Source organism: Streptomyces sparsogenes, from assembly GCF_001704635.1.
Lineage (GTDB): Bacteria > Actinomycetota > Actinomycetes > Streptomycetales > Streptomycetaceae > Streptomyces > Streptomyces sparsogenes.
Genome location: NZ_MAXF01000190.1, coordinates 1 through 57,671, shown reverse-complemented (window position 1 = coordinate 57,671; position 57,671 = coordinate 1). Strand labels below are relative to the sequence as shown.

The following is a 57,671-nucleotide window of genomic DNA, read 5'->3' as shown; positions in this document are numbered from 1 at the left end:
GCGTCACAGCCCGCCCGACGCCCCGCCGACCCTCACCGCCGAAACCCTGCCCGACCGGCTGACGGTCCGGATCGCGGACGGCGCCATCGGAGCGCCGGCGAACGGCGGGGCGGTCACGGACCGCCCGGGCGACAGCCTGCCCCTGCGGCTGTCGCGCGACCTCACCGAGGCCATGGGCGGCGCCCTCGACACCACGACCACCACCGGGCACGGCTTCGCGGTGACCCTCACCCTGCCCACCACGGCCGGGCGCCCCGCCCCGGCCCCGGACCACCAGGGCCGGGGCACCTGATCGCGTTCACCCAACCGGTCGTAAGAGATGCGTCAAAGGTGTATGAGTGGCCGTAAGGGAGCCGTCAACGACGGCCAAAACCGGCCACAGGGGCGATTTCCTCGACTCGTCAGTTCTTGTTCTCCGTATCTCACTAGGAGCTCGCGATGGCCGACGTGGCCTTCGTCGTCACCACGCTCGCGGTGTTCGCGCTCGTGGCTCTCGTCGCCAAGGGGGTGACGAAGCTGTGACCGCCGAGAACATCGTCGGCCTCGTCGTGGCCGTCGCCCTGCTGGGCTATCTCGTCCTCGCCCTGATCTTCCCGGAGAGGTTCTGAGCCCGTCATGAGTCCCGTTCTGGCCGGCGTGCTCCAGATGCTCGCCCTGATCGCGGCGCTGGCGCTCGCCTACCGTCCCCTCGGCGACTACATGGCCCGGGTCTACTCCTCCGACAAGCACCTGCGGGTCGAGAAGTGGATCTACAAGGGGATCGGTGCCAACCCCGACACCGAGATGCGCTGGCACGCGTATCTGCGCGCCGTGCTGGCCTTCTCCGCCGTCGGCGTCCTCTTCCTGTACCTGCTGCAGCGGCTCCAGGGCGTGCTGCCCGGCTCGCTCGGCTTCGCCTCCATCGACCCGGACCAGGCGTTCAACACGGCCGCGTCCTTCGTGACCAACACCAACTGGCAGTCGTACGCCGGCGAGCAGGCCATGGGCCATGTCGTGCAGACCGCCGGGCTGGCCGTGCAGAACTTCGTCTCGGCCGCGGTGGGCATGGCGGTGGCCATGGCGCTGGTGCGGGGCTTCGCCCGCTCGCGCACCGGAGAGCTGGGCAACTTCTGGGCCGACCTGGTGCGTGGCACGGTGCGGGTGCTGCTGCCGGTCGCCGTGGTCGCCGCGGTCGTCCTGGTGGCGTGCGGCGCGCTGCAGAACTTCTCCGGCATCCATGAGGTCGGCCAGTTCATGGGCGGCTCGCAGCAGTGGAACGGCGGTGCGGTCGCCTCCACGGAGGCCATCAAGGAGCTGGGCACCAACGGCGGCGGCATCTTCAACGCCAACAGCGCCCACCCGTTCGAGAACCCCACCCCGTTCACCAACCTCTTCGAGATCTTCCTGATCCTGGTGATCCCGTTCTCGCTGACCCGGACCTTCGGCGTCCTGGTCGGCTCCGTCAAGCAGGGGTACGCGATCCTGGCCACGATGGCCGTCATCTGGATCGGCTTCGTCGCTCTGATGATGTGGACGGAGTTCGCCCACCGCGGCCCGGCGCCGGAGATCGCGGGCGGGGCGATGGAGGGCAAGGAGGTCCGCTTCGGCGTCGGCGCCTCGTCCCTCTTCGCGGCCTCGACCACGCTCACCTCGACCGGTGCCGTGGACTCCTTCCACTCCTCCTTCACGGGCCTGGGCGGCGGCATCACCATGCTCGGCATGATGCTCGGCGAGATCGCGCCCGGCGGTGTGGGCTCCGGCCTCTACGGCATCCTGATCATGGCGGTGATCGCGGTGTTCATCGCCGGTCTGATGGTCGGCCGTACGCCCGAGTACCTGGGCAAGAAGATCGGCACCCGCCAGATCAAGCTGGCGGCCCTGTACATCCTCGTCACCCCGGCCCTGGTGCTCGGCTTCACGGCCGTGTCCATGGCGCTGCCCACCCCGCCGCACTCCATCCTCAACACCGCGGCGGGCTCGGTGGACCACAGCGGGGCGCACGGGTTCTCCGAGATCCTCTACGCCTACACCTCCGGGGCCAACAACAACGGCTCGGCCTTCGCCGGCCTGGGCGCGGACACGCCGTGGTTCAACACCACGATCGGCCTGGCCATGCTGCTCGGCCGGTTCCTGCCGATGGTGTTCGTCCTGGCGCTGGCGGGCTCGCTGGCGGAGCAGAAGCCGGTCCCGGCCACCGCGGGCACCCTGCGCACCGAGAAGCCGCTGTTCACCGGCCTGCTGGCGGGCGCGATCCTGATCATCACCGGTCTGACGTACTTCCCGGCGCTCGCGCTGGGCCCGCTCGCCGAGGGGATGGCGGCATGACCACCCGTACCGACAAGCACGAGGACGCGATGTCCACAGCCACTCCCACCCCGGCGCCGCACGACGACGTATCCGCCGCGCACAGGGGCGCCGCCGGCGGGGCCGCCGCGGGCCGCGTCGGCGGGGGCCTGTTCGACCCCGCGCAGCTCGTCAGATCGCTGCCGGACGCCTTCCGCAAGCTCGACCCGCGGCTGATGGTCGCCTCGCCCGTGATGTTCGTGGTGCTGGTCGGCTCCGTCCTGACCACGGCCTTCTCGTGCCTCGACCCGACCGATTGGTTCGGCTGGACGATCAGCGCCTGGCTGTGGCTGACCGTGATCTTCGCGAACCTCGCGGAGGCGGTCGCCGAGGGCCGCGGCAAGGCACAGGCCGACACCCTGCGCAAGGCGAAGACCGACACGGTCGCGCGCCGGCTCACCGGCACCACCGAAGAGCGTGTGGCGGGCACCGAGCTGCGCATCGGCGACCTGGTGGTCTGCGAGGCGGGCGATGTCATCCCCGGCGACGGCGATGTCGTCGAGGGCGTCGCCTCGGTGGACGAGTCGGCCATCACCGGCGAGTCGGCACCCGTCATCCGCGAGTCGGGCGGCGACCGCAGCGCCGTCACCGGCGGGACCAAGGTGCTCTCCGACCGCGTCGTCATCAAGATCACCACAAAGCCGGGGGAGACCTTCATCGACCGGATGATCAACCTCGTCGAGGGCGCCGCCCGGCAGAAGACGCCCAACGAGATCGCGCTGAACATCCTGCTCGCCTCCCTGACGATCGTGTTCCTCCTCGCGTGCGCCACGCTGCCGCCGTTCGCCGACTACGCGGGCACCCACCTGACCATGGTCGTCCTGGTGGCCCTCCTGGTCTGCCTGATCCCGACCACGATCGGCGCGCTGCTGTCCGCGATCGGCATCGCCGGCATGGACCGCCTGGTCCAGCGCAATGTGCTGGCCATGTCCGGGCGGGCCGTCGAGGCCGCCGGCGACGTCTCCACCCTGCTGCTCGACAAGACCGGCACCATCACGCTCGGCAACCGCCAGGCGGCGGAGTTCGTGCCGGTCCGCGGCACCACGGAGGCCGAGGTCGCGGACGCCGCGCAGCTCTCGTCGCTGGCCGACGAGACCCCCGAGGGCCGCTCCATCGTCGTCCTCGCGAAGGAGAAGTACGGGCTGCGCGAGCGGCACCAGGGCGAGCTGATCGGTGCCGATTGGGTCGCCTTCACCGCCCAGACCCGCATGTCGGGCGTCGACGTGGACGGCAGGAAGGTCCGCAAGGGCGCGGCCGGTTCGGTCATCGCCTGGGTCCGGGGGCAGGGCGGCACGGTCACGGAGGACGCGGCCGAGATCGCCGACCGGATCTCCGCGTCGGGCGGCACCCCCCTGCTGGTCGCGGCCTGCGACTTTGCCCCGGACGGGAAGGGCGACGCCCGGGTGCTCGGTGTCATCCACCTCAAGGACGTCGTCAAGGACGGCATGCGGGAGCGGTTCGACGAGCTGCGCCGCATGGGCATCAAAACCGTCATGATCACGGGCGACAACCCGCTGACGGCCAAGGCGATCGCCGAGGAGGCGGGCGTCGACGACTTCCTCGCCGAGGCCACCCCCGAGGACAAGATGGCCCTCATCAGACGGGAGCAGGCCGGCGGCAAGCTGGTCGCGATGACCGGCGACGGGACGAACGACGCCCCGGCCCTGGCCCAGGCGGACGTCGGCGTGGCGATGAACACCGGCACGTCGGCCGCCAAGGAGGCCGGCAACATGGTCGACCTCGACTCCAACCCCACCAAGCTCATCGAGATCGTCGAGATCGGCAAGCAACTCCTCATCACCCGGGGCGCCTTGACGACGTTCTCCATCGCCAACGACGTCGCCAAGTACTTCGCGATCATCCCGGCCCTGTTCGCGGCGGTCTACCCGGGCCTGGACAGGCTCAACATCATGGGCCTGTCCTCACCCGACTCCGCGATCCTGTCCGCGGTGATCTTCAACGCGCTGATCATCATCGCGCTGGTGCCGCTCGCGCTGCGCGGCGTGCGGTACCGCCCGGTCAGCGCCGACAAGATGCTCCGCCGCAACCTCGCCGTCTACGGCCTCGGCGGGCTCGTCGCGCCCTTCATCGGCATCAAACTCATCGACCTGCTCATCTCGCTGATCCCCGGGATCGGATGAAGGACATGACCAACTCCCTGACGAACACCGCCCGGCTGCTGGGCGCGGGCCTGCGCGCCCTCCTCGTGCTGACCCTGGTGACGGGCGTCCTCTACCCGCTGGTCGTCACCGGCGTCGCCCAAGGGCTGTTCCACGACAAGGCGAACGGCTCCGAGATCAGGTCGGACGGGAAGGTCGTCGGCTCGTCCCGGATCGGCCAGGCCTACGACCTGCCGCTGAAGAAGGGCCAGAAGACCCCCGAGCCGGACCTGAAGTGGTTCCAGGGCCGCCCGCGGAACGGACTCGGCGGCAACACCGCCAACACCCGGTACCACCTCCTCGTCTCCGGCGCCACCAACCGCGCCGCGGACAACGCCGAGCTCGTCCAGTGGGTGAAGGCCGCCAAAGCCGCCGTCATCAAGGACAACTCGGTGCCCGGCCACCCGGTCCGCCCCTCCGACGTCCCGGCCGACGCGGTGACCTCCTCCGGCTCGGGCCTGGACCCGGACATCTCCCGCGACTACGCCGATCTCCAGGTCCACCGTGTCGCCCAGAAGAACGGCCTGCCCGTCTCCCGGGTGCGGAAGCTGGTCGAGGAGCACACCCAGGGCCGCACACTCGGCTTCATCGGCGAGCCCCGGGTCAACGTCCTGAAGCTGAACATCGCCCTCAAGGAGCTGCTGGCGAAGAGCTGACGCGGTGCGCGTGTCGCGAGGGGCCCCGAGCGGTGCGACGGTATTACAGGGGCGCTCTCAGCGGTCGGCGAGGAAGGCGGTGGGACCGATGGAAACCCCGATGGTCGTGGGCGTCGACGGGTCGGATTCCAGCCTGGACGCGGTGGACTGGGCGGTGGACGAGGCGGCACGGCACGGGGTGCCGCTGCGGCTCGTCTACGGCTCCCTGTGGGAGCGCTACGAGGGAGGGCGCCCGTCCTTCGGCACCGATCGTCCCGCCGACGAGATCATGGCCGAGCACATCATCGCCTCAGGCGCGGAGCGGGCCCGGCTCCGCGACCCGGGGGTGAAGGTGTCCGGCGAGGTGCTGCCCGAGGACGCCGTCTCCGCGCTGCTGCGCGCGGGCCAGGAGGCGAGTGCCCTGATCACCGGCTCCCGCGGCCGCGGGGAGCTCACCGGGCGGCTGCTGGGCTCGGTCGGCCTCGCGGTGGCCGGGCGTGCCGAGTGCCCCGTCATCGTGGTCCGTGGCCCGGAGCGGAACCGGCGGGGAGCCTTCGGGCGGGTGGTGGTCGGGGTGGGCGACCCGGCCGAGGGCTCGGGCGCCGCGGGGTTCGCCCTGCGCGAGGCCGAGGCGCGCGGCTGTGCCCTCGAGGCCGTGCGCGCTTGGCGCTGCGCGGCGCATGAACACGCGGACCACCCTCTGCTCGCGGACGATGCCGCCCGGGTGCACGCGGAACAGGCGTCCGCCGAGCTCACCGACGTGCTGCGCGAGGCGGTACGGGACCACCCCCGGGTCGAGGTACGTCGTGTGCCGGTCGAAGGCCCGGCACACAAGGTCCTGGTGGAGATGTCGGCGGATGCCGACCTGCTGGTCGTCGGCGCCCCGCGGCGGCAGGGCCGCTTCGGTCTGCAGCTCGGCAGGGTCGCCCACGCCTTGCTGCATCACTCCCACTGCCCGGTCGCCGTCGTGCCGCGGCGCGGCTGACCGGACACGCGCACCGCCGTGACCTTGTACTCGGGGCAGGAGGTGACGGTGTCCGCGTGGTGCGAGGTGAGGCGGTTCACTCCGCTCCCGGGGAAGTGGATGGCGCAGAACACCTGGCCGGGGGCCGTCTGTTCGCTGATCCGGGCGATGAGCCGGGCCCGGCCGTGCCGGCTCTCCACGGTGACCGGCGCGCCGTCGTCCACGGCGTACCGGAGGGCGTCGCCGGGGTGGAGGTCGAGGAAGTCGACCGGATCGAGCGTGAGGTTGCCGCCTCGGCGGGTCATGCTCCCGGAGTTGTAGTGGGCCCAGCGCCGCCCGGTGACCAGGAGCAGCGGATAGTCGTCGTCGGGCTGTTCACCCGGTGGCAGATAGGGGGGTGCGGCGAGGTGTGCCCGTCCGTCGGCCGTGGCGAACCGCTCCTCGTACAGCTTGGCCTCCCCGGGGCGGCCGGGGTCCGGGCAGGGCCAGGGGACGGCACCCTCGCGGTCCAGCCGGCCGTGCGTCAGGCCCGCGAAGACGGGCGCGACCCGTCCGCACTCGGCCAGCGCCCCGGCCGGCGTCGGGCATCCGAGGTCGGTGCCCATGGCCGACGCGACGGCGTGCACGATGGCGAAGTCGGCGCGTGCCCCGCCCGGCGGGGGCACGGCGGGCCTGACCCGCTGGAACCGCCGGTCGAAGTTGACGAAGGTGCCGTCCTTCTCCAGCCAGGACGCCGCCGGCAGCACGATGTCGGCGTGGCGGGCGGTCTCGGAGAGGAACAGTTCGTCGCAGACGACGAGCGGGCAGGTGTCCAGGGCGCGGGTCACCTGGTTGGCGTCGGGGTCGGTGGCGCAGACGTCCTCGCCGATGACCCACAGCGCCCGCAGCTCCCCCGCCCGCGCGGCGGCGAACATGCCGGGGATCCGCAGTCCGGGCCGCTCCGGGACCGGTACCCCCCATACCGCCTCGGCCCTGGACCGTACGGCGGGGTCGGTCACCCTGCCGTAGCCGGGCAGGACGTCGGGCAGCGCGCCCATGTCCGAGGCGCCCTGGACGTTGTTCTGGCCGCGCAGCGGCATGACCCCGTGCCCGCGGTCGGTGCCCACGGCGCCGCGCAGGATCGCCAGGTTGGCCAGGGACCGCACCCCGTCCGTGCCGTGCAGGTGCTCGGTGACGCCGAGGCCGTAGACGAGGGCGGGCCGGCGGGCGCGGCCGTACAGCCGGGCGGCGGCCACCAGGTCGGTGGCGGGCACCCCGGTGATGTCCGCGACCCGGTCGGGCGGGTAGTCGTCCAGCAGTGCGGCGAGTTCCGGCAGGCCGGTGGCCCGCTCGCGCAGGAACTCCTCGTCGGCGAGGTCCTCGGCGAGCAGGACGTGGGCGAGCCCGTGGAAGAGGGCGACGTTGGTGCCGGGGCGGGGGCGCAGATGCACGTCGGCGTGGCGGGCGAGGCCGACGGCGCGGGGGTCGGCGACGACCAGCCTGGCCCCGCGCAGCGCACGCCGCAGCAGTCGCGCTCCGACCACCGGGTGGGCTTCGACGGGGTTGGCCCCGACCACCAGCAGGCAGTCGGAGCGCTCGACGTCGTCGAAGGTGTCGGTGCCGCCGGAGAGGCCGAAGGAGGCGGTCAGGCCGGCGGCGGACGGGGAGTGGCACAGCCGGGAGCAGTTGTCGACGTTGTTCGTGCCGACCACGACCCGCATGAACTTCTGGACGAGGTAGTTCTCCTCGTTGGTGGCGCGGGCCGAGGAGATCGCCGCCACGGCGTCCGGGCCCCCGGCGGCGACGGCCGCCCGCAGCCCGCGGGCGACCTCCCCGATCGCTTGGTCCCAACTCGCCGGTTCCAGGCGGCCGTCGCGCCGCAGCAGGGGCCGGGTCAGCCGTTCGGGGGAGGTGAGGTAGCCGTGGGCGAAGCGGCCCTTCACGCACGCGTGCCCCTGGTTGACGGGGCCGTCCCGGGCGGGCAGCACCGCGGTGACCTCGCCGTCGCGGGTGACGACGTCCAGCGCGCAGCCGACACCGCAGTACCCGCAGGTCGTACGGGTGGCGCTCGGCCGGTGCGCGGAGGTGAGCCCGCGGCCCGGCCCCGGCTCGGCGATCGCGCCGGTGGGGCAGGTGTCGACGCAGCCGCCGCAGGCCACGCAGTCCGACTCGGCCCAGGGCCCGCCGGTACCGGGGGCGACCTGGGTGTCGGCGCCCCGGCCGACCAGGGTGAGGGCGAAGGTGCCCTGTACCTCGGCGCACATGCGGACGCACCGGCCGCAGGCGATGCACAGGTCCCGGTCCAGGTGGACGTACGGATGGGAGTCGTCCCCGCCCCGACCCCCCGCGCCCCGGGCCGCCTCCGGGCCGATGTCCAGCGACCGGCACACCCGCGCCAGTTCGCTGGGGTTGCCGGTCGCGAGGGCACGGGAGGGCAGGGCGGAGACGATGACTTCCACCGCGTCCCGCCGGAGCCGCCGGAGGTCGTCGGTGGCGGTTTCGACGCGGGCGCCGGGCGCGGCCGGGGTGACACAGGCCGCCGCTACGCGCCCGTCGGCCCGCACCAGACACGTACGGCAGGAGCCCGCGGGGGAGAGCCGGTCGTCGGAGCAGAGCGAGGGCAGCTCGATCCCGGCCGCCCGCACCGCCGCCAGCAAGGAGGCCCCCTCGGGGACGGCGACGACCGTGCCGTCGACCTCGACCACCGTCTCGGGGCCGGTCATGCGGCCCACCCCGGCAGCCGGTCCCCGTAGGCGCGGGCGAGACTGTGCACGGCGGGCGGGATCCGTCGTCCGAAGGCGCACAGGCTCGCCTCGGCCAGAACCCGCGCGAGCCGTTCCCACTCCGCCCCGGGCGGGACCCCGGTGGCCGCCAGCTCCAGCCCGCGGCGGGAGCCGACCCGGCAGGGTGAGCAGGCGCCGCAGCTCTCGGCCGCGGCGAACCCCCAGATGTGCCGCAGCACCTCTTCCGGGGGCACCCGCTGGTCGAAGGCGACCAGTCCGGCGTGGCCGAGAGCGGCGCCCCGGGACGCGAGGTCGGCGGTGGTCAAGGGCGTGTCCAGCGCGTCGGGGGCGAGGAAGCCGCCCAGCGGCCCGCCGACCTGGAGAGCGGTCAGCTCACCTCCGTCCCGCAGCCCGCCGCCCAGCTCGTCGACGATCCGCGGCAGCGGGGTGCCCAGCTCCACCTCGTACGCCCCCGGCCGGGCGAACCGCTCCGACAGGCAGACCAGCTTCGTCCCGGTCTCGCCCGGAACCCCGCGCCGGGCGTACGCCTCACCGCCCCGGGACACGATCCACGGGACGGCCGCCAGGGTCTCGACGTTGTTCACGACCGTCGGCGCGTCCCACAGCCCGCGCCGGGTCGGGTAGGGCGGGCGCGGCCGGGCGCAGCCCCGGTCCCCCTCCAGGCTCGCGATCAGAGCGGTCTCCTCACCGGCGACGTACGAGCCGGCCCCCTCGGCCACATCGATGTCCAGAGCGGTCGTCGTGCCGTGAACGGCCGAGCCGAAGTGCCCGTCGGCGTAGGCCCGCCCCACGGCCTCCCGCACGCGGGTGAGCGCACGCGGATACTCCGAGCGCACCAGCACCACGCCCCGGCGCGCACCGCACGCGAAGCAGGCCAGCGCCAGACCCTCCAGTACCCGCTCCGGAGCCCCCTCCATCAGCAGCCGGTCGGCGTAGGAGCCGGGGTCCCCCTCGTCGCCGTTGGCCACCACCACGGTGCCGGGCGCCCGGCCCGCCGCCGCCCACTTCGCGGCCACCCCGAACCCCGCGCCGCCCCGGCCCCGCAGCCCGGAGGCGGCCACCTCCCGCCGGACCTCGTCGGGGGCGCCCGCCGCCACCGTCCGCGGCCACACCTGCCAGGGGGGCTCACCCGCCACCACGCCTCCCAGCAGCACGGGGTCGCCGGTGTCGTCGGCCGCCGGGATCTCCGGCGCCCGAGGGGACTCCCGCCCCGCGAGCTGAGCGGCCGGGGCCGGGCCCGTGCAGGGCGTCCGGCCGTCGAGCGCGGCGGGACCCGCGTAGCAGTACCCCAGACAGCGGACCGCCTGCACCGATGTCCCGCCGTCCGGTGAGGCCGCGCCCACCGGTACGCCCAGCTCGTCCGCCACCTCGGTGAGATGCCGTCCGGCCCGGGCGGCGAAGCACGCGGTCCCCGCGCAGACCCGGACGTGACGGCGGCCGTGCGGGGCGGCGAGGTCCGCGTAGTATCCGGCCGGTCCGAGCGCGGCGGCGGCGGGCAGACCGAAACCGGCGGCGACCGCCGGGGCCCAGACCTCGGGGCCGTCCGCCGTGCCCGCCCTGGCCTCGGCCAGCGACTCGATCAGCCTGTGTCCCGGGCGCCCGCGCCGGTCGGCCAGGGCCCGGAACGCGTCGAAACGGTCCGCAGGACCCGCGGGGACCATGACCTCATCGTGGAAGCATCCGCGTCATGGTGCAATTCGGGCACGGGCGCTGCCGGGCGGCCCGTCGCCGGGCGAGGCGGCGGCGCCGCCGGATGGTGACCGGTGGCGGACGGGGTCAGGCTGGAGAGGTGCGAGACGCACGGGGCGGGGCGGATCCCGGGAGGCCGCGATGACGAGTCCGCGAGGGCGCCGGCCGGTCGTGGTGGGTGTCGACGCCGACCCCACCAAGCGGATGGCGCTCGCCTGGGCCGTGGACGAGGCGGCGCGGCGCGGGTCGCCGTTGCGGCTGGTGCACGCCCAGGGTGTCCCGACCGGGGGCTACCGGTCGCGGGAGGTGCGGCCGTCCTGGGAGGAGTGGAACCAGGCGCTGCACACCGAGGGCGAGCGGGTGCTCGGGGAGGCGGTCGCCTTCGCCGAGTCCCGGCGCCCCGGGGTGGCGGTGTCCGCGCTGCTGGCGGAGGGAGACCCGGCGTGGGTCCTGCGGGAACAGGCGGCGGACGCCGGGGCGGTCGTGCTGGGCTCGTGGCATCTGAGCGCCGCGCAGGAACTGTTCACTTCCGCCTCGGTGGCGCTGCCGGTCATCGCCCACGCGCCCTGCCCGGTCATCGTGGTGCCGGAACCGGAGCACGTCACCCAGCGCCCGCCGTACCTGGTGGTCGGCGTGGACGGCAGCGCCCACTCGGCCGCGGCGGTCGACTTCGCGTTCGAGGAGGCCGCCCTGTGCGGTGCCGCCCTGCGGGCGGTCTATGTGTGGCACCCTCCGCTGCTCGGCACCCTGGACGAGCACGCGGCGCTGGGGGAGTGCCGTCGTGTGCTCTCCGAGACGGTCGCCGGCCGCACCGCGACCCACCCGGAGGTGGAGCTGCACCACGAGGTCGTCAGCGGCCACCCGGTGGAGGTGCTGACCGAGGCGTCCGCCCACGCGGTCGGTCTGGTGGTGGGGACGCGGGGACGCGGTGGTTTCGCCGGCATGCTGCTGGGCTCGGTGAGCCAGGGCGTGCTTCACCACGCGCGGTGCCCGGTGCTCACCGTTCCGCGGCCGGGCCACGTCGACTGAACCGGACGGGCTATGAGGAGGTTTCCGTGTCCGAGACTCCGCACCAGGTGAGTGATGTGATGACGCGCACGGTGGTCGCTGTCGGCCGTGACGCGTCGTTCAAGGAAATGGTCAGGACCATCGGGCAGTGGAGAGTGAGCGCCATCCCGGTCCTGGAGGGCGAGGGCCGGGTGGTCGGGGTGGTCTCCGAGGCGGATCTGCTGCCCAAGGAGGAGTTCCGGGACAGCGACCCGGACCGATTGGAGCAGCTGCGGCGCCTCCCCGACCTCGCGAAGGCGGGGGCGGTGACGGCGGAGGAGCTGATGAGTGCCCCCGCGGTCACGGTTCACGCGGACGCCACCCTGGCGGAGGCGGCCCGGATCATGGCCGTCCGGCGGGTCAAACGGCTTCCCGTGGTCGACAGCGAGGGGATGTTGCAGGGCATCGTCAGCCGGGGTGATCTCCTGAAGGTCTTCCTGCGGCCGGACGAGGACATCGAGGAGGAGGTCCGCCGCACGGTGATCTCCTACCTCTTCCCCGGGGTGAGCCATGCCGTACACGTGCGGGTGGAGGAGGGCGTCGTCACGCTCGGCGGGCAGATCCCGAACGCCGCGATGATTCCGGTGGCCGCGCGTCTCATCCGGGCGGTGGAGGGGGTGGTGGACGTCGAGTGCCACTTCACCAGCGCCCGGCGAGCCGACGGGTGATCAGGTCAGGAGGTCGAGGATGTGGCGGGTCGGGCGGCGCGGTGTTCTGGGGCCCGGCGGGCCGTAGCCGAGGCGCAGCACCATGTGGACGTGTCCCGCCCCGGACACGGGGTCGCGCAGCGGCCAGCGCAGGTCGGGCCATTCGAGGGCCTGGGTGATGAAGGAGCCGGCCAGTCCCTCGCGGGTGGCGGTCAGCAGGACGCGTTCCATGGCCTGGCCCGCCCGCAGCCAGTCCGCTGCCTCGTCGCCCGGGGTGGCCAGCAGCGCGAGCTGCGGGTTGCTCTCGAAATCGGCGGATTCCCGGCCCGGGACCGGCCGGCCGCCCGCGAAGTCCCGCACGGGGGCCTTGCCGCCGCGCCGGCGCGGGCCGAAGGCGTCCGGAGGCACCCCCTCGCCGGCGGACCGCGGCGTCTCGGCGGAGAGCCCGGTCCAGTGGGTCAGGTCCTCGACGCTGCCCTGGTCGGTGAGGTTGCGCGCCTCGGCCTCCGAGGCCAGGTCCAGCACCGTCCGCAGATGCCATCCCGACGCGAAGGACAGCGACACGCCCTCCGCCCCGGCTGCCTCCCGGAGGGTGGCGCGCACCGGCCCGGGGATCTCGGTCTCGGCGAACGGGGACCGGCTGGTGTGCCGGGCGTGGACGGCCGGGTACAGGGCGGCCAGGCCGTCCTCGTCTCCGTCGCCGAGGGGACCGGCCAGTGACACGGCGGCGAGCAGCGTGGGGTCGTCGGGCTCGGGCAGGAGCCGGGTCGCCGGCCGCCGGCCCGTATGGGCGGCCGCGACGCGCAGGTTCATCAGGGCGGCGCCGCAGCCCAGGTGGAGGGCGCGCAGGTCCGCGTCGGAGTGCGGCAGGGTCCTCGTCAGGTCCGCGATCACCTGGAACAGGCGGTCGCGGCGGAAGTACCGGAATCGCCACGGCTGCGCGTTGTGCATCGACGGGGCCGCCGCCGCGTCGCGCACCAGATCCGCCACCTCCGCGTCGGAGGGCGGGCCCGCGCTCGCCCGCGCTTTCGCCCCCGGCCTGAGGCCGGAGGCTCCTGGCGCCGCGTCGGAGGGGTGGCCGATGTGGTGGACATGGGCGTCCGGCCCGGGGAACACGAGGGTCACGTGTCCGGAATCCGACCAGCGCACGTCATAGGGGGGCGTCCCGTCGGCGTGATGGATCCCGACGATCTCGCCGTCACGCCTGGTCGCACCCGTCGTAGGGCTTTCGACAATCAGTTGGTCGCCGACATGGGCACGCATCGGCATCCCCGCCTCTCCGTCCTTCCGTCTTTGTCCAGGGTTTCACGATCGGGGAGCATTAGTATGGGCGAAATGTCCCTAGATGGGTACCCGATGGGCCTTATGCCGCGCCGACGGGCCGGTGCGGGGGTCCGCGCGTTCCGAAGGGAGCCGGGAGATGCACCACAGGACGGTCGGGGAACTCATGACCCGCAACGTGGTCCGGGCGCCGCGCGGGATGCCGTTCAAGGAGATCGTGGAACTCCTCGCGGAGAACGATGTCACCGCCGTACCGGTCGTGGACGCCTCGGACCGTCCGATCGGGGTGGTGTCCGAGGACGATCTGCTGCGCAAGTCCTCCGGCCAGGCCGATCCGTCCGGCCGGGTGCCGATTCCGCACCTGGAGGCCTGGGAGCGCGCGAAGACCGAGGGCACAAGGGCCGAGGAGCTGATGTCGGGTCCCGCGGTGTGCGCGCGTCCGGAGTGGACCGTGGTCGAGGCGGCCCGGCTGATGGCGGTCCAAGGAGTCAAGCGGCTCCCCGTGGTCGACGAGACCGACAAGCTGCTGGGCATCATCAGCCGCGGCGACCTGCTGCGGATCTTCCTCCGTCACGACGACGCGATCCGCGAGGAGATCGAGCGCGACGTCCTGCGGCGGACCCTGCGGCTCGCCCCCTCCGCGGTGACGGCGGAGGTACGGGAGGGGGAGGTCACGCTGCGCGGCTCGGTGGAGAGCAGGAGCCTGATCCCCGTCATCGAACGGCTGTGCCGCAGCGTGGACGGGGTCGTCTCGGTCACCGAGCACATCGCGTACGCCACCGACGACACCCACGGCTGACACGCGGACGACACGGCTGACACGCGGACGACACGCGGATGACCGCTACGCGCGAGACGGAGCAACGCCATGGACGAACAAGTCGTGACCGTGGGCCTCGACGGCTCGCCGGAGAGCCTCGCCGCCGCCCGCTGGGCCGCCGACGAGGCGAAGCGCCGCGAACTCGCGCTGCGCCTGCTGCACGCGTGGGTCATGCTGTCCCCGCCCACGCCGGACAGCCCCGCGGCCGACGACCAGAACTACTGGGCGAAGAGGATCGTGCACGACGCGCGCACGGAACTCGGCCGCCGCCACCCGGATCTGCCCATCACCGAGGAACTGGTCGCCGAGGAGGCCGAGACCGCCCTGCTCGACGCGGCCGCCCGGTCCCGGATGCTGGTGCTCGGGTCGCGGGGGATGGAGCCCGTGGCGAGCTTCTTCCTCGGTGACATCAGCCTCTACGTGGTCGGCCGGGCCGAGCGGCCCGTGGTCCTGGTGCGCGCCGGCGAGGCGGATGAGGCACGGACCCCCGAGGCCCGCGAGCGGGACGTGGTGGTCGGACTGAGCCTGCACGGCCCCCAGGACAACCTCCTCGAGTTCGCCTACGTCACCGCGTTCACCCGCGGTGTGCCCCTGCGCGCCGTCCACGGGACGGGCCTGCCGGTCCAGGCGTTCGTCCCCTGGGGCGTGGACCCCGGCATCGCCAAGGAGCTGGCCGGGAAGGCGCAGCGGGAGCTGGACGCGGTGTTGCGGCCGTGGCGGGAGAAGTTCCCCCGCGTCCGGGTGATCGACGAGGTCCGGCTGGAGAGCCCGGCGCAGGCCGTCGTACGCGCGGCCGCCGGCAGCGGGCTGTTGATGATCGGCCGGCGCAGGCACCGGGCCGCCCTGGCGCCCCGGCTCGGCCCCGTGGTGCAGGCGGCGGTACACCACGCGACGTGTCCGGTCGCCGTGATCCCCCACGAATGAGCCGGCCCCGCCGCACCCCCGCACCACAAGCCGTCATGAGCTGTCGCCGGCACGGAACAGGGGGCGCGGTGGGCCGGAGGGCGCGCGCGGCCCCGGCTCACCGGCGGTGGCCGGTGCCCGGTCCGGCGGTGGTCCCCCGGGCGGCCCACCGACGTCGTACGGCGTCCTCGTGCTCGGCCTGTTCCAGGGCGAGCACGACCCGGGCGAGCGACTCCTCCAGCCGGGGGATCCAATGGCGGCGCAGGGCGCGGACCCTCCGCCGGGTGCGCGCCACCTCGTCTCCGACGAGCCGGGCGGCCGTCCGCGCCGCCGCGCACTCCGCGCCCGCCCGCAGCGCCTCGCGGTAGGCGGCTTCCGCGTGCGTCAAGGCGGTGTTGCGGGGAGCGGCGGCCTCGGGGGAGCGCTCCGGGACGCGGCACGCGGCGAGCGTGGGGTGGCGGACCCCCGTCGTCGACTCCTCGCCCCATGTGACCTCCGCGTCGCCGACCCCCTCGGCCGCCGTCCCAAGGCCGTGTTCGCCGCCCAGGAGGAGCCCCCGAAGAAGCCAGGTCTCGGCGGCCCGCACCGAGTCCCGCCACGCGCGCGCACGCGTCTCCTCGGCCCGCAGCAACTCCTCGTGGCGCGCCCGCAGGACGCGCAGTTTCCGCTCCAGGAGGTCGGCTCCGCGCAGCGCGACGTCCAGGCTGTGCCGCAGGCGCAGGCGGTCGGCGCGTGAGGGCGGTGTTCCAGGGGCGGTCGTCATTCCTCCGCTCCTTCGCGCTCGCCGCCGGCCGGCGTTTCCCGGGCGCCGTGCCCGTCGAGCAGCGCGGTGGGCAGCAGCGCCAGCTCGCTTCGCGGAAGGGTGAGCAGCACCTGCCAGACGGCGTCCAGGGTCCGGTCCAACGGGCGCGCCTCGTCGCGGGGCTGAGCCACGAAACGGCGCCAGAACGCCTGGTCGAAGTCGAGATAGCGGCGGTCGGTCGGGCTCAGCGCCCCCTGCCCGACCAGGTCCGACAGCTCCCGGACCTGCCGTGCCCGGGAGAGCGCGGCCAGTGTCTGGGCCGCGACGTCGAGGTGGTCCGGCCGGGTACGCCCGGGGCCGGCGCCCTTGCGCATCAGACGGGACAGCGAGGACAGGGCGTCCACCGGGGGGTACACCCCCAGGGCGTGCGGCTGCCGGGAGAGCACGATCTGGCCCTCGGTGATGTATCCCGTCAGGTCGGGCACCGGATGGGTGATGTCCCCCGCGGGCATGGTCAGCACGGGCAGGACCGTGACCGAGCCGCTCCGGCCGCGGATCCGTCCGCAGCGTTCGTACAGCGAGGCCAGGTCGCTGTAGAGATAGCCGGGGTAGGCGCGGCGGGCCGGGACCTCGCCGCGGGCCGCCGAGACCTCGCGCAGTGCCTCCGCGTAAGCGGTCATGTCGGTCATCACCACCAGCACGTGGTGTCCGCGGGCGAAAGCCAGGTGTTCGGCCACGGTCAGCGCGATGCGGGGGGTCAGGATCCGCTCGATCACCGGGTCGTCGGCGGTGTTGAGCAGCAGGACGAGTTCCGCCGCCGCGGCGCGCTCCTCCAGGGCGTCCCGTACGAAGGAGGCGTCCGCATGGGTCAGGCCCATCCCGGCGAACACCACGCTGAACGCCGCGCCGCCGACGGTGGACTGCGCGGCGATCTGGAGGGCCAGCTCCAGATGGGGCAGCCCGGCCACGGAGAACACCGGCAGCTTCTGCCCGCGCACCAGCGTGGTGAGCGCGTCGATGACACCGACGCCCGTGAGGACCGGATCCGCCGGCGGCTCCCGCCGGACGGGGTTGATCGGTGTGCCGCCCACGGGCGCGCTCGCCTCGCCGAAAACCGGCGGGCCGCCGTCCACCGGCTCGCCACGGCCGTTGCACGTCCGGCCCAGCCACCCCGTCCCGACCGGGACGCGCAGCGGCTCGCCGGCGAAGGACACCCGCAGGCGCGCCGGGTCCATCCCGGAGGTGTCCTCGAGCACCTGGACCACGGCGGTGTCACGGTCCACCTCCAGCACCACGCCGTAGCGCCGCTCGCCCGAATCCAGGGTGATGCGCACGAACTCGTCCCAGCCCACCCCCGAGACCCCCGCCACGACGGCCAGCGGGCCGCGCAGCTCGCGCACCGCCGTGTACTCGACCTCGCTCCAGGCGGTCACCGCGGCTCCCCGAGCCGGTCCAGCATGGCTTGACGCCGCGCCCCCACCCCCTCGGTGTCGTGCGGCCCCACCTCCTCGCGGGCCCGGAGCACCGGGCCGAAGTCCACCGCCTCCACGGTGGCCGCCGGGACCCCGGAGGCCACCAGCTCACGGCAGCGGTCGACGGTGGCCAGCACGGCGTCGGCCAGCGCCGCGGCCTTGCCCGGCCCGCAGTAGGCGTCGTTGGCGGACAACGCGCTCTGCCGCAACACCCCCTCGCGCACCAGACGCCCGGCCAGGACGCCGACGCGTTCCGGATCGGGCAGTGCCGTGACGCCGACCAGGTCCACCAGATCGGCCAGCCGGTCGGCCTCGGCGAGCACCGCGGCGAGCCGGGCCCGCCGGTCGGCCCAGGCGGCGTCGCCCGCCGCGGCGCGCCGCTCGGCGAGCACCGCGGCGTCGCGCGAGAACGACCCGGACCACGACAGCGCGGGGTAGTGGCGGGCGTAGGCGAGGTCGCGGTCCAGCGACCACACCGAGCGTACGAACCGCTCGGTGTGCGCGGTGACCGGCTCGGTCAGATCGCCCCCGGGCGGGGACACCGCGCCGATCATGGTGACCGAGCCCCGCTCGCCACCCAGCGTGACCACCGCCCCGGCGCGCTCGTAGAACGCCGCGATGGCCGACGCCAGGCCCGCCGGGTACCCCTCCTCGGCCGGCAGCGCGCCGGTGCGCGAGGCGAACTCGCGCAGCGCCTCCGCCCAGCGCGAGGTGGAATCGGCGATCACGACGACGTCGAGCCCCATGTCCCGGAAGTACTCGGCCACCGTGGCGCCCGTGTAGACGCTCGCCTCACGGGCCATCATCGGCATGTTCGAGGTGTTGGCGATGGTCACCGTCCGGTCGGCGAGCCGCCCGCCGGTGCGCGGGTCCTCCAGCGCGGCCAGCTCGGCGATGACGTCCGCCATCTCGTTGCCGCGCTCCCCGCAGCCGATGTAGACGATCACGTCCGCGTCGCACCACTTGGCGATCTGCTGCAGCAGCATCGTCTTGCCCGTGCCGAATCCGCCGGGGACGGCCACCGTGCTGCCGCGGGCGACGGGGAACAGCAGGTCGATCACGCGCTGCCCGGTGCCCAGCGCCTCGCGCTCGCCACCACGCTCGCGCACCGGACGCGGCCGGCGGACCGGCCACGAGGCGCCGATCCGCACCTCGGCCCCGCCCACGACCGCCACCACCTCGTCCTGCCGGTACGCCCCCGCGGCGGCGACGCGCTCCACCACGCCGCCCACCCCCGGCGGCACGAGAACCCGCGAGCGGACCGGCCCGCCGTCCCGGATCTCCCCGACCACGCCGCCCTCCCCGATCCGTCCCCCCTCGCTCACCTCCGGTACGAAGGACCAGGTGCGCTCCGGGGTGGCGGGGCGGACGCTCCCCGGCCGGAGCCATTCCCCGCCGCCGGACAGCGGCCGCAGCAGACCGTCGAACACGCCGCCCAGCAGGGCGGGGCCGAGGGCGGCGGACAGCGGCGCGCCCATCGGCCGCGCCGTGTCACCGGGCGCCAGGCCACCGGTGTACTCGTAGGACTGCACGGTCACCACATCGCCGCCGATGGCCACCACCTCGCCGGGCAGCCCGGCCTGCCCGAGGGAGACGAGGTCGTACATGGCCGTTCCGCCGACGTACTCCACCTCGACCAGCGGTCCGGCGACCCGCAGGATCCGGCACGGGCGAGCCGGACCCTCCGGGTGCCCCGGCCGCTCCGCCGCGGTGGCGGTCATGCCGACCACAGCGTCTCCACCTCCGCTCCGAGCCGGTCCACCGCGCGCGCGGTGAGGGCCTCCAGGGTGTAGTCGGCGCGCCGGTCCGCCAGCCGGGCCACCACCCCTCCGCCGGGGGCCTCGGTGACCTCGGTGTCCGGGCCCAGCACCCGTCGCGCGCGGGACCGCAGCAGGCCGAGGGACACGTCGGCCGGGCGGGTTGCGGCGTCCCACGCCTCCCGGACGCGCGCGAGGGCCCGGGAGCGCAGCTCCTCGTAGATCCGGCCACGTGTGGCCAGCTCACGGGCGCGAGCCGTGCCGCGGGCGCGGGCCCGTATGCCGCGGGCGGCCGCCGCGCCGTCCCGCTCGCCCTGCCGGCGGGCATCCTCCAGCAGCGACCGCGCCCGGTCGTGCGCCTCGGCGATCAGCGCCCCGGCCTCCCGGTCCGCACGGTCCAGCAGATCCCGGGCCTCGGCGGTGGCCGCGCGCAGCAACGCGGTGCGCACCGGGGCGAGGGCGGCCACCGCCTGGTGGGGGAGCGGCTGTGTCACGACGGCATCACCATGGTGAGCGGGCGGGTGCCCGCCCCGAGCGCGGGGCCGAGCGCGTCGGCCGCCGCGGGCGTCAGGATCACCAGGGTCACGTCGGGCGGCAGGTCCCGCCACGCCTCGCGGACCGCGTGCGGCTCCTCGGCGGCCACCACGGTGACTCCGGCCAGGGCCAGCCCGGCCACCCGGGTACGCTCCCCGACGGCCGCCACGCGTCCCACCGTCACGCCTTTCCGATCAGGATGATGGCGATCACCAGGCCGTAGATCGCGATGCCCTCGGCGAGGCCGACGATCACCATGGCGCGGCCGAAGAGTTCGGGGCGCTCGCTGAGCGCCGCCACCGCGGCGGCACCGGTGTAGGCGACGGCGATCGCCGCCCCCAGGGACGCCCCGGCGACCGAGATCGCCGCGCCGATCAGCGCCGCGGACCCGGAGCCCGTCGTCGGGGCCGCCGCGGCCACGGGGGCGGCGGCCTGTGCGGACCGGCCGTCCAGCGCCACCACCAGGAGCGCCAGGGCGGCCGCGAACAGCAGGGCGTTCGCGGCGAGCACCCAGCGCAGGGCCGTGCGGCCACGGCGTACGGTCAGTCGGCGCAGGCCCGCGGCGACCGCGGCGACGAGGGGCAGGGCGATGAACCAGGCGATCACAGGGCCTCCTTGTCCGGCGCGTCCCGCCGAGGCGCTGTCGCCGCGGCGCCCCCGCCGTCCGGCCCGCCGTCCAGCACGGGGAGCCGCCAGGGGCGGAAGGGACGGCCTTGGGCCTCGAAGACGCGGGAGAACAGCTCGTAGAACTCGAGACGCAGCGCCTGCACCCCGGCGACCAGCGCCTCGAGCGCGAAGGCGAGCGCGTTGCCGACGACGAACAGCACGGCGGCGGCCACCAGCGCCGCCTGGCCCGCGCGCGCCAGTGCCGTGGTGCCCTGCCACACGATCGCCCCCAGCGCGGCATGCGTGAGCCCGAAGGCCGCGAGCCGTGCGAAGGAGACGACGTTCGACCCGATGCGCAGCACCCCGTCGAAGAGCTGGACACCGACCTGGACCACCCCGCCCGGACCGCCACCGGTCACGGCGAACAGCCCCCAGCCCGCCAGGACGAGGCCCGCGCCCGCGATCGTGGCCCCGGCGAACAGCACACCGGCGCGGCTCAGCCACAGCGCGCCGCCCATCACGGCGAGCCCCAGGTAGAGCATCGCCCCGGCGACGCCGGACAGCGCGTACAGGGCGCCCGACGGCCCGCCTTCCCGCCAGCGGTTGACGATCCCCGCCCCGTACGCGCCGGCCAGCAGCACGGCGCCGAGTCCCACGGCGGCGGCCATCAGCCGCAGGGGGTCGTGCAGCGGGTTCAGCCACAGCGCCGGGAGCACCCCGGTCGGACCGAAGAACTCCCCGTAGGCGACGCCCGCCAGGGTGCTGGTCACCCCGGCCCCGACGACGAACGGCCACAGGCCGCGCAGCGGCCTTGCCCGGCGGGGACGGCCGAGCCGCAGCGACAGCCCGGCGAGGAGCAGCAGCGCCCCGTGCCCGGCGTCGCCGAACATCACCCCGAACATCACCACGTAGACGACGCCCGCGGGCACGCTGGGGTCCAGGTCCGCGTACGGCACCGTCCCGTACGTGCGCACCAGACCCGCGAACGAGCGTCGCACCGCGCCGGTGCCCCGCAGCAGGGTGGGCGGGTCGACGCCGCGCGGCGTGCGCAGGGGAACCAGCGAGCCTCCCGCCGCGGCGAGACGCTCGGCGGTCGCCGGGACGTCCGCGGCGGGACACCAGCCGGCCAGTGCCGCCACGGCGCCGTGCCGCACCGCGCCGCCGAGACGCTCCTCGAGTTGCGCCTCGCCGGCCAGCAGATCGGTGCGGCCCGCTCGCTCCAGCGCGTCGAGATCGGGCGGAGCGGCACTGAGCACGGCGCCTCCCGGCTCGGTCCGGGCGGCCCGCAGCCGGCGGGTGGCGGAGCCCGGCGCGGTCCGGGGCGCGTGGGCCCCGCCGCCGTCGGCGCGATCGATCTCGACGCGGCCGGCCTCGGCGACCCGCACCAGGACGTCCCGCAGCGCGGCACACGGGGCGACGATCGCCACCCGCCGCATCCGGACCGGGATCATCGGCTCAGGCCGGAGCATCGAAGGCCTCCCACCGGCCACCGCCCCGGGCGGCCAGCTCCAGCGCGCCTCGCGCCCGCCACGCGTCCGCGGAGAGCACCGCCGCGGCGCCGACCACGGGCGCGCGGCCCAGCCGGGCTCCGTGCGTCAGGCCCCGTCCGTCCTCGTCGAGCCGGTGCCACCACCGCCATTCGGCCCGCCACAGCTCGCTCGGTCCTTCGACCCCGGCCACGGCCCACCGCGCGGCGGGCGGCAGGTGCCGCTGGAAGTCGGGATACGACGACGCGGCCATGGCGTCCGTGCCGAGCAACCGACCCGCCCGCAGGGCGGACGCGCGCGTGAGCGAGCGGCGGGCGACGAACGTCTCGCGCCCGACCAGCAGGGCGAGCCGCCCCGCCGCCCAGCGCGCGGCCTCCGGGACGGCCGTCGCCGTGCGCACCGCGGCCGAGACCCGCATGCCGACCGCCACCGCCGCGGGGGTGGCGGCCCCCGGATCACCCCAGGCGGAGGCGGCCAGCGCGGCCCGCAGCTCCTGGGGCGAGCCGGTGAGGGCCAGCCGGGGCCAGGCCGTCGCCAGCGTGCCCAGCCGGTACGGCGGCCGCGGTGGGCCGCCGTCCGTCAGTGTCCGCAGATGGTCTTCCGCGTTGGCGATCTCGAAGCCGCAGGCGAGCAGCCGGAGGGCGGTCACACCGCTCGGCGGCTGCCACCCGGCCAGCACCCGCAGCTGCCACACCAGGGTTTCCGCCACCGCCCGCTGGGCCTCGGCGACGGAGGCCTCGGACGGCAGGCCGTGGCCGTAGGCCGAGGCGCTCAGGTACCGCACGGCGGCGTCGAGACCCGGAGCCGAGGCCACCTGCCCGGCCCGCTCCGCACCGAGCGCGCGGGAGAGCATGGCCCTCGCCCGCGTCACCCCCGCCACCCACCCGGCGCCCCTCACGGGCCCCGCTCCGGCAGGCCCCCGTCCGGCCCACCCCGCGCCGGGGCGCTTCCGGGTCCGGCCACCGGCGGCCCGGGTGCCTCGATGTCCTCGATCACCAGCCGCGCCACCCGGTCCAGCAGCCCGGGCATCCGGGCCCGGGCCCGGGCCCGGGTCGCGGCCGCGTCCCGCTCCGCGGTGGCCAGCAGCTCCGCCGCCTCGGCCTCGGCCGCGAGGCGGCCCCGGGCCGCGGCCCCGGCCCGCACCTCGTCGGCCCGCTCCCGGGCCCGCCGCACGATCGTCTCCGCCTGCCGCTCGGCGTCCCGCCGCTTCGCCGCCGCCGCCCGGGCGGCCTCCTCACGGATGCGCCGCGCCTCGGCCTCGGCCGCCTCCAGATGGGACAGCGGCGGCGCCAGCTCGGCGGCGAGCTCGGCGGCGCGATCCGCCGGGACGCCGCCGGGCGCCGCCCGGCCCGGCGAACCCACGGGGCGGAACCGCAGCAGCAACTCCCGGAATCCGGCCACGCGCGCTCCTCACGTTCGGCGCCTTTCCCCAAGTGTCCGCACCCGGAGCCCTTCTGTCGCGCCGGACCGGACCGTCCCCGGGGGCCCGGCCACCGTCACGGGCGGTCCGGTACGACGGCCACCGGACACGCGCAGTGATGCAGTACGGCGTGGCTGACCCGGCCGAGCTGCAGACCGGTGTGGTCGGGGCGGCGGAGGGCCCCGACCACCAGCAGGTCGGCGTGGGCCGACAGGTCGAGCAGCACCCGGTGCGCGGGCCCCTCGACCACATCGCGGTGGCAGGCGATCCCGTCGCGCTCGTCCTCGACCCGGTCCAGCACCTCGCCGAGGATGCTCGCCGCCTGCTCCTCGTAGAGCAGGGTGGGGGCCTCGTGCGCGTGCAGCGGCCGGCCCGCGTGCCGCTCCGCCGGGCACAGCCAGGTCCGTACGGCCCGCACCTCGGCGTGGCGTGTCCGCGCCTCGGCGAAGGCGAACCGCGCCGCCGCCGAGCCCTCCGCGGGGTCGCCGATCGCCAGGACGACACGGCCGAAGGCCCCCACGCGGTTACGCTCCCCGCCGCGGACCACGACCACCGGGCACAGGGCGCGTGCCGCCACCGCCAGGCTGACCGAACCGAGGAGCGACCCGGCGACCTCGCCCGCGCCGCGCGCGCCCGTGACCACGGCGAACGCCTCACGGCTGGCCGCCAGCAGCGCGGTCACGGTGTCCTCGGCCACCGCCTCGCCGCACGCCTTGACGTCCGGGTCGCGCAGCGCCGCGCGTTCCGCGGCGGACGCGGCGATCCGCTCGGCCAGGATCTCCGCGGAGGGCGGGCGGCCGGTGTCGAAGTAGGGGAGGCTCCCCTCGTACCGGTCCCAGCGGGAGGCGTGGATCAGGCGCAGCGGCAGCCCGTGGCGCGCCGCCTCGTCCACGGCCCAGTCCACCGCCTGGAGACTCGACTCCGATCCGTCGACGCCCACGACCAGCGAGAGCGACATCGTCCCCACCGCCTTCCTGCGGCCGGTTCATTCCGCTTCGGGTGCTTCCCGTGTCCACCGTGGCACCGGCCGGGCTCGCCCGGATGGGCGGGCCGGCCCCTGGGCGGGGCACGGTCGGCCCTTCCGCTCGGGGCGGCGCGGTGGTGTGATGGAAGTGGCACCGAGGGCGACAAGAGACACGGGGAAGCGGACCACAACCGCGCACCGTGCAATCAGGGCCCACGAGAAGCGGGCAGCCCTCGGCGCTGTAGTGCGTTCAGGGCCCGTGAGGCGTGCCCTGGGGCAGGGTTTCGGAGACGGGCCCGCAAGGTATGCCGTCTGGATCGTCTGGGCCGTCTGGGCCATCCGGGTCATCCCTTGACCACGCCGAGGGGGACCAGCCGGGCCACCGCCCTGGCGAGCCCGGCGCCTTCGGTGGCGGCGACCACCGCGTCGACGTCCTTGTAGGCGGCGGGGGTCTCCTCGGCGAGCCCGCGCCACGACGACGGCCGGACGGCGATGCCCCGGGACTCCAGCTCCTCGCGCAGCTGTTGGCCACGGACCTGGCGCAGCGCCTGGTGGCGGCTCCACACCCGGCCCGCGCCGTGGCAGGCGGACGCGAAGGCGTCGTTCCCGGGGGTGCCGACCATCACGTAGGAGGCGGTGCCCATGGTGCCGGGCACCAGGACGGGCTGCCCGGCCTCGGCGAGGTCCTCCGGCAGGTCGGGGCAGCCGGGCGGGAGGGCCAGGGTGGCGCCCTTGCGGTGGACGCACAGCCGGCGCGGCACGCCCTCCACCTCGTGAGTCTCGAGCTTGGCCATGTTGTGGGACACGTCGTAGACCAGGTCGAGGCCGGCCCGGGTGGCCGAGGCGAACGCCCGGCGCGCGGCCTCGGTGAGCAGTTGCCGGTTGGCGCGCCCGTAGTTGGCCGCGGCCGCCATCGCGCCGAGGTAGGCCCGGCCGGGCGGCGAAGCGACCGGGGCGCAGGCCAGCTGGCGGTCCGGGAGGCCGAAGGCGCCGGTGTACGGCGAGCGGTCCATGACCCGTACGTGGTCGGCGCACACCTGGTGGCCCAGGCCGCGTGAACCGCAGTGGATCATCACGCACACCTGGCCGGGGCGCAGACCGAAGGCGGCGGCCGCCCCGGGGTCGTACACCCGGTCCACGGCCTGGACCTCCAGGAAGTGGTTGCCCGAGCCCAGGCTGCCCACCTGCTCCAGCCCCCGGTCCACGGCCCGCTGCCCGACCTGGGACGGATCGGCCCCGGCCAGGCTCCCGTGGTCCTCGCAGCGGGCCAGGTCGCGGGGTGTGCCATGGCCGCGCTCGACGGCGTACCCGGCGCCGTGGGCGAGGAGCTGCTCCATCTCCGCGCGCCCGGACAGCCGCCACAGGCCGCCGCGCCCCGCGCCGCGCGGAATGGTGTCGCCGAGGATGTCCATCAGTCGCCGCAGGCGCGGGGCCAGCTCCGCCCGCTCGAGGTCGGCGGCCAGCAGCCGGACGCCACAGGAGATGTCGAACCCCACCCCGCCGGGCGAGATCACCCCGCCGGTGTCGATGTCCGTGGCGGCGACCCCGCCGATCGGGAAGCCGTAACCCCAGTGCACATCGGGCATGGCGAAGGAGGCGCGGACGACGCCGGGCAGTGTCGCCACGTTCACCACCTGCTCCAGTGCCCGGTCCCCGACCGCCTGCGGCAGCAGCCGCCGGCTGGCGAAGACGACGCCGGGCACGCTCATCCGGCCCCGCGGGTCGATGCGGAAGCGGAACGGGCTCTCCTCCGTCACCGTGATGTCCATGCCGGCCGTCCTCGTCACACGTCGAGCGTCACCGCGCACCGCCACCCGTCGGGACCGGGGCCGAAGCGCAGATCATGGAGAGTGACCGCCTTCAGCGCGGCCCCCGTCGCGGGGAGCGACCGGGTGTCCGCCATGTGCAGTCCGGCCCGCAGCCCGCCCGGGACGGCGGTCAGCTCCACCTCGACCGGGATCTCGTCCGCGGTGTCGAGCCAGTAGATGACCTCGTCCAGGAGATCCGCCAGCAGGTCCTCGTCGGTGTCCGCCCGCAGCACGACCTCCCGCCTGCGGACACCTGCCGCGCCCGTCAGGTCGAGGCATGACGCCAGCACGCCCCGGACCGCCTGCGCCAGGCACTCCTCGCGGGTGGGGGCCCACGCCTCCACCCGGAGGTCCGCGGTGTGGGGAACACCGCGGTAACCCGCGCGCCGCGTGGCGTCCTGCGGCGGCATCCGGCTCACCTCTCTGACGCGTAGGGCCCCACTCCCATCATGGCGTGTCGGGCGCGGCCTCGCGCTGTCGGCCGCGACACCCGCCCGGCAGGGTCAGCAGGCGGGTCTCGCCCGGGGCCACGGACACCGTGCGGCCGGCCGACGCCACCTCGATCGGTTCCCGGTCGGAGACCGGCACGGTGATCCGCAACCGGCCGCCGCCCAACCGCAGGCGCACCCCCCAGTGGCCCCGGTAGCGGACCGACAGCCCGAACCGGGACAGCTCCGGCAGCGGCACGGGATCCAGCCGCAGCACCCCGGCCCGGCACTCCAGGCCGGTCAGGCCGCGCTGGACGAGGTCGAGGGCGCCGGCCATGGCGCCGAGGTGGATGCCCTCCCCGGTGGTGCCGCCCTGCACATCGGCGATGTCGCCGGTGAGGACCTCCTGACAGAACCGCCAGGCGTCCGCCCGCCGCACCCGGGGCAGCACCCAGGCGTGGACGAGGCTGCTGAGGGTGGATCCGTGGCTGGTGCGGCGCAGGTAGTAGTCGACGGTGCGCCGCCAGGCGGTGTCGTCCAGCTCGTGGCCGAGCCGCCGGAAGAGGCCGTGGAGCTCGGCCGGCGCGAACAGATAGCCGAGCATCAGCACGTCGGCCTGCTTGGACACCTGGTAGCGGTTGACCGTGTCGCCCTCGGCCTCCAGGATCCGGTCCAGGCGCCGAATGTCGCCGTAACGCTCCCGGTAGCGGTCCCAGTCGAGCTCCGCCAGCTCGCCGTAGCCGTCGAACTGGCTGACCACCCCGCGGTGCCACGGCACCAGAAGGCCCCGGGACACCTCCTCCCACACGTCGAGCTCCGCGTCGTCCAGCGCGGTGCGCTCGTACAGGTCCCGGCGGCGCGGCTCGGGCAGGGAGCGCAGCAGGCCGATGGCGCGGGCCAGCACCCACGCGGCGCTGACGTTGGTGTACGCGTTGTCGTCGATGCCGGGGCGGGAGGCGCCGGGGTAGGCGTCGTGGTATTCGTCGGGACCGACCACGCCGAGGATCCGGTACCGTCCGCGGGCGCTGTCCCAGGTGGCCGCGTCGGCCCAGAACCGGGCGATCTCGAGCAGCATCTCGGCGCCCTTGGTGTGCATGAACTCCGCGTCGCCGGTGGCCTCGCCGTACTGCCACACGTTGTACGCGATCGCCGAGCCGACGTGGTGCTGGAGCCGGGAGTGGTCGGGCAGCCAGCGTCCCGAACGCGGGTTGAGGTGCAGCCGCTGGGTCTCCTCACGGCCGTCGCTGCCGCTCTGCCACGGGTACATCGCGCCCGCCCGCCCGGCGTCGCGGGCCGCGAAACACGCCCGTTCCAGCCGCCGGTGGCGGTAGTCGAGCAGCGCCCGGGACACCTCGGGGAAGTGCAGGTTCAGATACGGCAGCACGAACAGCTCGTCCCAGAACACATGCCCCCGGTACGCCTCGCCGTGCAGCCCGCGCGCCGGCACCCCCACGTCCAGGTCCGCGGTGTGCGGGGAGAGCGTCTGCAGCAGGTGGAACAGGTGCAGCCGCAGGATCCGCCCGGCCTGGCCGGGCACGTCCAGCTCGCACGCCCGCCACAGCTGCTCCCACGCCCTGCGGTGGGTGGCGGCCAGCTCCGGGAAGCCCGGCGCACGGCCCACCCGGTCCACGGCGGCGTGCAGCGGATCGCTGATCGCCGGGTCGCGCGAGGTGTGCAGGGCGACGCACTTGTCCACGGTCACCGTCCGGCCCGGCTCCATGAGCGGCCGCAGCAGGAGACAGGCGCGCCCCGGCCCATGGGCGCCGGCGATGGCGGTGTCGCCGTCGGTGGTGGTGCGGGCGGCCATGCCGACGCGGATGTCGGAGGTGCTGGTGCGGCAGCGCAGCCAGACCGCGTCACCGCTGGGCGCGGTGCCGGTGTGCACATGGGTGAGGTGCCGGCCGGCCAGCTGCCGGTACCGGGCGACGCCGGTGTTGGCGACCGTCCCGTCCAGCGCCGACTCCACCTCCAGCCTCCCCGCCCAGTCCTCGGCCGTGAACTCGGTCCGCAGCGCCGCCACATGCGGGTCGCCCATGTGGACGAGGCGCAGCTGCCGCACGGACAGGTGCCGGCCGGCGTGGTCCACGTACCGCGTGGCGCGTTCCAGGACGCCCGCGCGCAGGTCCAGGGTGAGCCGGTGGTCGAGCGGCGGGGCGGTGTCCGGCGAGAGCCACGGCGCCGGGGCCTCGCCACCGGTGTCCTCACCGCCGGAGTCCTCGCCCCTGCTCCGGAAGCGCAGCGACAGCCAGTTGGGCAGGTTGACCAGGTCCTCGTTCTCCACCCGCCGGCCCGCCACCCGCGACTCCAGCCGGTTGTAACACCCGGCGACATAGGTGCCGGGGCCGTGCACGCGATCCGCCGCGCACTCCGGGAAGGCACCCCGGGTCGCGAAGTAGCCGTTGCCCAGGGCGCACAGGGACTCCCTCAGCCGCTCCTCGGCCGGGTCGTAGCCCGTGTACTCCCAGGTCCATCCGGGCATCGCCGAACCCATGCGTCATCCCCGTCCCGGGCCCGCCGCGGGCAGCTCCACCACGACCACCGCCCTTCCCGGTGCGCTGTGTGCTTCCACCCTGCCCCGGCCCCCGCGCGGTGTCAGCCCGGGGCGCGCGCGAGGGGCGGCGGAGCGGCCCGACCGATGCGACACTGGTCCCATGGGCGAGCGCGGCTCCGGCCGGCTGCCCCGGGCCCGGTACGAGAAAGAGCTGCGCCGTCTGCAGATCGAACTCGTCAAGCTCCAGGAGTGGGTGCGGGCCGAGGGGCAGCGGCTGGTGGTGGTCTTCGAGGGGCGTGACGCGGCCGGCAAGGGTGGCGCGATCAAGCGGGTCACCGAACGTCTGAACCCGCGCGTGGCGCGGATCGTCGCCCTTCCGGTGCCGACCGAGCGGGAACGCACCCAGTGGTACTTCCAGCGCCACGCCGCGCAGCTCCCCGCCGCGGGGGAGATCGTGCTGTTCGACCGCAGTTGGTACAACCGCGCCGGCGTCGAACGCGTCATGGGCTTCTGCACCGAGGAGGAGTACCAGCGCTTCCTGCGCCAGTGCCCGGTGTTCGAGCGGCTGCTGGTCGAGGACGGGATCCTGCTGCGCAAGTACTGGTTCTCGGTCAGCGACGCGGTGCAGGAGAAGCGGTTCCGCAAACGGCTGAGCGATCCCACCCGGCGCTGGAAGATCTCGGCGATGGACCTGGAGTCCATCACGCGCTGGGAGGCGTACTCCCGGGCCAAGGACGAGATGTTCGCGCGCACCGACATTCCCGAGGCCCCCTGGTACGTCGTCGAGGCCGACGAGAAGCGCGCGGCCCGCATCAACATGATCGCCCACCTGCTGTCCACCGTGCCCTACGGTGACATCCCGCTGCCGGACCTGACCCTGCCGCCCCGCCCCGCGCCCACCGGATACCAGCGGCCGCCCAGGCGCCTGCAGACCTACGTGCCCGACCACGCGGCCTCGCTCCTGGCGCGGGGCGGGGATCCGGCCGCGGACCCGGAAGCATGACCGCCCCCGGCCCGACCCCGCCGCAGCGCCGCCTGGCCCGGTTCGGCCGGGTGCCGGCGGCCGCCACCGTTGGCGGACCGGCGGGCCTGGCGCCCGCCGGTCCGCGGCCCCCGGAGCCCGGCTCAGGCGAGGGGGACGAGCTCCTTGCGGATGCGCTCCAGCATGAACGCCGAGGACTCGTGGGCCCGCTCCTCCCAGGCGAACACACAGGCCGTGGCGACCCCGTCGAACTCCAGCTCGCGGAGGGTGCCGAAGAAGGCGTCCCAGTCGACCTCGCCCTGGCCGATGTCCAGGTGCTGGTGGATCCGGGCCGGGGTGCCGGGCGGGTTGAGGATGTAGCGCAGGCCCGAGGACCCCTTGTGGTTGAAGGAGTCCGCGATGTGCACGTGCCGGAGCTTGTCGCCCGCGTAGCGCAGCATGGCCGCGATGTCCGCCGCCGGGTCGGCGCCGGAGAGGTGGAAGGAGTGCGGGGCGCAGTAGAGGTAGTTGACCCACGGCTTGTTGATCGCCCGGACGAGGTCCACGGCCGGGGTGTTCTCCTCGCAGAAGTCGTCCGGATGCGCTTCCAGGTTCAGGGCGATGCCCTCGCGCTCGAACAGCGGCAGCAGCTCCTCCAGGGAGCGCCAGAAGGCGGCCTCGCTCTCGGCGGCCCGCTCGGGGCGGCCGTTGAACTCCGAGTTCATCAGCGGACACCCGAGGTCCGCGGTGATCTCGATCATCCGCTTCCAGTAGCGGACGGCGGCCTGCCGCTCCGTCTCGTCCGGGGAGGACCACTTGTACAGCGGCAGTACGGAGGAGAGCCGCACCCCGTGGGCGCGCAGGGACCTCTTCAGCGCGGCGACGCGCTCGTCGTCCGCCCGCGGGTGCAGGAAGAACGGCATGAAGTCGGCGCGCGGGGACAGTTCGATGTACTCGTAGCCCAGCTCGGCCACGGTGCGCACCATCTCGTCCAGCGGCAGCGCGCGGAACATGTACGGGTCGAGGGCGATCTTCACGCGGTGCCTCCGTAGAGCGCGGGGCGGGGCTTCATGTCGACGGTGACGACCGGGCCGCCGGTGTCCAGGGAGCGGACGGCGGCGTCGGTGATGACGGTGGCGGCGTAGCCGTCCCAGGCGGACGGCCCGGTGGGTTCGGCGCCCGCCGCCACCGCGGCGATCCACTCGCGGAACTCGGTGTCGAAGGCGTCCGCGAACCGGTCCTTCCAGTCCTGCGGGACGGCGGTGCCGTGGCGGCCGGCGGTGCGGACGCCGACGGAGGCCGGGTCGGGCAGCCGCACCAGGCCCTCCTCGGCGACCGTCTCGCACTGGATGTCGTAGCCGTACCGGCAGTTGACGAACACCTCCAGGTCGATGCGGATGCCGCTCGCCGTCTCGAAGTACATGATCTGCGGGTCCTTGAGGTGGTCGAACCGGTTGCGGGTGGCGCGGGGGGTGACCACCTGGGCGGAGACGATCTCGTCGTCGAGCAGCCAGCGCAGCACGTCGATCTCGTGCACGGCCGTGTCCTGCGCGGCCATCGCGGAGGTGTAGCCGTCCGGGACGGTCGGGTTGCGGTGGGCGCAGTGCACGATCAGCGGGGCGCCGAGGGCGCCGGAGGAGATGACCTCCTTCATCCGGCGGTAGCCCGTGTCGAAGCGGCGCATGAAGCCGACCTGCACCAGGCGGCGGCCGTGGGCGCGCTCGGCCTCCACGATGCGCAGACAGTCCTCGGCGGTGGTGGCCAGTGGCTTCTCGCAGAACACCGGTTTGCCGGCGGCTACGGCGGCGAGGACGTGCTCGGCGTGGGTGGGGCCCCACGAGGTGACGAGCACGGCGTCCACGTCGGGGGAGCCGATCAGATCGGCCCCGGTGGGCGGCGCGACGGCGCCGACACGGGCGGCGACCTGGGTGGCGCGGGTCTGGTCGATGTCGGTCACGGCGGTGACGGCGGCCCCGGTGACGACCTCGGTGAGCCGCCGGATGTGGTCCTGCCCGATCATTCCGGCGCCGATGACACCTACACGTACGGTCATGGTGGGTTTCCTTGGGAAGTCAGGAGAAACGCGCTCGGAGCTCGGCTTCGAGGGTTTCGAGGCTGCGTCCCTTGGTCTCGGGGACGTAGAGCTTGACGAAGGTGAGGGAGAAGACGCCCGCCACCACGAAGAGGAAGAAGGTGTTGGAGATCCCGATGCCGGAGACCAGGGACGGGAAGACCAGGCCGATCACGAAGTTGGTCAGCCACAGCACCACGGCCGCGACGCCCATCCCGAAGCCGCGCATCCGCATCGGGAAGATCTCCGAGAGCATCAGCCAGGTCACCGGCGAGATCGCGCCCTGCTGGAAGGCGAGGAAGGTGATGGTCATGGCGAGCACGGCGAACGCGCGCCCCTCACCGGAGGGCAGCACCAGCGAGAAGAAGCCGATCAGCAGCAGCGCCCCGGTGGTGCCGAGCTGGCCGGTCATCAGCATGGGGCGGCGGTTGACCCGGCCGAGCAGCCAGATGCCGACGAAGGTGGCCAGCACCGAGATCACACCGTTGGCGATGTTCGCCGTCAGCGCGCTGTCCGAGGCGAAACCGGCGTCGGTGAGGATCTGGGTGCCGTAGTACATGATCGTGTTGACGCCGGTGATCTGCTGCACGATCGCGATGCCGAAGCCGGTGAACATCAGCTTGCGGACCCAGGGCGTGGCCTTCATGTCCTGCCAGCCACCGAGTCTCTCCTGCCCGTCCCTGGCGGCGAGCGCGGACACCTCGCTCAGCTCCGCCTCGGCCCGCGCCTGCGACCGCACCTGCTTGAGCACGTCGAGCGCTTCGGAGAAACGGGCCTGGGAGGCCAGCCAGCGCGGACTCTCCGGCATCACCAGCATGCCGAACCACAGCGCCACGGCGGGGATCGTGGCCACCACGAGCATCCAGCGCCAGATCCCGCCCGACTCGCCGCCCACCTGGGCGATGATCGCGTTGGAGGTGAAGGCCAGCAGCTGACCGCTCACGATCATGAGTTCATTGCGGGTGACCAGGGCGCCGCGCCGCTCGGCGGGCGAGATCTCCGCGAGATAGACGGGCACCGTCACCGAAGCGCCACCGACGGCCAGGCCCAGCACGAACCGCGCCATGACCATGACCGCCGTGGTCGGGGCGAGCGTGCAGCCCAGCGCGCCGACGAAGAACAGCACGGCGAGGATGAGGATGGTGCGCCGCCGTCCGCGCGCGTCCGACAGCCGGCCCCCGGTGACCGCGCCCAGCGCGGCACCGAGGAGGAGCGAGCTGGTGACCATGCCCTCGGTGACCGGGGTGAGCCCCAGGTCGTCGGTCATGTAGGGCAGGGCGCCGTTGATGACACCGGTGTCATAGCCGAAGAGGAGACCACCGAAGGTGGCGATGACGGTGATGACCCGCAGCCGCCGGGACACCGCCCGCGGGGTGGTGTCCATGACGGCGGGGGAGGGGGTGGGGGCCGAAGTCGCGTCGTCCCTGACGTCCATGGCCGCCTCCTACCGGTTGATGTTCGGGCGTCGGGTTCCGGTGAGGCCGCAGCCGGCCAGGTGCTCACGGGTGCGTACGGCGATGGGCAGCGGCACGTCGGGAGCGCACGGGTAGAGGTCCTGCTCGACGATAACGAACAGCTCTGCGTCGAGCCCGGCCAGGGCGGACACCACGTCGGCGGGGTCGGGCACGCCCGCCGGCGGGGAGACGCACACCCCGCGCCTGACGGCCTCGCCGAAGGAGAGGTTCTCGGCCGCCACCTGGGCGAGGACGGTCGGGTCCATCTGCTTGATGTGGACATAGCCGACGCGCTCGCCGAAGCGGCGGATCAGGTCGAGGTTGTCGCCCCCGCCGTAGGCGACGTGTCCGGTGTCCAGGCAGAGATTGGTGTAGCGGCTGTCGGACTCGTTCAGCAGCCGCTCGATCTCGGGCTGGGTCTGGATGTGGCTGTCGGCGTGCGGGTGGACGACCAGCCGCACGTCGTACTCCTCCAGGAGGAGCCTGCCCAGCCGGTCGGCGGCGCGGCCGAAGCCCGCCCACTGCTCGGGCGTCAGCTCGGGCGGCTCGGTGAAGTCGCCGGTCTTCTCGTCCCGGTACATGGGCGGGATGAGCACGAGGTGGTGGGCGCCCGCGGCGGCGGTCAGCCCGGCCACCTGCCGGACGTGGGCGAGCATGTCGTCCCAGGCCTCGGGGCGGTGCAGCGCGCCGAACGCGGTGCCGCCGGAGACCCGCAGGCCGCGGGCGTCGAGTTCCGTCTTCAGCCGGCGGGGGTCGGTGGGCAGGTAGCCGTACGGCCCGAGCTCCAGCCACTGGTAGCCGGCCTCGGCCAGCTCGTCGAGGAAGCGGGTGTACGGGACCTGGTGCTCGTCCTCGGGAAACCAGATGCCCCAGGAATCCGGGGCGGAGCCCAGGCACAGATTGCCCGCGGTGGTGCGGAGTGGGGATGGCGCCGTTGCCATGGTGTGTCCTTCGGGGAGGGAGACGGGCAGGGACGTGGATCAGTTGGGGGTGGGGATCAGCTGGAGGTGGGGAAGGCGAAGCCCGCGGTGACCTGGTGGTTCTGCTGGGGCCAGCGGGTGGTGACGACCTTGGGGCGGGTGTAGAAGCGGATGCCCTCGGGGCCGTGGATGGGGGAGTCGCCGATGAGGGAGTCCTTCCAGCCGCCGAAGGAGTAGTAGGACATCGGGACGGGCACCGGCACATTGACGCCGATCATGCCGATCTTGACGTTGCGCTGGAAGCGGCGGGCGGCCTCGCCGGAGGCGGTGAACAGGGCGGTGCCGTTGCCGTAGGGGTTGGCGTTGATCAGGTCGATGGCCTGGTCGAGGGTGTCGACGCGGATGACGGCGAGGACGGGGCCGAACAGCTCCTGCCGGTAGGCGTCCATCTCGGTGGTGACGTGGTCGAGGAGGGAGGGGCCGGTGAAGAAGCCGTTCTCGTGGCCGTCGATCTTCAGTCCGCGGCCGTCGACGACGACGGTGGCGCCCTGGGTGGCGGCGGTGGCGACGGCGTTCTCGACGCGTTCCTGGGCGGCCTTGGTGACCAGCGGGCCCATCTCGGTGCCGGGCCGGTCGCCGGGGCCGACCTTGACCTCGCGGGCCTTGCGCTCCAGCACCGCCACCAGCCCGTCGGCCGCCTCGCCGACGGCGACGGCCACGGATACGGCCATGCAGCGCTCGCCGGCCGAGCCGTAGGCGCCGGCGGTGATGTGGCCCGCGGCGTATTCCAGGTCGGCGTCGGGGAGGACCACGGCGTGGTTCTTGGCGCCGCCGAGGGCCTGGACGCGCTTGCCGTGCGTGGTGGCCTGTTCATGGACGTATTTGGCGATGGGGGTGGAGCCGACGAAGGAGACGGCTTCGATGCCGGGGTGGGCGAGGATCGCGTCGACCGCGTCCTTGCCGCCGTGGACGACGTTGAACACGCCGTCGGGCAGGCCCGCCTTCCGGTAGAGGTCGGCGACGAAGTTCGCGGCTGACGGGTCGCGCTCGCTGGGCTTGAGGATGAAGGTGTTGCCGGTGGCGATGGCGATGGGGTGCATCCACAGCGGCACCATGGCGGGGAAGTTGAACGGGGTGATGCCGGCGACGACGCCGAGGGGCTGGCGGAAGTCGTGCACGTCCACGCCGCGTGAGACCTGGTCCGAGAAGGATCCCTTCAACACGTCGCCCAGGCCGCAGGCGAACTCCACGACCTCCCGGCCGCGCACGATCTCGCCGCGCGCGTCGTCCACGGTCTTGCCGTGTTCGGCGGAGATGATCCGGCCCAGCTCCTGCTCGTGCTCGACGAGGAGCTGCCGGAAGGCGAACATCACCTGGGTGCGCTGGGTGAGCGAGGACTCGGACCAGGTGGCGAAGGCCTTGGTGGCGGCGGTGACGGCGGTGTCCACCTCGGCCGCGCCGCCGAGGACGACGCGGGCCTGCTCGGCGCCGGTGGCCGGATCGAACACCGGGGCCGTGTCCGTGTCCGTGCCGGGGACCGGGGATCCGTCGATCCAGTGCTGGATGGTCTTCACGTGAGGTGTCCTTACAGATAGTGGTGCTGGGCGAGCTTGTGGGCGGCGTACGTCTCGTACGCGGCGCGGGTGGAGTCGAGCGCCGACACCTCGCTGACGGGCACGTCCCACCAGCCGTGTCCGGGCGGGTTGGGCCCGTAGAGGTCGGTCTCGACGTGCACGACGGTGGTGCGGTCGGCGGCCTTCGCCTTCTCCATCGCGGTGCGGAACTCGTCGACCGAGGTGGCGCGCAGGACGTCGGCGCCCAGCGACGCGGCGTTGGCGGCCAGGTCGACGGGCAGGATGTCGCCGTCGAGGAGGCCGGAATCGTCGTCGCGGTAGCGGTATCTGGTGCCGAACCGCTGGGAGCCGAGGGACTCGGAGAGGGAGCCGATGGAGGCGAAGCCGTGGTTCTGGACCAGGACGACGATGATCTTCAGGCCCTCGGACACCATGGTCGCGATCTCCTGGGCCATCATCAGATACGAACCGTCGCCGACGAGCACGACGACCTCGCGCGAGGGGTCGGCCATCTTGGCGCCCAGGCCGGCCGCGACCTCGTAGCCCATGCAGGAGTACGCGTACTCGACGTGGTAGGCCTTCGGATCCCGTGCCCGCCACAGCTGTTGCAGGTCCCCGGGCATGGAACCGGCCGCGTTGATGACCACGTCGCGGTCGCCGAGGGTTTCGTTGAGGGCGCCGAGGATCTGCGTCTGGGCCGGCAGATCGCCGGTGTTGCGGCCGGGCGAGAAACACTCCGCCTCGATCTCCCGCGTACGGGCGATGAGGAGGCTGATGTGCTCGCGGTACCCGGGCTCGACCTCCCAGCCGTCCAGGGCTTCGGCGAGTGCCTGGATGCCGAGCCGGGCGTCGGCCACCAGTGGCTCGGCGGAGTGTTTCACGGCGTCCAGGCGGGCGACGTTGAGGTTGACGAACCTGACGTCCGGGTCGCCGAAGACGGTGTGGCTGGCGGTGGTGAAGTCGCTGTAGCGGGTGCCGATGCCGAGGACCACATCGGCCTCGCGGGCCAGTTCGTTGGCCGCGTACGAGCCGGTGGAACCGATGCCGCCGACCGCGTACGGGTGGTCCCAGGGCACCGCGCCCTTGCCCGCGTGGGTGTCGGCCACCGGGATCCCGGTGGTCTCGGCGAAGGCGCGCAGGGCGGTGGCGGCCCCGGAGTAGACGGTGCCGCCACCGGCCACGATCAGGGGCTTCTTCGCGTTCCGCAGCAGGCGTGCGGCGCGGGCGACGGCGTCCGGCTCCGGCACCGGGCGGCCCACGTGCCACACCCGGCGCCGGAAGAAGGAGACAGGCCAGTCGTAGCCTTCCGCCTGCACGTCCTGCGGCAGCGCGAGGGTGACGGCACCGGTCTCGACCGGGTCGGTGAGCACCCGCATGGCGGCCAGCGCGGCCGGGATCAACTGCTCCGGGCGCGAGACGCGGTCGAAATACTTGGACACGGCCCGGAAGGCGTCGTTGACCGTGACGTCCCCGCCCCGGGTGTCCTCCAACTGCTGGAGGACCGGCTCGGCCACCCGGGTGGCGAACATGTCGCTGGGCAGCAGCAGGACCGGGATCCGGTTGGTGGTGGCCAGCGCCGCACCGGTGATCATATTGGTGGAGCCGGGACCGGTGGACGCCGTGCAGGCGAAGGTGGCCAGCCGGTCGCGCATCTTCGCGTACGCCACCGACGCGTGCACCATGCCCTGCTCGTTGCGGGCCAGATAGTAGGGGAGATCGGCCTCTTCGGTGACGGCGGCCTGCAGCAGCGCCTGCCCGATCCCGGCCACGTTGCCGTGCCCGAAGATGCCCCACACCCCGGGGATCAACCGCTGCTCCTGGCCGTCGCGCTCGCTGTACTGGTTGGCGAGGAAACGGACGAGGGCCTGGGCGGTGGTGAGGCGGACGGTCTTGTCGGTCATCGCTGGTCGGGTCCTTCGAAGGGCAGGCGGTCGTCCACGTCCTGTGCGTCCCAGGTGGTGCGCACCCAGGCGTGGGCGGGGTCGTCGCAGATCAGCCAGGCGCGGTCCTGGCCGGGGCCCGCCATGACGTTGAGGTAGTAGAGGTCGTAGCCGGGCGCGGCGATCGACGGGCCGTGCCAGCCGTGCGGGATCAGCACGGTGTCCCCCGAGCGGACCTCGGCGAGCACGTCGATGGGCCGCTCGTCGGTGCCGTACACCCGCTGATAGGCGAAGCCGCCCTCGCCCGCGACCTGGAAGTAGTAGATCTCCTCCAGTTCGGACTCGACCGGGTCGCCGTGCTCGTCGGTGCGTGCCTGGTCGTGCTTGTGGGGCGGGTACGAGGACCAGTTGCCGCCCGGCGTGAGGACCTCGCACACCAGCAGTTGCCCGGCCTCGAAGGTGCCGGGCAGGCAGTAGTTGTTGACTTGCCGCGAGCACGCCCCGGCGCCGCGCAGCTCGACGGGCACCTCCTCCTTGCGCCCGTACCGAGCGGGGAGGCCGCCTCGCTCGGTACGGGCGGAGGGCAGCGCGAACGTCCCGCCGGACGTGCTGCTGATCAGGGCCTCCGACTCGGGCGGCAGATACGCGAAGTCGGTGACCGAGTCGAACACGCAGGTGCGGCCTTCGAGTGGGAAGGTGTCACCGTTGACGACGACGGTGCAGGCGCCGGTCAGGGGCAGGACCAGGAACTCGGAGTCCCCGGTGGCCAGGGTGTGCGTCTGCCCCGGTGCCAGGGTGAGGATCCGCAGGCCGGAGTGTCCCCAGCCCGCCGACTCGGGCGTGACCAGGAGGTCGTACGGGCCGTCGCCCGCTGACCCCTTGGGCAGGTGGTAGGTGCCGGTGTCGCTCACAGCAGGCTCACCGCCCGGTCCACGGCGCCGGCGACGTCGCCGTTCGTGGGGTAGAGGAGCGAGCGCCCGACGACCAGGCCCTGCGCGGTGGGCTGCTTGAGGGCCTTGCCCCAGGACGCGAAGGCCGCGTCGGGGTCCTTGACCTCGCCGCCCAGCAGCAGCGCGGGCAGGGTGGAGGCCGCCAGGACGCGCTCCATGTCGTCGACGACCGGGAGCTTGAGCCAGGTGTAGGCGCTGCGGCGGCCCAGGCCCGAGGCGATGGTGATCGACTTGATGACGGCCTCGGGGGAGAGGTCGTTGCGAATCCGGCCGTTCTGCCAGCTGGAGAGGAACGGCTCGACCATCGCGATGAGCCGGTGTTCGTTCAGCTCGTCCACGGCGCGGGCGGTGTTCTCCAGGACGGAGGGGGTGGCGGGGTCGTCGAGGGCGATGCGGGTGAGCATCTTGCCGCCGTCGAAGCCCATCGCGGCGATCGTCTCGGCGTCGTAGCCGGTGAAGCGGTCGTCGATCTCGAACACGGACCCGGCGAGCCCGGCGCGGTTCATGGACCCGAAGACGCTCTTGCCGTCGAGGACGCCGAGCAGCAGCAGGTCCTCCAGGATGTCGGCGGTGGCCAGCACACCGGTCACCCCGGGGCGTTCCAGGGCGGTGCACAGCCGGTCCAGCAGCTCGAAGCGGTCGGCCATGGCGGCCTCGTCGTCCCCGACGCGGTTGGCGCCGCGCGCCGGGTGGTCGGCGGCGATGATCATCGCCTTGCCGTGTTCGCCGAACAGCGAGGTGGCCTTCACCCGCCGTATCGCGGCGGCGGCGATGGCCCCGGGGTCGTTGACCCGGGCGTCCACGATCCGGCTCACATTGTCGGACAGCACGTCGTCACGCCTTTCGTTCAGTGGCAGCGAGGGATGCCTCGCGGAGCTCGTGGTCGACCTCGGCCTCGGTGGGCATCGCGTCGGAACAGGCCAGCCGCCCGGCGACGATCGCGCCGGCGGCGTTGGCGAAGGCCACCGTGCGCCCGGTGTCCCAGCCGGACAGCAGCCCGTGGCACAGCGCACCGCCGAACGCGTCACCGGCCCCCAGCCCGTTGACCACGTCCACCGGGACCGGCTCCACCTCCACGGCCGGGCCGTCCCGGTGAACGGCCAGCACACCCTTGGGCCCCTGCTTCACCACGGCCAGCTCCACCCCGGCGGCCAGCAGCGCCTTCGCGGCGGCATACGGCTCACGCTCACCCGTCGCCACCTCGCACTCGTCGAGGTTGCCGACGGCCACGGTGGCGTGGCGCAGCGCCTCGGCATAGTGGGCGCGCGCCTCGGACCCGTCACAGGGCCAGAACATCGGGCGCCAGTCGAGGTCGAACACCGTCGCCCCCGCCTTGGCCCGGTGTTCCAGGGCGGCCAGGGTGGCCGAGCGGCTCGGCTCCTCGCTCAACCCGGTGCCGGTCATCCAGAAGATCCGCGCGTCGCGGACCGCCCCCAGGTCCAGCTCCTCGGGCCGGATGTCCAGGTCCGGGGCCTTGGGGAGGCGGTAGAAGTAGAGCGGGAAGTCGTCCGGCGGGAAGATCTCGCAGAAGGTCACGGGGGTGGGCGCGATGTCGGAGGTGCCGACGAAGCGGGTCCCGACGCCGTAGCCGTCGAGGGCGGTGCGGACGAAGTCCCCGAACGGGTCCCGGCCGGTCTTGGTGATGACGGCCGAGGAGTGTCCGTACCGGGCGGCGGCCACGGCCACGTTGGTCGGGCTGCCGCCCAGGTACTTGCCGAACGAGGTGACCTCCGCAAGCCCCACGCCGGTCTGGAGCGGATACACGTCCACTCCCACACGGCCCATGGTCAGCACTTCGAGCGGCATCACGCGGTTTCCCTTCCGGAGGTCACAGAAGTCGGGTCACAGAAGTCGAGGTCACAGAAGACGGGGTCACAGAAGACGGGTCACAAGAGTCGACAGGGGGAGTTGGTGGGGCAGAAGGTGACTGGCGCGCTCTACTAGCGCGCTCTAGTGGGAGTACGATGGCCCCAGTCCAAATGTCATGTCAATAGGTTGTTGCCGGGAGATTGCACGGGGCCCGTACCGTGGGCGGCGTCGGAGGGTGGTTCACAGGTGGATGTGCCGGGCAAGCAGCGGCCCACGATGGCCGATGTCGCCGAGAAAGCGGGGGTGTCCCGGGCCCTTGTCTCGATCGTCTTCCGCCATCAGCCGGGCGCGAGCCAGGAGACCCGGGAGCGGGTGCTGAAGGTCGCCGACGAGATCGGCTACCGCCCCGACAGCGCGGCCCGGCTGCTGGCCCGGGGCCGCAGTCGCACGCTCGGCGTGATGTTCACCGTGCACCAGCCCTTCCACGCGGACCTCGTCGAAGGCATCTACCCCGAGGCCGAGCGGCTGGGCTACGACGTGCTGCTGTCCGCGACCGCCGAGGGCCGGGGCGAGACGAAGGCGGTCGAGGCGCTGCTCAGCCACCGCTGCGAGGCGGCGATCCTGCTCGGCCCCGACGCGGCCCCGGCCGAACTCGACGCGCTGGGGCAGCGCACGGTCACCGTCTCGGTGGGCCGACGGGTGCCCCTCGCCCGGATCGACAGCGTGCACACGGCCGAGGGCAAGGGCATCCGGCAGGCCATGGACCACCTGGTCGAACTGGGTCACCGCCACATCGTCCACATCGACGGCGGACGGGGCCCCGGCTCGGCCGAGCGGCGGCGCGCCTACCGGGCGGCGATGCGCCGGCACGGTCTCGAGTCCGAGCTGAGGGTCGTCCCCGGTGACCACACCGAGGCGTCGGGCATCGAGACGGGCGACCTGCTGCTCGCGGAGCGCGAGCGCGGGCGGCCCCTGCCGACGGCCGTCCTCGCGGGCAACGACCGCTGTGCGATGGGCCTGCTGATGGCCCTGACGAGGGCCGGGGTGGAGGTTCCGCGCGACATCTCCGTCGTCGGCTACGACGACAGCCACCTCTCCCACCTGATGCCGATCGGCCTGACCACGGTCCGTCAGGACGCGGTGCTCATGGCGGAGTACGCGGTACGCTTCGCCGTGGAACGGCTGGAGAACGAGAAACTGGACCCGCGCGAAGCGGTGCTGGAGCCGAAGCTGGTGGTACGGGGGACCAGTGGGCCGCCGCGGGGGGCCTGACGGCCGCCCCAAGACGACGGCCACCGAAAGGCCCCCGACGGACGGCACAGAGCGGACGGCTCAGCGACCGGCTCAGAGGAACTGCTGGACCACCAGCACCGTGGCGCTCGCCACCGCGAGCACCATGGCGACGGCCCTGGTGCGCCGCGTGTCCAGTCTGCTCGACAGCGGGCGGGCGAGCAGCACTCCGATCGCCGCCGCCGGCGCCAGCAGGGCGGTGTACCGCAGGCTGTCCGGGTGGACGGAGCCGGTCGCCGCCAGGGCGGCCAGGCTCATCAGGGACCCGGCCAGGAAGAACCCGCTCATCGTGGAACGCAGCGCCGGCCCGCTCAGGCGTTGCCAGACCATGGCCATCGGCGGCCCTCCGATGGAGGTTGCCGTGCCCATCACCCCCGACACCAGGCCGGCCAGCAGCACGGACCCGCGCCCCGGCCTCGGCACGAAGCCGCGCAGGCTCACCGCCACTCCGGCCAGGACGACCCCGGCGACGAGGAGGGCGAGGTACCGGGCGGGCAGCACGGCGACCAGCGCCGCGCCGCCCAGCGCGCCCGGCACCCGGCCGACCAGCGCCCACCCCGCTCCCCGCAGGTCCGCGTGTCCGCGGTCCAGCGCCAGGACCGCGGCCGTGACCCCGGTGGCCAGGAGCAGAACCACCACCGGAGTGAGCGAGGGGTCCAGCGCCGCGATCACCGGGGCGGCGAGCAGGCCGAGTCCGAAGCCGATGGAGACCTGGAACAGCGCCCCCACCGCCACGGTGGTGAACAGCAGGGCGAACTCCGGCGGGCTCATGCTCCCCTCTCCCCGGCGAGCAGCGGGAAGTGGCACAGGGCCGCGTGCTGCCGGTCCCCGGTGTCCGCCCCGGTGTCCGCCGCGCCCTCGCGGGTGACGGCGGGGGGAGCGGTCTCGGCGCACCGGGCCTCGCTCTTCCAGCAGCGGGTACGGAACCGGCAGCCCGAGGGGATGGCGTACGGGGAGGGGATCTCCCCGCGCAGCGGGATCTCCTCCCCGAGCGCCTGCCCGGACACGTCCAGTGTGGGCGCGGCCGACATGAGGGCGGCGGTGTACGGGTGCAGCGGCCGGTCGAAGACGTCCTCGGTGCGGCCGTGTTCGATGACCTTGCCGAGGTACATCACCGTCACCCGGTCGGAGACGTGCCTGACCACGGACAGGTCGTGGGAGATGAAGACGTACGAGACGCCGAGCCTCTCGCGCAGTTCGGAGAGCACGTTGAGCACCTGGGCCTGCACCGACAGGTCCAGCGCGGACACCGGCTCGTCGCACACGATGAGGTCGGGGTCGAGCGCCAGGGCGCGGGCGATGCCGATGCGCTGCCGCTGCCCGCCGGAGAACTCGCCCGGATAGCGGTGGGCGTCGCTCTCCCGCAGCCCCACCAGCGACAGCAGCTCACGCACCCGCCGCTCCCGGTCCTTCGCCGTGGGCACGATGTCGCGGTGGGTGCGCCATGGCTCACTGATGAGGTCGGCCGCGGACATCCGGGCGTTGAGCGAGGCGAACGGGTCCTGGAACACCATCTGCACCCGGCGCCGCCAGGCCAGCAGCTCCTTGCCCTCGAGGGCGAACGGATCGGTGCCGTCGAAGCGGACCGTCCCCGAGTCCGGCCGCTCGAGCCCGAGCACCACCCGGGCCAGGGTCGACTTGCCGCAGCCGGACTCGCCCACCAGGCCGAGGGTCTCGCCGCGCATCAGCCGTACGTCGACCCCGTCCAGCGCGGTCAGGCGCCGGCGCCCGTGGCCGAACGCCTTGGTGACGCCCCTGACTTCGAGCAGCGGCGGGGAGCCGGCCGCACCGGGGCCCCGCGGGTCGGGTGCGGTGGTCCCGGTGAGGGCGGTGTCAGACATGGTCGAGCTCCTCGGAGAAGTGGCAGGCGGCCGAGCGGGAGGCGCTGACGGACACCGGGCGAGGACGTTCCTGGGCGCAGCGCTCCCTGACCAGGGGACACCTGGCCTGGAAGACGCAGCCGGAGGGCACCGCGCTCAGCTCGGGCGGGCTCCCCGGTACGGCGGGCAGCGGCCGGCCCCGGACGGCGTGTTCGGGGACGGAGTCGAGCAGCCCCTTGGTGTACGGATGGCGGGGGCGGGAGAAGACCTCGTCCACCGGGCCGGTCTCCACCACGTTGCCGGCGTACATCACCACCACGTCGTCGGCGCGCTGGGCGACCACCGCCAGGTCGTGGGTGATCAGGACGAGCGCCATGTCCCGCTCGGTCTGCAACTCCCGCAGCAGCCGCATGATCTGGGCCTGCACGGTGACGTCGAGCGCGGTCGTGGGCTCGTCGGCGATCAGTACATCGGGGTCGAGGGCGACGGCCATCGCGATCAGCAGGCGCTGGCGCATCCCCCCGGAGAACTGGTGCGGGTACGAGCGGGCGCGCAGCCGCGGCTCGGGGATGCCGACGCGGGTCATCAGCTCGACCGCCTTCTCCGCGGAGTCGCGCCGGGACATCCCGCGGTGGATGCGGAACGGCTCGGCGAGTTGCCTGCCGACCGGCTGCACGGGGTTGAGCGCGGTCAGCGCGTCCTGGAAGACGATCGACAGCACGGGGCCGGCGAGCTTTCTGCGGCCCGCTCCGTCCAGCCGCAGGACATCGGTGCCACAGACCCGCACGGATCCGCCCGTCACCTCGGCCACCGGGTCGAGCAGCCCGGCGATCGACAGCGCGGTCATCGACTTGCCGCAGCCGGACTCGCCCAGCAGGGCCAGGGTGCGCCCCTTGCGCACGCTGAAACCGACACCGTCCACGGCACGGACCGTGCCGGAGGGGGTGCGCAGATCGACGCTGAGCCCCTCGACGTCGAGCGCGACGGGACGGTCCGCGGCGGGCGCGGGCAGGGTTGACGGCTTCACGCGATCATCTCCGGGGGAACGGCGGCTCGGGCGCCGCGTCGCTTCTTGGGCAGCGTCAGGCGCCAGCGCTGGCCGGGGTCGGTGGCCAGCCGCACCCAGGCGGCGAGCACCGTGGCCGACACCGTGGTGAGCACGATGGCGATCCCCGGCAGCACGGCGATCCACCAGGCGGTCTGCAGGTACTGGCGGCCCTGGGCCACCATCAGGCCCCAGCTGACGTCCGGGGGCTGGATCCCGATGCCGAGGAAACTCAGCGAGGACTCGGTCAGCATGACGAAGCAGAAGTCGAGCGTGGCCACGGTCAGCAGGGTGGGCAGCGCGATCGGCAGGATGTGCCGGTGGATGATGTTCCGGCTCGGGGTGCCGAAGGTCCGGGCCGCGTCCACGAACAGGCGGCTTCTGAGCTCGGCCGACTCCGCGCGGGCGGTGCGCAGATAGACGGGGACGCGCGCGATGGCGAGGATCAGCACGATGTTCAGCGCGCTGGGCGCGAACACGTACAGCACCACCACCGCGATCAGCAGGGAGGGGAAGCTGAGGATGACGTCCGCGACGCGCATCGCGACGTTCTCCCGCCACCCCCCGTGGTAGCCGGCCCACATGCCCAGCGCGGAGCCGATCACCAGCGAGCACAGCACCGCGGGCACCGCGACGTACAGCGTCGTCCCGGCGGCCTCGACCAGCCGGGCCAGCACGCTGCGGCCCAGCACGTCCGTGCCGAGCAGCCCGTAGAAGCCGTGGTCGAGGGAGGGCGGGCGCAGCGAGGCGCCGAGGTCCTGCCGGATGGCCCGGTCGCCGATGAACAGCCGGCCGAACAGGGCGACGAGGAACACCAGCGCGAGGACGACGGCGGCGACGGCCGCCCCCCGGTCCCTGCCGAGCAGCCGCCACCAGCGGGGCGGCCGGGCACTCGGGGGGCAGTTCTCGGTGCCGGTGCCGGTGCCGGCGTCGGCGTCGGCGTCGGCGTAGGTCTCGGCGTCGGGGCGGGGGGTGGGGTCGGTCATCGTGGCTCCTTCGCTCATGCCGGCACCGCCTGGCGCACTCGGGGGTCGATCAGCGCCTGGCAGACGTCGACGAGGATGTTCAGCGCGAAGATCGTCACCGCGGTGATCAGAACCGCGGCCTGGAGCGCGGCGAAGTCGCGCTGGAGAATCGAGTCGATCATGAGCTTGCCGATGCCGGGCCACCCGAAGATCGTCTCCACGATCACCGCGCCGTTGACCAGGCCGACGGTGAGGTCCCCGGCCACGGTCAGCACGGGGGTGACGGAGTTGCGCAGGGCGTGCCCGAACACCACCCGCCCGGCGCCGGCCCCCTTGCTGCGGGCCACCTTGACGTACGGCGCGGACAGCGCGCCGACCATGCTGCCGCGGACCACCTGGACGAGCACGCCGAAGGGCCGGATCAGCAGGGTGGCGATGGGCAGCACCCAGATCTCGGGTCCGCCCAGGGTGCCCGAGGTGGGCAGCAGGTCCAGGCCCACCCCGAAGACGAGCACCCCCATGATGGCGAACCAGAAGTCGGGGATGCTGGCCGCGGTCATCGACAGCAGACCGGCGATCCGGTCGATGAGCGAGTTGGGCCGGTGGGCGGCCAGGCTGCCCACCAGCAGGGCGCCGAGGATCGCCAGGAGCATCGTCATGCCGGCGAGCTGGAGGGTGACGGGAAACGCGTCGAGCACCATCGTCGTGGCCGACTGCCCGGTGCGCAGCGAGGTGCCGAAGTCCAGCTGCGCGGCCTGGGTGAGGTAGTGCCACAGCTGCACCGGAATGGAGTCGTCGAAGCCGTGGGCGGCGGAGAACTCCGCGCGCTGCCCGGGGGTGGCGCTCAGCGGCAGGTAGAGGTCGACCGGGTTGCCGGTCAGGCGTGCCAGGCAGAACACCCCCAGCACCACGAACACCAGGGGGACGGCGCTGGAGATGATGCGCTTGCGCAGGAAGGTCGTCATGTCAGTGCCGTCCCGCCTTCACGGGGCTGACCTCGGCCAGCCGCATCTCGTCTCCGGTGGCGGAGTTCGGCCGGTACCGCACCGACGGGGACAGGCCGAGCAGTCCCCGCATATGGGCGAGGTAGGCGTACTGCGCGACCGTCCTGTTCTGGTAGTCGAGCAGTTCGGCGAAGGCCTTCTGGCGGGCCTTCCCGGACAGCTCGCCGGCCGCGGCGACGCGCCGGTCCAGCTCGCGGGTGCCGAAGGTGGACTGGGGGCCCTCGCTCAGCAGGTACTGACTGGTGGTGAAGGCCGCGTCGCCGGCCTGGTTGCCGTGCATGACCAGCATGGCGATCGGCCCGACGCCGCGGGGCAGCGGGCGCAGCTGGTACTGGAGACTGGTGGCCGTGTCCGCCATGCGAATCCTTACGTTCAGCCCGATCCGCGCCATCTCGTACTGCAGGGCCTCGGCCGTCTCGGCGATGCCGGCGAACTGGCCGTTGCGCGCGACGAGGGTGATCCGCCGGGTGACGGGGACTCCGTCGGCGGCCGCCTGCCGGACCAGCTCGCGGGCCGCGGCCACGTCGTACGAGGGGGGCACCAGGTCGTCGTTGTGGCCCACCACGCCGGGCGGGACGAGTTGCGCGGCGGGCTTGGCCAGCCCGCCGAGAAGGGCGTCGATGATGCCCTTGCGGTCGATGGCCATGCCGATCGCCCGGCGCACCCGGATGTCGTCGAGCGGCGCCTCACGGCCGTCCAGCCGCAGGGCGGTGGTCTCGTTGTTGGGGTAGGCGACGGAGTTGTCCCCGGTGGCGTCCATGGGGTCCAGGGAGGTGGCGATGTCGGCCTCGCCCTTGTTGATCATGGCGGCGCGGACGCTGGCGTCGCTGCGCCACACATAGGTGGCGCGCGGGTAGGCGGGGGCCTTGCCCCAGTACGTGTCGTTGCGGTCCAGGGAGATCGAGACACCGGTCTGCCATCTCCTGACGGCGTAGGGGCCGGTGCCGATCGGTATGCGCACCTTGGCCTTGGTGTCGGTGGTGCGCGGCACGATCTCGATGAAGCTGATCCGCAGCGGGATGATGGGGTCGGGCTCCTTGGTGGTGACGGTCAGCCGGGTGGGGGAGACGGCGCGTACGTCGAGCTTCTCGTCGCCGAAGACATAGCCGTCCACGTTGCAGGCGAGGTCGGAGTTCACCGCGCGGTCGATGGAGAAGGCCGCGTCCTTCGCGGTGAACGGCTGCCCGTTCTGGAAGGTCACGCCGGAGCGGATGTCGAAGGTCCATGTCCTGGGCGTCGTCTGCCGCCAGCCGGTCGCCAGCAGCGGCTCCAGATTCCCCGAGGTGGGGTCTCGTTCAACCAGCGGTTCGGTGATGTTGGAGCGGACGACGACACCGGTCGCGGTCGTCGATGACTCGCAGGGCTCCAGGGTCGGCGGTTCCTGGGTGAGAACCACCCGCAGGGTGCTGCCGTCCGCGCTGCCGGTGTCACCGGCGGTGTCACTGTTCGCCACGGCGCAGGCGCTGGTCAGCAGCATGATGCCGGAGGTGAGAAAGGTGAGGACCGCATGACCCCGGCTCGTTCCCGGGCGCGGGATGGAGCGTACGGAGGACTTCATCGTCGGCGTATCTCCGAAAGGGCTGAAGTGGTGCTGCCGGAGACGCGACTGCCGACATGGCCGTCCATACATGCGTACCCGGTCCGCATTTGTAAACGCCGAAGCTAAGGGTGAGGTGCGAGGGCGTCAAGAGATCTGACGAAAGGGCCGGTTGCCGGAGCGCGAGCCGGTGGCGGTGGCCTCCCCGGCCTCGCTGCGATACGGAGAAGGTATCGGGCGATACCCTTTTGGCCTTGGACACGCATGGGAATCGGCCATACGCTCCCGGCCATTCCACAAGAACGGGAGTGGCTCCCATGCCCAGCTCAACCGTGCTCCAGGTCTGTCCGCTGCTGTCCTCCCTGGAGACCGCGCTGGCCGCGCACCATCACACCGTACGTCTCGCCGAACTGCCCGACCCCGACGCCTATCTGCGGGAGCACGGCGGCGAGGTGGTGGCCGCCGTGACCAGCGCCCGGATCGGCGTGTCGAACGACCTGATGGACGCCCTGCCCGCGCTCCGCGCGATCGTGCACTTCGGGGTCGGCTACGAGACCACGGACGTCACCCGGGCCCGCGCCCGCGGCATCGACGTCAGCAACACCCCCGATGTGCTCACCGACTGCGTGGCCGACCTCGCCGTCGGCGCCCTGATCGATGTGATGCGCCGGCTGTCGGCCGCCGACCGCTTCGTCCGCCGCGGCGCGTGGCAGGAGGGGGCGGCCTTCCCCCTCTCCGCCAAGGTGAGCGGGAAACGCGTCGGCATCCTCGGGCTCGGCAGGATCGGCCGCGCCATCGCCCGCCGGCTGGAGGGCTTCGGCACGGAACTCCTCTACTGCTCGCGCACGCCCGCCGAGGACGTGTCCTACCGCCGGGTGGCATCGCCCGCCGCGCTCGCCGCGGAATGCGACGTGCTGGTCGTGGCGGTCTCCGCGGGCGGCACCACGCAGGGCCTCGTTTCGGCGGAGGTGCTCGACGCGCTCGGCCCCGCCGGCTACCTGGTCAACGTCTCACGCGGCAGCGTCATCGACGAGCCGGCTCTGGTGAAGGCCCTGGCCGACGGCCGGATAGCGGGCGCGGCGCTGGACGTCTTCGCGGACGAACCCCACGTCCCCGAGGCGCTGCTCGACCTGGACACGGTCGTCCTGCTCCCGCACATCGCCAGCGCCACGCACGAGACACGTGAGGCCATGGGCGAACTCGCCTTCCGCAACCTGCACCGGTTCATGACCGAGGGCACGCTCGTCACACCGGTACCGGCGGGACGCTGACCCCGCGGGCCGGCCGGGCCGCGGGCCGGTACGCGGGGCCGGGGCGCTCCGCCACCGCCCGTCAGCCCAGCCGCGCCACGTCGAGGGCCATGAGCGCCACGTGCAGTTCGGCCCGTCGCTCGCCGGACTCCAGATCGCAGCCGAGCAGCCGCTCGATGGTGTGCAGACGCTGGTAGAGCGTCTGCCGCGACAGGTCGCCGCGGCGGGCCGCGGTCGTCTTGTTGCCCGCGGCGTCCAGGTAGTGGCGGAGGGTCGGCAGCAGGTCCGTGCCGTGCCGGGTGTCGTGCTCCACCAGCGGGCCGAGCTGCCGCTCCACATAGCTCTGGACCCGTACGTCCTCGCGCAGCGCGTGCAGCAACTGCCGCAGGCCGATGTCGGACAGCTCGTGGAAGGACTTGCCCGGGGACCCGGGCAGAGCCGCCTCCGCCACGCGGGTCGCCTCGCGGAAGGAGCGGGAGATGTGGCGCAGATCGGTGACCTCGGCGCCGACGCTCACGACCGCACGCTGGTCCAGGGTGAGCGCGGTGCGGCTCAGCCGCTCGACCGGGGGCCGCCAGGGCTGCGAGGGGCGCAGGGAGAGCAGCGCGCCGAGGCGCCCCGGGAACAGCTCGCCCACGAGGGCCGGTACGGCCGCCATCCGCAGCTCGTGGACCATCCGGCCCTCCAGCTCCTCCGTCTCCTCCCGGGCGCGGGTGTCCACCAGAAGGGCGAGGAACCGGCTGTCCTCGGTGGGCAGACCGAGCGCGGCGGCGCGGGCCCGGGCCGCGTCGGGGGACCGGTGGCGCTGCTCGGCGATGTCCCTGAGCGCACCGCGGTGCGCCCTGCGCTCCCAGTGCGTCGGGTGGATGAGACGGGCGATGGTCAGGGCCATCGCCACCCGCTCCAGGACGGTCACGTCCTCGGAGCCGAACGCCGGCGCGTGGTCCGGTGTCCTTCCGCCCGGGGCCGGGGGAGGGCCGGGCAGCATCACCACGCGTCCCCACCGCTCGCCCTGGTACTCCACGGGTGTCACGAGCCAGCCCTCCGGCCCCGCCACGCCGGTGTGCTCGCCGGAGGGGGTGGCCCGGGAGCGCCGTTCCCAGTCGGCGAGGGCGATCTCCACCCCCCGGTCGGCGGGTTCGCAGATCATCGCCTGGTGCACCAGGTTCTCCAGCACCACCGTGTGGCCGCTCATCTCCGCCGCGGCGCGCACCACGTCCTCCGGGGCGGCCCCCCGCAGCGTCAGGGCGGTGCAGGTCTCGTGGATCCGCTGGGTGCGGCGCATCGCCTCCATCTGCTCGCCGAGGATCAGGGTATGGACGACCTGGGTGACCTCCAGGAAGTTGACGTCCCGGGACAGGGTGACGAGTGGCAGCCCCCGGGACCGGCAGGCGCGGATGAGCGCCTCGGGCGGGCGGTGGTACCGCCGGACCAGCTCGATCACCAGCGCGGCCGCCCCGACATCGGCGAGCTCGGCCACATACCGGCGCACCCCGGCGGGTTCCGCCGGCAGCGGCACGCCGGTGGTCAGCACCAGCTCGCCGCCCTTGAGGAACGAGGCGGGGTCCGTCAGCTCGGTGATGTGCACCCAGCGGACCGGCCGGTCGAGGCGGTCCTCGCCGGTGACCACCCGCGGCTGTCCGGCCGCCACGACGGGCAGCGCCAGGACGTCGGCCACGGTGAGCGGACGGCCGACCGCCCGCGTTTCCCCGTCGTTGGCGCGCGGCAGCCGATCCGTTCGGTGGTTCTCGCTCACGGAGCCTCCTGACGTGTCCGGTCACTGTGACAAGCGTTCCTGACCTGCGCAAGAGCGGCCGGCGAGCGCCGCCGCGGGCCGGGCCGGCCGCCCCCGCCCCGGGCCGCGGCCCCAACGCCCGCGCGCGGGTCCGGACTTCTCCCGGGACACCACCGGGCCGGAGCGGCCCGGCCGGTGGCAGGATTCGGTGCATGACCAATGCCCGGGAAGTGACCTGTCGTCCCCTCTGGAAGCGCACCCTGTGGTTCTCCGTCGGACTCGGGGTGGCCGGGGCGGCCTTGGCCGGGGCGCGCCTGGCGTACCGGGGACGGCTCGTGGACGTGTGGCTGGGCATCGGCCTGCTGCTCGCCCTGGGCGGCGTCGCGGCGCTGCACCAGGCCACGCTCCGGACCGACGCCGACGCGCGGGGCATCCACTGGCGGACGTGGTGGCGCCGCCGGAGCGTGTCCTGGCCTGACGTCGCCGACCTGCGCGTACGCCTGAGACATGCGAACAACTCCCGGATCCAGAACACCCGTCGCGTCATCCTGGTGCTGCGCGACGGCCACAAGCGGCTGCTGCCCCTGCCGCGGAGCTGGTCGTCCGAGGACCCGGAATTCGACGCCACACTGGACGCGCTCCGCGCGCTGCACCGCCGTTACGGGGACCCCGAGTCCAGCCACCTGCCGGTGGTCTCGTACCGCACCGCCGGGGCCGGCCGGGCCGGGGCGCTGAGCGTGTGCGCGCTGCTGCTCGCGGGCGCGGGGGTGGCCGCGTGGTTCGTGCCCGGTGCCGCCTCCGACCAACAGGCGTGGAAGTCGGCCCGCCCGTGCGCCGCCGGGACGGCCGCCGCGGAGCGCCGCGAGTGCCTGACCACCCTGCCGGCCGTGATCGCGCGGACCGAGGACAGGGGCCCCAAGCGGGGCGGCAGGCTGTACTTCACCGATGGCCGGCCGCTGGAGCGACTCGCCGTCAACCAGGAGGCCGCCCAGGAATTCCGGACCGGCGACCGGGTCGAACTGACCGTCTGGCGCGGCGAGGTGCGCCAGGTCGCCGGCGAGCGCTTCGTGTGGCGCGAGCACGTCAGCGGCCCCGGGGAGCTGGCCGTGGTGGCCGCCGTGCTCGCCCTCGCCGCGGGCTACCCCGGGGCGCTCGTGGTGCTGCGACTGCGGGCCCGCCGGCTGCCCGATGACGACGTGCTGCCCTCGGCCCTTCCGTTCGTGGGCGCGCTCGTCGGCACCGCCCTGTGGCTGCTGCCGCTGTGCTATCTGCACCCCACGTCCCTGCTCGGCTCCCCCCGGACGGTCACCTGGGCGGCCGCGGGCTCGCTGACCACCCTGGGCCTGCTGGCCTGGGCCTGGCGCGCCACCCGGATCCGTATGCCCAAGGGTACGGACGCGGCGCCCGGGGCGGCGGAAACGGCCGGCGGGGCCGACGGGGAAGGCCAGGAGGTGTTCGTGTCCGCCCGCTTCCTGGAGGACACCGACTACAACCCGCACGGCTTCGGCACCCACATCGTCCTCGGAGACGGCCCGCCCGCGGTGACCCCCCACCCCGGCCCGGGCCGGTTCGCCGCCAGGCGGATCCCGGTCGAGCGGCTCACCGTCAAGGACGTGCGGCGGGCCCGGGGCAGCGACGGCGACACCGTCCCCAGGAGCTGGCACATAGCCGAACTCGACGACGCGGGGCGGCCGGTGCGCCTCGCGGCCGATCCGGCCGATCTGAACCGCGTCCTCCGCGAGTTCGGCGCGCGCTGACCCGGACGGCCCGAAATCCGGTCCCGCCCCACCGCACCACAACCCTTTCCCGGGCTCGATGGTCAAGGTGAACGAATGGCGTACCCAGGCCCAACCGCCGGTGCACAGACGTGCCATGGCTGCCGGGCGAACCGACGTACGGGAGAAGACATCGATGCACCGTCCCCTCCACCACCGGGCCGATGCCCCCACCCCCCGCCCCAAGGGCGTGGACGGCGCCCCGATCGCCGCCGTGGCCGCGCTGCTGACCGCCACCCTGGCGGTGTCCGGCCCGCTCGCCACCCCCGCGGCCGCCGCCACGAAGGCCCAGCCCGTCGTCGACTTCAACGGTGACGGCTACGCGGACCTCGCCGTCTCCGCCCCCGGCGGCACGGTGTCGGGCGCCGCGGAGGCGGGCTATGTCTCGGTGCTGTACGGCTCCGCGGCCGGCGTCGACACCGCGCACCCGCGTCTGATCACGCGGGCCACCGAGGGCGTCCCGGGGGACGTCGAGCCGTACGGCGCCTTCGGCCGCACCACGGCCGCCCGCGACCTGGACGGCGACGGCTACACCGACCTCGTCGTGGGCGACTTCACCGCCCCGGCGGTGCTCTGGGGCTCCGCGAAGGGCCTGCGGACCGGCACCGCGCTCCCCGGGCCCGCCGACTCGCTGGCGGCGGGCGACCTCAACGGCGACGGCCACGCCGACCTCGTGACCGCCGGCGACCAGGGCCTCGACGTGCGTTACGGCCCCTTCTCCCGCGCCGGAATCCCTTCCTCCACCCAGGTCCTGCCGTTCAAGGACGGTGACCACCCCAAGGCCGTCGCGGTGGGCGACATGACGGGCGACGGCGCCGACGACCTCGTCACCAGCCACAGCTTCGACGACGTGCAGGGCAAGTCCCGCTTCTGGGCCGGTGGGAAGGACGGCGTCAGCAGCACCTCCAAGACCACCGGCCACTACACGACCGGCGGGGTCGTCGCCGATGTGAACAAGGACGGCTACGGCGACCTGGTCGCCCAGCAGGGCAACCAGATGTCGGAGGACGGCGACTGGGTCGCCGGCGCCGTCCGCGTCGTCTACGGCTCGGCATCCGGCCCCTCCACCCGCACCACGAAGATCACCCAGGACACGCCGGGCGTCCCCGGAGCGAGCGAGGAGGGCGACCACGACCAGCACCCCGGCGATCTGTTCGGCTACTCCCTGGCCGCCGGCGACGTCACCGGCGACGGCTACCCCGACATCGCCGTGGGCGTGCCCGGCGAGGACATCGGCTCGGTCCACGAGGCGGGCGCCGTCGTCCTGCTCAAGGGCGGCGCGGCGGGCCTCACCGGCAAGGGCGCGCAGGCCTTCCACCAGTCGACCCCGGGCGTGCCCGGCAGCTCCGAGGAGGGCGACTACTTCGGCCGGAGCGTGCTCCTCTCCGATGTCAACGCCGACCACCGCGCCGACCTGACCGTGGCCACCCCCTACGAGGACGGCGCCCACGCCGACTCGGGCGCCGTGTGGGTGCTGCGCGGCTCCAGGTCGGGCCTGACGACCGGCGCCGCCCAGTCCTTCGGCCCGCGCGTGCTGGGCGCGCCGGAGAAGGAGGCGCGCTTCGGGGACGGCGTGGCGCGGTAGGGAACCACCCGGCGGCAGGACCGGCGGCAGGAGTGGCCCGGCGCGGGGGTCCGGGCCCCTCCTGCCCTGTCGCTGCTGACCGGTCCCGAGGACCTGGCCGACCTCCAGCACGTTGCCGGACGCCCGGTGTCGTCTCCGCCGGGTCTTTCTGTCAGCCGGACCCGGAGAAGACAGGGCGTTCCCTGGACCCCGTACCGGACGCGTTTTCCGGTTGACCGGCCGAAATCGCCTGCTCGGCCCAGATGACCTTGCCGTCAGCGGTGTAGCGGGTGCCCCAGTGCCGGGCGAGCTGGGAGACCAGGAACAGCCCGCGGCCGCCCTCGTCGGTGGCCCGGGCCCGACGCAGGTGGGGGGAGGTGCTGCTGCCGTCGGAGACCTCGCAGACCAGGCTCCGGCCGCGCATCAGCCGCAGGTGCACCGGAGGGGCGCCGTAGCGCAGCGCGTTGGTGATCAGTTCGCTGATGATCAGCTCGGCGGTGTCGGCGTCCTCCTCCAGGCCCCACGCCCGGATGCGCCGGGTGCACTCGGCGCGGATGGTGGCCACCTCGGCCACGTCGAACGGCACGTCCCACTCGGCCACGTCCTGTGGGGCGAGCACCCGCGTGCGGGCCACCAGCAGCGCGACGTCCTCGCTCGGGCGGGCCGGGAGCACGGTGGCGAACAGGCTCTGGCAGGTCTCGTCCGGGCCGAGGTCCGGGCGGTCGGCCAGGGTGCGGCACAGCCGCTCCAGGCCCTTGCCCAGGGCGCGGTCGTCGTCCTCCAGCAGCCCGTTGGTGTACAGCACCAGGCGGCTGCCCGCGGGCGGCGAGAGCTCGACCGCCTCGAAGGGCTCCCCACCCCGCCCCAGGGGCCGGGAGACCGGCACCGCCGGGGTGTCCACGGCGCCGTCCGGGCCCACCAGCACGGGGCCGGGGTGGCCGGCCCGGGCCACGGTGAAACGGCCGCACACCGCGTCGTAGATCCCGTACAGGCACGTGGCTCCGGCGATCCGGACGCCATCGCCGTCTGTGCCTGTGCCTGCGTCTGTGCCTGTGTCCGTGTCCGCGTCGGCGCCCGCGTCGTGTTCCAGGTCGAGGCGGGTGACCAGCTCGTCCAGGAGGGAGAGGACCTCGTCGGGGGGCAGGTCCAGGGCCGAGAAGTTCTGCACCGCCGTGCGCAGCCGGCCCATCGTGGCCGCCGCGTGCAGGCCCTGCCCGGCCACCTGCCCGACCGCCAGCGCGACCCGGTTGCCGGGGAGGGGGATGACGTCGAACCAGCCACCGCTCGCCCCGCCGGGCGCGGGCAGATAGCGCGAGGCCACCTCCACGGCCTCCTGATCGGGCAGAGTGCACGGAAGCAGGCTGCGCCGCAGGGTGCTGACCATGGCGTGTTCGCGGGCGTAGCGACGGGCGTTGTCCACGCAGACGGCGGTCCGGGCGGTCAGCTCCCCGGCGATGGCCAGGTCCTCTTCCTCGAACGGCACGCTGTCCCGGGTCCGCCAGAAGTTGGCCAGCCCCAGGGTGACCCCGCGGAACCGCAGCGGAACCGTGATCAGCGAATGGATCCCGTGGTCGAGCGGCCGCCGGCCGTCGTCGCCGTACCCGACGGCCTCCCCGGGATCGGCCCGAAGGACGGCGCGGCCGGTCCGCAGGGCCTGGTGCTGCGGCGCGGAGGGCGGGTAGACGGCCCGCTCGCCGGGGCGGAAGAGGGGGTGTCCGGTGGTGTCCCCGCCGGCCGCCGTGCGGTGCAGCACCTCGTACGGCGGCGCGGGCTCCTCGCCCCGCAGCACCGGGTCCAGCAGCTCGACGGTGACCACGTCGGCGAACCGGGGGACGGCCACCTCCACGAGCTTTTCGGTGGTGCCGGTCAGCTCCAGCGTGGAGCCGATGCGCACACCGGCGTCGTACAGCAGCTCGAGGCGCTCGCGGGCCGCCTCCGCCCGGCCGGACAGCAGCCGCAGCTCGGTGGTGTCCCGCAGCGTCGCCGCGCTCCCGGCGGGGCCGCCCGCACGGTCCGTGGACCGGACGTTGACCGCCAGGAGCCGGTTTCCGGACGGGTACACCTCGTCCGTGGCGGGGCGCCCCGACGCCAGCAGCTCCGCCAGGCGCGGCTCGATGCCGAGCTCGCCGATGTGGCGCCCCTCGGCGTCCGGAGCGAGTCCCAGCAGCTCCCGGGCCTCCTGGTTGGCCAGCAGCAGCCGCCCGTCCGCCGCCAGCACCAGCACTCCTTCGCGGACCGAGTGCAACACCGCGTCGTGGTGCTCGTACATCCGCGTCATCTCCGCCGGCCCCAGGCCGCGGGTCTGCCGCCGCAGCCGCCCGCTCACCAGCGCCGTCCCGCCCGCGGACAGGGTCAGCGCTCCGGTGGCGGCACCGAGCAGCGCCGGCAGCCGGCCCTTCACCACGCCGTTCACGCTCTCGACCTTGACCCCGACCGACACCCCGCCGGCCAGGCTGCCGTCGGGCTTGGTGATGGGGACGGCGGAAACCACGGAGGGGCCCTGGCTCGCCCGGAAGATCCGGGTGATCGTCTCTCCGGCCAGCTCCCTGCGGACCACCCAGGCGGGCCCGATGATCCGCTTGCCGATCAGCCCCGTGTCGGGATGGGTGAGACGGATCCCGTGGGTGTTGAACACCACGACGCTGTCGACACCGGAGCCCTTCCGCGCCGCCTCGGTGGGGGACTGGAGCAGCGCGGTCGGGTCGTGGGTGGTCATGGCCTCGGACACGCCGGGGGACCGGGCGAACGTCTCGGCCACCGCCAGGGATCGCCGCCGGGCGTCCGTGATGCTCTGGCTCCGCGCCTGGAGCGCCAGGATCGCCACCGCCGCGGCCACCAACACCAAGATCAACAGAAGCTGCAGGGCGAACACCTGACCGGCGACGCTGCGCACACTCCGCAGCGGCCCCCTCCGTCCGCGCGACGGTATGGAGGCTCCGGGCAGGGGCCGCGGCCGGTGACGGCTCCGGGCCGTCGCGGCATGTCTGCTCATGTCCGCATTTATACATTCCTTTCGTCGTGGGTGACAGGGTCGGCCGTGATCAGGCCCTTGAGCTGGGCGTTCGCGCAGCGCGGCGCCGGGCCGTTCAACACTCCCTTTCGTTGTTCCGTTCTGTTACCTTCCTTGTCCTGCCATGAAGACCATAAAAACCGAGCCGATACCCTCCC

48 protein-coding genes (1 of these 48 running past the window's edge) are annotated in these 57,671 nt (G+C 73.7%); 15 read left to right on the top strand and 33 right to left on the bottom strand.

Features of this window, described 5'->3' with window-relative positions:
* The 6 genes from BBH68_RS34660 to BBH68_RS34635 form a co-directional block, all read left to right on the top strand.
* Positions 1–292, top strand: partial view of a sensor histidine kinase gene (locus tag BBH68_RS34660; RefSeq protein ID WP_065967740.1) — the 3' end only. 2,249 nt of this gene lie to the left of the window's left edge; the window shows 292 of its 2,541 coding nt (coding positions 2,250–2,541); the start codon falls outside the window, past its left edge; its stop codon occupies positions 290–292.
* Positions 293–518: 226 nt separating this feature from the next.
* Positions 519–608, top strand: coding sequence for a K(+)-transporting ATPase subunit F (kdpF, locus tag BBH68_RS34655; protein WP_016434100.1), 90 nt, complete (start codon positions 519–521; stop codon positions 606–608).
* Between the two features lie 7 nt (positions 609–615).
* Positions 616–2,304 (top strand): potassium-transporting ATPase subunit KdpA, encoded by a 1,689-nt coding sequence (kdpA, locus tag BBH68_RS34650; RefSeq protein ID WP_065967739.1) that lies wholly within the window; start codon positions 616–618, stop codon positions 2,302–2,304.
* Positions 2,301–4,463, top strand: coding sequence for a potassium-transporting ATPase subunit KdpB (kdpB, locus tag BBH68_RS34645; protein ID WP_104531489.1), 2,163 nt, complete (start codon positions 2,301–2,303; stop codon positions 4,461–4,463). The genes kdpA and kdpB overlap by 4 nt, the downstream gene beginning before the upstream one ends.
* 5 nt (positions 4,464–4,468) lie before the next feature.
* The gene (locus BBH68_RS34640) at positions 4,469–5,137 is read left to right on the top strand and encodes a potassium-transporting ATPase subunit C (RefSeq protein ID WP_065967738.1); all 669 of its coding nucleotides are present in this window, start codon (positions 4,469–4,471) and stop codon (positions 5,135–5,137) included.
* A gap of 88 nt (positions 5,138–5,225) precedes the next feature.
* Entirely contained in the window at positions 5,226–6,101 is an 876-nt protein-coding gene (locus BBH68_RS34635) for a universal stress protein (RefSeq protein WP_065967737.1), read from the top strand.
* On the opposite strand, the gene fdhF is transcribed toward BBH68_RS34635, so the two are convergent.
* Complete coding sequence (fdhF, locus tag BBH68_RS34630) at positions 6,059–8,782, bottom strand: formate dehydrogenase subunit alpha (RefSeq protein ID WP_065967764.1); 2,724 nt, start codon at positions 8,780–8,782, stop codon at positions 6,059–6,061. The genes BBH68_RS34635 and fdhF overlap by 43 nt on opposite strands.
* Positions 8,779–10,464, bottom strand: a complete 1,686-nt coding sequence (locus BBH68_RS34625) for an NAD(P)H-dependent oxidoreductase subunit E (protein WP_065967736.1) — start codon at positions 10,462–10,464, stop codon at positions 8,779–8,781. Before BBH68_RS34625 ends, fdhF begins: the two co-directional genes overlap by 4 nt.
* Before the next feature lie 169 nt (positions 10,465–10,633).
* On the opposite strand from BBH68_RS34625, the gene BBH68_RS34620 reads away from it, so the two are divergent.
* Both BBH68_RS34620 and BBH68_RS34615 read left to right on the top strand, forming a co-directional pair.
* On the top strand, positions 10,634–11,521 hold the full coding sequence (locus BBH68_RS34620) for a universal stress protein (protein WP_065967735.1): 888 nt from the start codon (positions 10,634–10,636) through the stop codon (positions 11,519–11,521).
* A gap of 26 nt (positions 11,522–11,547) precedes the next feature.
* Positions 11,548–12,207 (top strand): CBS domain-containing protein, encoded by a 660-nt coding sequence (locus BBH68_RS34615; RefSeq protein WP_065967734.1) that lies wholly within the window; start codon positions 11,548–11,550, stop codon positions 12,205–12,207.
* Here BBH68_RS34615 and BBH68_RS34610 read toward each other — a convergent pair whose 3' ends face one another.
* A complete protein-coding gene (locus BBH68_RS34610) occupies positions 12,208–13,449 on the bottom strand; it encodes an Acg family FMN-binding oxidoreductase (RefSeq protein ID WP_281182510.1) in 1,242 nt (413 codons plus the stop codon).
* Positions 13,450–13,606: 157 nt separating this feature from the next.
* Between BBH68_RS34610 and BBH68_RS34605 the strand changes: the two genes are divergently transcribed.
* Both BBH68_RS34605 and BBH68_RS34600 read left to right on the top strand, forming a co-directional pair.
* Positions 13,607–14,266, top strand: coding sequence for a CBS domain-containing protein (locus BBH68_RS34605; protein WP_065967733.1), 660 nt, complete (start codon positions 13,607–13,609; stop codon positions 14,264–14,266).
* A 69-nt stretch (positions 14,267–14,335) separates the two neighbouring features.
* The gene (locus tag BBH68_RS34600; RefSeq protein ID WP_065967732.1) at positions 14,336–15,211 is read left to right on the top strand and encodes a universal stress protein; all 876 of its coding nucleotides are present in this window, start codon (positions 14,336–14,338) and stop codon (positions 15,209–15,211) included.
* A 97-nt stretch (positions 15,212–15,308) separates the two neighbouring features.
* Here the strand turns inward: BBH68_RS34600 and BBH68_RS34595 are convergent, their stop codons facing one another.
* The 13 genes from BBH68_RS34595 to BBH68_RS34535 all read right to left on the bottom strand — a co-directional run bounded on the left by BBH68_RS34595 (position 15,309) and on the right by BBH68_RS34535 (position 28,887).
* Positions 15,309–15,953, bottom strand: a complete 645-nt coding sequence (locus BBH68_RS34595) for a V-type ATP synthase subunit D (protein ID WP_076971244.1) — start codon at positions 15,951–15,953, stop codon at positions 15,309–15,311.
* The gene (locus tag BBH68_RS34590; RefSeq protein ID WP_065967731.1) at positions 15,950–17,365 is read right to left on the bottom strand and encodes a V-type ATP synthase subunit B; all 1,416 of its coding nucleotides are present in this window, start codon (positions 17,363–17,365) and stop codon (positions 15,950–15,952) included. Before BBH68_RS34590 ends, BBH68_RS34595 begins: the two co-directional genes overlap by 4 nt.
* A complete protein-coding gene (locus BBH68_RS34585) occupies positions 17,362–19,125 on the bottom strand; it encodes a V-type ATP synthase subunit A (RefSeq protein WP_065967761.1) in 1,764 nt (587 codons plus the stop codon). Before BBH68_RS34585 ends, BBH68_RS34590 begins: the two co-directional genes overlap by 4 nt.
* Positions 19,122–19,655 carry a V-type ATP synthase subunit E family protein gene (locus tag BBH68_RS44135; protein WP_065967730.1) on the bottom strand — a complete coding sequence of 178 codons (534 nt, stop codon included), beginning with the start codon at positions 19,653–19,655 and terminating at the stop codon, positions 19,122–19,124. The genes BBH68_RS34585 and BBH68_RS44135 overlap by 4 nt, the downstream gene beginning before the upstream one ends.
* On the bottom strand, positions 19,652–19,873 hold the full coding sequence (locus BBH68_RS34575; protein WP_245738447.1) for a V-type ATP synthase subunit F: 222 nt from the start codon (positions 19,871–19,873) through the stop codon (positions 19,652–19,654). Before BBH68_RS34575 ends, BBH68_RS44135 begins: the two co-directional genes overlap by 4 nt.
* Positions 19,874–19,875: 2 nt before the next feature.
* A complete protein-coding gene (locus BBH68_RS34570) occupies positions 19,876–20,301 on the bottom strand; it encodes an ATP synthase subunit C (protein ID WP_065967728.1) in 426 nt (141 codons plus the stop codon).
* Positions 20,298–21,770, bottom strand: a complete 1,473-nt coding sequence (locus BBH68_RS34565) for a V-type ATPase 116kDa subunit family protein (RefSeq protein WP_211301848.1) — start codon at positions 21,768–21,770, stop codon at positions 20,298–20,300. Before BBH68_RS34565 ends, BBH68_RS34570 begins: the two co-directional genes overlap by 4 nt.
* Positions 21,757–22,659, bottom strand: coding sequence for a V-type ATPase subunit (locus tag BBH68_RS34560; RefSeq protein ID WP_245738446.1), 903 nt, complete (start codon positions 22,657–22,659; stop codon positions 21,757–21,759). Before BBH68_RS34560 ends, BBH68_RS34565 begins: the two co-directional genes overlap by 14 nt.
* Positions 22,660–22,682: 23 nt before the next feature.
* On the bottom strand, positions 22,683–23,189 hold the full coding sequence (locus BBH68_RS34555; protein WP_065967726.1) for a hypothetical protein: 507 nt from the start codon (positions 23,187–23,189) through the stop codon (positions 22,683–22,685).
* A 95-nt stretch (positions 23,190–23,284) separates the two neighbouring features.
* Complete coding sequence (locus BBH68_RS34550; protein ID WP_065967725.1) at positions 23,285–24,166, bottom strand: universal stress protein; 882 nt, start codon at positions 24,164–24,166, stop codon at positions 23,285–23,287.
* A 350-nt stretch (positions 24,167–24,516) separates the two neighbouring features.
* Positions 24,517–25,959, bottom strand: coding sequence for an RtcB family protein (locus tag BBH68_RS34545; RefSeq protein WP_342673164.1), 1,443 nt, complete (start codon positions 25,957–25,959; stop codon positions 24,517–24,519).
* Positions 25,956–26,390 (bottom strand): archease, encoded by a 435-nt coding sequence (locus BBH68_RS34540; protein ID WP_065967723.1) that lies wholly within the window; start codon positions 26,388–26,390, stop codon positions 25,956–25,958. The genes BBH68_RS34545 and BBH68_RS34540 overlap by 4 nt, the downstream gene beginning before the upstream one ends.
* A gap of 37 nt (positions 26,391–26,427) precedes the next feature.
* Positions 26,428–28,887 carry a glycoside hydrolase family 65 protein gene (locus BBH68_RS34535; protein ID WP_065967759.1) on the bottom strand — a complete coding sequence of 820 codons (2,460 nt, stop codon included), beginning with the start codon at positions 28,885–28,887 and terminating at the stop codon, positions 26,428–26,430.
* 172 nt (positions 28,888–29,059) lie between these two features.
* On the opposite strand from BBH68_RS34535, the gene ppk2 reads away from it, so the two are divergent.
* Positions 29,060–29,902, top strand: a complete 843-nt coding sequence (gene ppk2 / locus BBH68_RS34530) for a polyphosphate kinase 2 (RefSeq protein WP_065967722.1) — start codon at positions 29,060–29,062, stop codon at positions 29,900–29,902.
* Positions 29,903–30,024: 122 nt separating this feature from the next.
* Here the strand turns inward: ppk2 and BBH68_RS34525 are convergent, their stop codons facing one another.
* The 9 genes from BBH68_RS34525 to iolC are packed head-to-tail and all read right to left on the bottom strand — an operon-like array spanning position 30,025 to position 40,515.
* Positions 30,025–30,897: a sugar phosphate isomerase/epimerase family protein gene (locus BBH68_RS34525; RefSeq protein WP_065967721.1), complete on the bottom strand. Its 873-nt coding sequence runs from the start codon at positions 30,895–30,897 to the stop codon at positions 30,025–30,027.
* Positions 30,894–31,913: a Gfo/Idh/MocA family oxidoreductase gene (locus BBH68_RS34520; protein ID WP_065967720.1), complete on the bottom strand. Its 1,020-nt coding sequence runs from the start codon at positions 31,911–31,913 to the stop codon at positions 30,894–30,896. The genes BBH68_RS34525 and BBH68_RS34520 overlap by 4 nt, the downstream gene beginning before the upstream one ends.
* Before the next feature lie 19 nt (positions 31,914–31,932).
* Positions 31,933–33,366, bottom strand: coding sequence for a sugar porter family MFS transporter (locus tag BBH68_RS34515; RefSeq protein WP_065967719.1), 1,434 nt, complete (start codon positions 33,364–33,366; stop codon positions 31,933–31,935).
* Between the two features lie 9 nt (positions 33,367–33,375).
* Complete coding sequence (locus BBH68_RS34510; protein WP_065967718.1) at positions 33,376–34,326, bottom strand: TIM barrel protein; 951 nt, start codon at positions 34,324–34,326, stop codon at positions 33,376–33,378.
* A gap of 56 nt (positions 34,327–34,382) precedes the next feature.
* Positions 34,383–35,879: a CoA-acylating methylmalonate-semialdehyde dehydrogenase gene (locus BBH68_RS34505; protein WP_065967717.1), complete on the bottom strand. Its 1,497-nt coding sequence runs from the start codon at positions 35,877–35,879 to the stop codon at positions 34,383–34,385.
* A gap of 11 nt (positions 35,880–35,890) precedes the next feature.
* On the bottom strand, positions 35,891–37,780 hold the full coding sequence (gene iolD / locus BBH68_RS34500) for a 3D-(3,5/4)-trihydroxycyclohexane-1,2-dione acylhydrolase (decyclizing) (RefSeq protein WP_065967716.1): 1,890 nt from the start codon (positions 37,778–37,780) through the stop codon (positions 35,891–35,893).
* Complete coding sequence (iolB, locus tag BBH68_RS34495) at positions 37,777–38,670, bottom strand: 5-deoxy-glucuronate isomerase (RefSeq protein ID WP_065967715.1); 894 nt, start codon at positions 38,668–38,670, stop codon at positions 37,777–37,779. Before iolB ends, iolD begins: the two co-directional genes overlap by 4 nt.
* Positions 38,667–39,539 (bottom strand): Cgl0159 family (beta/alpha)8-fold protein, encoded by an 873-nt coding sequence (locus BBH68_RS34490; protein WP_065967714.1) that lies wholly within the window; start codon positions 39,537–39,539, stop codon positions 38,667–38,669. The genes iolB and BBH68_RS34490 overlap by 4 nt, the downstream gene beginning before the upstream one ends.
* A gap of 4 nt (positions 39,540–39,543) precedes the next feature.
* Entirely contained in the window at positions 39,544–40,515 is a 972-nt protein-coding gene (gene iolC / locus BBH68_RS34485; protein WP_065967713.1) for a 5-dehydro-2-deoxygluconokinase, read from the bottom strand.
* Positions 40,516–40,794: 279 nt separating this feature from the next.
* Here iolC and BBH68_RS34480 point away from each other — a divergent pair, with 279 nt between their 5' ends.
* Positions 40,795–41,790: a LacI family DNA-binding transcriptional regulator gene (locus BBH68_RS34480; RefSeq protein WP_065967758.1), complete on the top strand. Its 996-nt coding sequence runs from the start codon at positions 40,795–40,797 to the stop codon at positions 41,788–41,790.
* Between the two features lie 72 nt (positions 41,791–41,862).
* Here the strand turns inward: BBH68_RS34480 and BBH68_RS34475 are convergent, their stop codons facing one another.
* From BBH68_RS34475 to BBH68_RS34450, 6 genes are read right to left on the bottom strand one after another with little or no spacing between them, the layout of a single operon-like run.
* Positions 41,863–42,579: a sulfite exporter TauE/SafE family protein gene (locus BBH68_RS34475; protein ID WP_065967712.1), complete on the bottom strand. Its 717-nt coding sequence runs from the start codon at positions 42,577–42,579 to the stop codon at positions 41,863–41,865.
* Entirely contained in the window at positions 42,576–43,649 is a 1,074-nt protein-coding gene (locus BBH68_RS34470; protein ID WP_065967711.1) for an ABC transporter ATP-binding protein, read from the bottom strand. Before BBH68_RS34470 ends, BBH68_RS34475 begins: the two co-directional genes overlap by 4 nt.
* Positions 43,642–44,655, bottom strand: a complete 1,014-nt coding sequence (locus BBH68_RS34465) for an ABC transporter ATP-binding protein (protein ID WP_065967710.1) — start codon at positions 44,653–44,655, stop codon at positions 43,642–43,644. The genes BBH68_RS34470 and BBH68_RS34465 overlap by 8 nt, the downstream gene beginning before the upstream one ends.
* Positions 44,652–45,659, bottom strand: a complete 1,008-nt coding sequence (locus BBH68_RS34460; RefSeq protein ID WP_245738445.1) for an ABC transporter permease — start codon at positions 45,657–45,659, stop codon at positions 44,652–44,654. The genes BBH68_RS34465 and BBH68_RS34460 overlap by 4 nt, the downstream gene beginning before the upstream one ends.
* A 14-nt stretch (positions 45,660–45,673) precedes the next feature.
* Entirely contained in the window at positions 45,674–46,603 is a 930-nt protein-coding gene (locus BBH68_RS34455) for an ABC transporter permease (protein ID WP_065967709.1), read from the bottom strand.
* 1 nt (position 46,604) lies between these two features.
* Positions 46,605–48,200, bottom strand: coding sequence for an ABC transporter substrate-binding protein (locus BBH68_RS34450; RefSeq protein ID WP_065967708.1), 1,596 nt, complete (start codon positions 48,198–48,200; stop codon positions 46,605–46,607).
* A 296-nt stretch (positions 48,201–48,496) separates the two neighbouring features.
* Between BBH68_RS34450 and BBH68_RS34445 the strand changes: the two genes are divergently transcribed.
* Positions 48,497–49,450 carry a 2-hydroxyacid dehydrogenase gene (locus BBH68_RS34445; RefSeq protein WP_065967707.1) on the top strand — a complete coding sequence of 318 codons (954 nt, stop codon included), beginning with the start codon at positions 48,497–48,499 and terminating at the stop codon, positions 49,448–49,450.
* 61 nt (positions 49,451–49,511) lie between these two features.
* Here the strand turns inward: BBH68_RS34445 and BBH68_RS34440 are convergent, their stop codons facing one another.
* Positions 49,512–51,185: a PucR family transcriptional regulator gene (locus BBH68_RS34440; protein WP_079151392.1), complete on the bottom strand. Its 1,674-nt coding sequence runs from the start codon at positions 51,183–51,185 to the stop codon at positions 49,512–49,514.
* A 191-nt stretch (positions 51,186–51,376) separates the two neighbouring features.
* Between BBH68_RS34440 and BBH68_RS34435 the strand changes: the two genes are divergently transcribed.
* Positions 51,377–52,921, top strand: a complete 1,545-nt coding sequence (locus tag BBH68_RS34435) for a PH domain-containing protein (protein WP_065967706.1) — start codon at positions 51,377–51,379, stop codon at positions 52,919–52,921.
* A gap of 115 nt (positions 52,922–53,036) precedes the next feature.
* Positions 53,037–54,524, top strand: coding sequence for an FG-GAP-like repeat-containing protein (locus BBH68_RS34430; protein WP_249025453.1), 1,488 nt, complete (start codon positions 53,037–53,039; stop codon positions 54,522–54,524).
* A gap of 151 nt (positions 54,525–54,675) precedes the next feature.
* Here the strand turns inward: BBH68_RS34430 and BBH68_RS34425 are convergent, their stop codons facing one another.
* Positions 54,676–57,405, bottom strand: coding sequence for a SpoIIE family protein phosphatase (locus BBH68_RS34425; protein ID WP_065967755.1), 2,730 nt, complete (start codon positions 57,403–57,405; stop codon positions 54,676–54,678).
* Positions 57,406–57,671: the final 266 nt, after the last annotated feature.

What these genes read in the sequence shown, in the direction of transcription:
- BBH68_RS34620 (WP_065967735.1), top strand. Translation starts at nt 10,634, where the DNA reads ATGACGAGTCCGCGAGGGCGCCGGCCGGTCGTGGTGGGTGTCGACGCC.
- BBH68_RS34460 (WP_245738445.1), bottom strand. Translation starts at nt 45,659, where the DNA reads ATGACCGACCCCACCCCCCGCCCCGACGCCGAGACCTACGCCGACGCC.
- BBH68_RS34435 (WP_065967706.1), top strand. Translation starts at nt 51,377, where the DNA reads ATGACCAATGCCCGGGAAGTGACCTGTCGTCCCCTCTGGAAGCGCACC.
- BBH68_RS34585 (WP_065967761.1), bottom strand. Translation starts at nt 19,125, where the DNA reads ATGACCGCCACCGCGGCGGAGCGGCCGGGGCACCCGGAGGGTCCGGCT.
- kdpB (WP_104531489.1), top strand. Translation starts at nt 2,301, where the DNA reads ATGACCACCCGTACCGACAAGCACGAGGACGCGATGTCCACAGCCACT.
- BBH68_RS34515 (WP_065967719.1), bottom strand. Translation starts at nt 33,366, where the DNA reads ATGGACGTCAGGGACGACGCGACTTCGGCCCCCACCCCCTCCCCCGCC.
- BBH68_RS34595 (WP_076971244.1), bottom strand. Translation starts at nt 15,953, where the DNA reads ATGACGACCGCCCCTGGAACACCGCCCTCACGCGCCGACCGCCTGCGC.
- fdhF (WP_065967764.1), bottom strand. Translation starts at nt 8,782, where the DNA reads ATGACCGGCCCCGAGACGGTGGTCGAGGTCGACGGCACGGTCGTCGCC.
- BBH68_RS34605 (WP_065967733.1), top strand. Translation starts at nt 13,607, where the DNA reads ATGCACCACAGGACGGTCGGGGAACTCATGACCCGCAACGTGGTCCGG.
- BBH68_RS34480 (WP_065967758.1), top strand. Translation starts at nt 40,795, where the DNA reads ATGGCCGATGTCGCCGAGAAAGCGGGGGTGTCCCGGGCCCTTGTCTCG.
- BBH68_RS34470 (WP_065967711.1), bottom strand. Translation starts at nt 43,649, where the DNA reads ATGTCTGACACCGCCCTCACCGGGACCACCGCACCCGACCCGCGGGGC.
- BBH68_RS34625 (WP_065967736.1), bottom strand. Translation starts at nt 10,464, where the DNA reads ATGGTCCCCGCGGGTCCTGCGGACCGTTTCGACGCGTTCCGGGCCCTG.
- kdpA (WP_065967739.1), top strand. Translation starts at nt 616, where the DNA reads ATGAGTCCCGTTCTGGCCGGCGTGCTCCAGATGCTCGCCCTGATCGCG.
- iolC (WP_065967713.1), bottom strand. Translation starts at nt 40,515, where the DNA reads ATGCCGCTCGAAGTGCTGACCATGGGCCGTGTGGGAGTGGACGTGTAT.
- BBH68_RS34455 (WP_065967709.1), bottom strand. Translation starts at nt 46,603, where the DNA reads ATGACGACCTTCCTGCGCAAGCGCATCATCTCCAGCGCCGTCCCCCTG.
- BBH68_RS34510 (WP_065967718.1), bottom strand. Translation starts at nt 34,326, where the DNA reads ATGGCAACGGCGCCATCCCCACTCCGCACCACCGCGGGCAATCTGTGC.
- BBH68_RS34610 (WP_281182510.1), bottom strand. Translation starts at nt 13,449, where the DNA reads ATGCGTGCCCATGTCGGCGACCAACTGATTGTCGAAAGCCCTACGACG.
- BBH68_RS34600 (WP_065967732.1), top strand. Translation starts at nt 14,336, where the DNA reads ATGGACGAACAAGTCGTGACCGTGGGCCTCGACGGCTCGCCGGAGAGC.
- BBH68_RS34535 (WP_065967759.1), bottom strand. Translation starts at nt 28,887, where the DNA reads ATGCCCGGATGGACCTGGGAGTACACGGGCTACGACCCGGCCGAGGAG.
- iolD (WP_065967716.1), bottom strand. Translation starts at nt 37,780, where the DNA reads ATGACCGACAAGACCGTCCGCCTCACCACCGCCCAGGCCCTCGTCCGT.
- BBH68_RS34540 (WP_065967723.1), bottom strand. Translation starts at nt 26,390, where the DNA reads ATGCCGCCGCAGGACGCCACGCGGCGCGCGGGTTACCGCGGTGTTCCC.
- ppk2 (WP_065967722.1), top strand. Translation starts at nt 29,060, where the DNA reads ATGGGCGAGCGCGGCTCCGGCCGGCTGCCCCGGGCCCGGTACGAGAAA.
- BBH68_RS34520 (WP_065967720.1), bottom strand. Translation starts at nt 31,913, where the DNA reads ATGACCGTACGTGTAGGTGTCATCGGCGCCGGAATGATCGGGCAGGAC.
- BBH68_RS34445 (WP_065967707.1), top strand. Translation starts at nt 48,497, where the DNA reads ATGCCCAGCTCAACCGTGCTCCAGGTCTGTCCGCTGCTGTCCTCCCTG.
- BBH68_RS34640 (WP_065967738.1), top strand. Translation starts at nt 4,469, where the DNA reads ATGACCAACTCCCTGACGAACACCGCCCGGCTGCTGGGCGCGGGCCTG.
- BBH68_RS34565 (WP_211301848.1), bottom strand. Translation starts at nt 21,770, where the DNA reads ATGCTCCGGCCTGAGCCGATGATCCCGGTCCGGATGCGGCGGGTGGCG.
- BBH68_RS34430 (WP_249025453.1), top strand. Translation starts at nt 53,037, where the DNA reads ATGGCTGCCGGGCGAACCGACGTACGGGAGAAGACATCGATGCACCGT.
- BBH68_RS34475 (WP_065967712.1), bottom strand. Translation starts at nt 42,579, where the DNA reads ATGAGCCCGCCGGAGTTCGCCCTGCTGTTCACCACCGTGGCGGTGGGG.
- BBH68_RS34635 (WP_065967737.1), top strand. Translation starts at nt 5,226, where the DNA reads ATGGAAACCCCGATGGTCGTGGGCGTCGACGGGTCGGATTCCAGCCTG.
- BBH68_RS34550 (WP_065967725.1), bottom strand. Translation starts at nt 24,166, where the DNA reads ATGTCGCTCTCGCTGGTCGTGGGCGTCGACGGATCGGAGTCGAGTCTC.
- BBH68_RS34450 (WP_065967708.1), bottom strand. Translation starts at nt 48,200, where the DNA reads ATGAAGTCCTCCGTACGCTCCATCCCGCGCCCGGGAACGAGCCGGGGT.